Below are 56410 nucleotides of genomic sequence, written 5' to 3' on the forward strand. Positions count from 1 at the left end.
TTCTTTGTAGGCGGTGCAGAATTGTATGCTCAAGCGCTCCCGCTTGCAGATCGCTTATACCTCACCGAAATCCAGAAAGAATTTGCAGGGGATGCGCATTTCCCCTCATTTGACATCAACCAGTGGCATGAAATAAAACGTGAGAAACATTTACCCACCGAACCCGATGGGCTTGAGTATCATTTTGTTATATACGAAAGAAACAAACTTTAAATTCAATTTGCAACCAAGGGAGTCACGATGAAAAGCAACCGATTGCAACAGTGCCTGTTTGCGCTATTAACCTTAACAATGTCCACTTTTGCTGTCGCAAGCAATACCGAACTGACATGGTATGGCCATGCCGCTTTCAAAATCAAAACACCGTCAGGCAAAACGATTTTGATTGACCCATGGATTACCAACCCAGCAAACAAAAACGGCAAAGATGATCTTGCAAAAATTGACAAAGCCGACCTGATCCTCGTTACCCACGGTCATTCTGATCATGTGGGCAACAGTGCGGAAATTGCGAAAAAGACCGGTGCCAAACTGGTGACCACATTTGACCTGGGCAAAGCCTTAACCCAATACGGCGGATACCCTAAAGAACAAATGGGATTTGATACTCAGGGCAATTTTGGCGGCGAACTCACATTACTGGATGGCGAAGTAAAAATTGCCTTTATCCCGGCCGTGCACAGTTCCAGCGTTGTTGCACCTGAAGGCAGCGCCGATAAAGATTTACATGATGGCGGCAATCCTGGCGGATTCCTGATTACCATCAAAGGTGGCCCAAGCATTTACCATACCGGTGATACCGATGTATTTGGCGATATGGCTTTGATTCCTCAGTTTCACAAAGTAGACATCATGCTGGCCTGCATTGGTGACCATTTTACAATGGGCCCAGATCGTGCAGCAGAAGCCGCAAAATTGGTAAAGCCAGGCATGATTATCCCTATGCATTTTGGCACCTTCCCCGTATTGACAGGCACCCCGGACGCATTATCCAGCGCGCTCAAGAAACGTGGTGTAAGAAGCAAGCTGCGAACCATGAACATCGGTGAAACTATCAAGTTATAGCAGAAAACAAGAAAGCATAATGAAAAAATTCCGCCAGTTAATACTTGTAGCCTTGCTTCCCCTGACCGGATGCAGTTCAACAGCCCTCCTGCTTGCTGGCGGGGCGGGTGTATTATTTTATGCAAAAGATGGCATAGTCTGGCGAACAGACAGCGAGCAGCTAAACAAAGAAACGTTTCGTATTACTGTTCGAAAAAACACCTTTCCTTATAACAATGGTGAAGGAGAGGCTGCAATCATATTTAAGCGGCGTGCTGAAGATATTACCTACGAACACGAATGTAACAGTTACACCACCCTCTCATACACAGAATCCCTGGATTCAACCTCGCTTGTTAACCAGCGCATTTATGAAGGGGTAATCCGGTGTAACAAACCGCCACAGCAAAGCGCCCAAACTTTACCCTAGCCCCACGTAACGCATCTTGATTTAGTTTTGATTTAACTTGGTTAAGTACCCAACTGACAATCAAATGGCAGGCAAAAAAAATGGTGGAATTCTCCACCATTTTTTTACAATCTAACAATCTTTCCCTATTAATCCTGTCTGACACAATCCACATAATAACGTTTCTTGCCATTCATGCCTTCCTGAACCAGACCGTGAATATCCGTTTCGAAACCAGGAAATTGCTCATTAAAGTTACGGGCAAACTTGAGATAACGAACGATCGTCTCATTAAAACGTTCGCCAGGAATCAACAGTGGAATACCCGGAGGATAGGGCGTTAACAATACGCTGGTTACTCGTCCGGTCAAATCATCTATCTCAACACGATCAATTTCACGGTGAGCCATGCGAGAAAACGCGTCTGTCGGCTTCATCGCCGGCACCATATCAGACAAATACATCTCGGTGGTTAATCGGGCAATATCATTAGTTTTGTAAATATCGTGGATACTGTCGCTTAACTCTTTCAATCCTACACGTTCATAGCGAGGATGTTTAGCCACAAAAGCAGGTAAAACCCGCCATAGCGGCTGATTTCGATCATAATCATCCTTGAACTGCTGCAGTGCAGTCAACATCGTATTCCAGCGGCCTTTGGTAATACCGATGGTAAACATGATGAAAAATGAATAAAGACCGGTTTTTTCTACAATCACACCATGCTCAGCCAGATATTTGGTAACAATAGCTGCCGGAATACCTGAATCAGCAAAATCCCCATCTACATCCAGACCTGGTGTGATAACAGTCGATTTAATCGGGTCCAGCATATTGAATCCGGGGGCAAGCTTACCAAATCCATGCCAACGATCACCCTCGTGTAACATCCAGTCATCCCGCTCTCCAATACCCTCTTCGGAGAGATGGTCAGGACCCCATACTTTAAACCACCAGGAACCATCAAACTCTGCTTCTACCTTGCGCATGGCTCGGCGGAAGTTCAGTGCTTCCAGAATAGACTCTTCCACCAAGGCGGTACCGCCAGGGGGTTCCATCATGGCTGCGGCCACATCGCAAGACGCAATAATCGCGTATTGCGGGCTGGTAGAGGTATGCATCAGGAAAGCTTCGTTGAAAACATCTCTGTCAAACTGCATGGTTTCAGAGTCTTGCACCAGAATTTGAGAAGCTTGAGATAATCCTGCAAGCATCTTGTGGGTAGACTGTGTCGCAAAAATTGTGGATTCTTTAGTACGCGGACGATCCTTTCCAATCGCGTGCATATTTTTATAATAGTCATGGAATGTGGCATGGGGTAACCAGGCTTCATCAAAATGCAGCGTGTCTATCTTGCCATCCAGCATTTCCTTCAGTGTTTCCACGTTATACAGCACGCCATCATAAGTACTTTGGGTAATGGTCAATACTCGTGGCGGGCGCGTGCAATCACGGGCGAAAGGGTTGGCTGCAATTTTCTTCTGAATGTTTTCCCACTTGAATTCATCCAGAGATATTGGCCCGATAATGCCGTAATGATTCCGTGTAGGCGTCAGGAAAACAGGTACTGCACCTGTCATAATGATCGCGTGCAAAATGGATTTATGGCAGTTACGGTCAACCACCACGATATCGCCGGGTGCCACCGTAGAATGCCAGACTATTTTGTTGGACGTGGAAGTACCATTGGTAACAAAATACAAATGGTCCGCATTGAAAATACGGGCAGCATTTCGCTCACTGGCTGCAACCGGGCCGGTATGATCCAGCAACTGACCCAGTTCATCCACAGCATTACATACGTCTGCGCGTAACATGTTTTCACCAAAAAACTGGTGAAACATTTGCCCGACCGGGCTTTTCAAAAATGCTACACCGCCTGAATGACCAGGACAATGCCAGGAATAAGATCCGTCAGCTGCATAATGAGTCAACGCTCTGAAGAAAGGGGGCGCCAGTGAATCCAGATACGTCTTGGCTTCTCTTACCACGTATCGTGCAATGAACTCAGGCGTATCTTCAAACATGTGAATGAAGCCATGCAACTCTTTCAATACATCATTGGGGATATGGCGTGAAGTTCGCGTCTCACCATACAAAAAGATAGGAATTTCAGCGTTACGAAAACGAATTTCTTCCACGAAGGCACGAATTTGCGCGACCGCCTGCTCAGCAAGTTCGGGGGTTGAAAACTCCTCATCGTCTATCGATAGTATAAACGTGGAAGCCCGACTCTGCTGCTGCGCAAACGAAGTCAAGTCGCCGTAACTGGTGGCGCCCAAAATTTCCATACCTTCGTCTTCGAGCGCTTTGGCCAACACACGAATACCAATTCCGCTTGCATTTTCGGAGCGGAAGTCCTCATCGATAATCACGACGGGAAAACGAAATTTCATGCCTTATTCCTATTCAACTTTGTATTATTCAACTTCATGCAATAACGCGACAAAAGTTCATTAGCCATCACATTACACGCTTTATATCAGCACTCAATACATTTTACATCTTTGGCAATGTTACGCCGTGCTGCCCCTGATATTTACCGCCCCTATCTTTATAGGAGGTTTCGCATACTTCATCCGACTCAAAGAACAACACTTGTGCAACGCCTTCATTTGCGTAAATCTTTGCAGGCAAAGGCGTGGTATTGGAAAACTCCAATGTCACATAACCTTCCCACTCAGGTTCAAAGGGTGTCACGTTTACAATAATGCCACAACGTGCGTAGGTAGACTTACCCAGGCAAATTGTCAGCACACTACGCGGTATACGGAAATATTCCACCGTACGCGCTAACGCGAAAGAGTTAGGGGGAATAATGCAGTAATCTGCCACTACTTCGACAAACGAATTCGGGTCGAAGTTCTTTGGGTCAACAATTGTACTGTTGATATTCGTGAAAAGCTTAAATTCATTCGAACAGCGAATATCATAACCATAACTGGACGTACCATATGAAACGATTCGGCGACCGTCCACTTCCTTGACCTGGTTGGGCTCAAATGGGTCAATCATGCCATCACTTGCCGCCATGCGGCGTATCCATTTATCCGATTTAATACTCATAGCGCCTGCTTCAATAGAATACGGGGGATAAGCTACGGATTTGATTACTCATTATCCATAACCTATCCCCCGTAAAGATTATTACGAGTTCTGAATCACAATATTCGGGAACTTGTTACTGTGATCAACTGATTGTTCACCAATTTTCACTGCCACACGACGAGCGATTTCTCGGTAAATTTCACTGATGCGGCTTTCAGGGTTAGCCACAACCGTCGGCTTGCCTGAATCTGTCTGCTCACGGATCTGAATATCCAGCGGCAACGCACCCAAAAATTCCACATCGTAGTCTTTACACATCTTCGCACCGCCACCTTCACCAAAAATGTGCTCTTCATTACCGCACTTGGAACAGATATGGATGCTCATGTTTTCAACGATACCAACAATAGGGATACCGACTTTTTCAAACATTTTTAGTCCCTTACGGGCATCCAGCAACGCGATATCCTGCGGTGTGGTCACAATCACGGCACCGGTAACAGGCACACGCTGAGCCAGCGTCAGCTGAATATCACCGGTACCAGGAGGCAAGTCCACAACCAGATAGTCAAGATCACGCCATTTGGTGTCGTTCAGCAATTGCTCCAGCGCCTGGGTAACCATAGGACCACGCCAAACCATCGGGGTTTCAACATCGATCAGATAACCGATGGACATGGATTGAATACCATGGCCTTCCATAGGCTCAAGGCTTTTGCCATCTTTGGACTCTGGACGGCCTTCAATGCCCAGCATGGTAGGCTGGGAAGGACCATAAATGTCCGCATCCAGAATACCCACGCTTGCGCCTTCAGCAGCCAGCGCCAAAGCCAGGTTAACAGCAGTCGTGGATTTACCCACGCCACCCTTGCCGGAGGCAACGGCAATCACGTTTTTCACGCCAGGAACCAGCTTTACGCCCTTCTGTACGCTATGTGAAACAATTTTGGAAGAAATATCCACAGCCACGCTACCAATACCTGCTATACCTTTCAGCTTGTCAGACACCTGTTTCTTGATGTCTTCCATGACGCTTTTCGCAGGGTAAGACAAAACGATATCCAGGGATACATTGTTGCCATCCACCTTAATATTGCGAGCGGACTTGCTGGAGATAAAATCTTTGTGTGTATTGGGATCAATGATCTCTTTCAAAGCTGTTTGAACTTGTAGTTCGGAAATTGCCATACCAAAAACTCCTTAACCCATAAAACAGAAATCAAATATGCTAGTTTAAACAATATTTAGGCATACGCATACTGTTTGTTTATGCGCATCCTACCTTGACTTTATCCCTATTTATATCATGGATTTGTGACAGAACACCGTACACTCGTTGTACGAAGAATGTTACATGTCTTTTAGGTTTGGCAGGGATTGCGCTAAAATAGATGTTTTTCCAAATGACCAAGCACCCATGACACGCAAAATTCTGGTTACTTCAGCACTGCCCTACGCCAACGGCAGCATCCACCTAGGCCATCTGGTTGAATATATCCAGACTGATATATGGGTACGTTTCCAGAAAATGCAAGGGCATGAATGCCATTATGTCTGCGCGGATGACACCCACGGCACCCCCATCATGCTCCGTGCCCAGGCCGAAAACATCACCCCTGAAGCCTTGATTGATCGCGTACATGGCGAACACCTGGGAGATTTCACCGGCTTTCATATCAACTTTGACAGCTACTACTCGACCAATTCAGATGAAAACCACGAATTGGCTCAAGGCATTTATCGTAAGCTGCGTGAAGCTGATCTGATCGAAGTGCGCACAATCGAACAGTTGTACGATCCACAGAAGAATATGTTTCTGCCAGACCGATTTATTAAAGGTGAATGCCCGAAATGCCATGCCAAGGATCAATATGGTGATTCCTGCGAATCCTGTGGGACCACTTATTCCCCTACGGATTTAATCAATCCTTATTCAGCCGTGTCTGGTGCTACGCCAATCAAAAAAGAATCCGAACATTATTTCTTTAAGCTGGGTGCTTGCGAAGCATTCCTGAAAGAATGGACCCGTGCTGGGCATTTGCAGGAAGAAGCTGCCAACAAAATGTCAGAATGGTTTGGCGCCGGCTTGCAGAATTGGGATATTTCACGCGATGCTCCCTATTTCGGTTTCGAAATTCCTGATGCACCGGGCAAGTATTTCTACGTCTGGCTAGACGCCCCTGTAGGCTATATGGCCAGTTTCATGCATCTCGCCAAGAATACCGGTCTGAATTTCGATGATTTCTGGAAAGAAGGTGCAGACACCGAACTTTATCATTTTATCGGTAAAGACATTCTGTATTTCCATGCGCTGTTCTGGCCCGCCATGCTTAAATTTTCTGGCCACCGCACACCCACAAATATTTTCGCCCATGGTTTTCTGACAGTGAACGGACTCAAAATGTCCAAATCCCGCGGTACATTTATAACGGCTGACAGTTATTTAAAGCAGGGGTTGAACCCAGAGTGGCTGCGCTACTATTTTGCCGCCAAGCTGAATTCGACCATGGAAGATATTGACCTCAATCTGGAAGATTTTACCGCCAGGGTTAATAGCGATCTGGTTGGCAAATACATCAACATCGCCAGTCGATCTGCCGGATTTATTGCAAAACGATTTGATGGAAAACTGAGTTCTGCTGAAGAAAATCCAGCCATCAAAGAAATTCAGCTGGGAGCAGAATCCATTGCAACATCCTATGGCAACCGTGAATATGGCAAAGCATTGCGAGATATCATGTTGCTAACAGACAAAGCCAACCAGTTTGTCGATCAGGAAAAACCCTGGGAATTAGCCAAGCAGGAAGGACAGGAAGTCAGGCTACATCGTGTTTGCTCTGAAGCACTCAACATGTTCCGCTTGCTGACACTCTACTTGAAACCAGTTATCCCTCATCTAGCAGCACAAGTAGAAGCATTTTTAAAAATCGAACCCATGCAATGGCAGGATGCAAACACACTGCTACCGGATGGCCACACTATTAATGCCTATAAGCACCTGATGACACGTGTCGATTCCAAGCAAATTGATGCCATGCTGGAAGCGAACAAACAGAGCCTGCAAACATCTGCTAAAGCCGAGCCACAATCACCTGCACGGCATGCAGAAAAACAGCAGCATGATATTCCCGCTATTGCCGAAACCATCAGCATTGATGATTTCAGCAAAATTGATCTGCGCATTGCCAAAATTGTGCATGCAGAACATGTAGAAGGTGCAGAAAAGCTGTTAAAGCTGACCTTGGATATAGGCTCTGAGCAACGTACTGTATTTGCTGGTATCAAGTCAGCCTACGACCCAGAAAAATTGATCGGCAGACTTACTGTGATGGTTGCCAATCTTGCGCCACGCAAAATGAAATTCGGGCTTTCTGAAGGTATGGTACTGGCTGCAGGGGATGGAAATGGACTATATATTCTGGGACCGGATGATGGGGCACAACCCGGTATGCGGGTGAAGTAAAAAAAACGGCAGCCGAAGCTGCCGTTTTTTTACACAACATTCAATTATGGCTTGATATAAACATAGCCTTCAAAAGCCTGAAGCTTAGCCACTTCTGCTACGCCAGAAGGAACAATCACCATACCTGGCAACAGCTTGCTTTTATCCAGCTTTCTGGATGTCAGCGTGTTGGCGCATACGTCAAATTGCACGCCTTTTGCCTGCAACTGTTCCACGTTCACATTGTAAGGATTACCATCCTTATCTGCAGCACCTTCAAAAAGGAAATCCACCCCTTTGCTGTGTGTCACAAAAACGAGTTTTGCATCTGGACTCGCATTCAGGTGATTCATAGCGTTTCTCATGGCACCTTTTGCGTCTGCACTGTCATTGACATGGTAAACCACTTTTTCCTGTTGTTTTGCACCACCTGTTGCGGCACAACCCGTCATACCTGCAAAACCTAACAATGCACCCAATAAAAGCAATATTTTGAACTGTTTCATTTCTGTCCCCTATCTCTCGTAGTTATATATATAAAATTCACACAGCATACTTGCTGATGCCTACACATTGAAGGGTTTTAAATGTTTTGTAAATAGTCCGAAAATACCCAATATTAGCGTTACATCATATTGATTTATAGAGAAAATAAGACAAAAATGTATACATATCCAATCAAAGGTATTGAATTCAAATTTTTTCCTTTTACAACAATTATGTAAACAATTTTACGACGGAAGAGGCGTGCCAATACAACAAATTCCAATTCATTACACTCTGGATCAACTATAATTTTAATGCCATTAAATTAGCCATTCTATTGCGTTTACATACTTCAGAGGGCACACATGGAGCATACCAAACATCTTCTGCTATTCGGCCGCGTTCAAGGTGTCTTTTTTCGGGAATCTTTTGCACAAAAAGCAGATGAACTGGGTATAACCGGATGGATACGCAATCTTAGCGATGGATCCCTTGAAGCCACCATTCAGGGAACCGAGGCAAATATTGATGAGATGATTAAGTGGGCACGCTCTGGCCCGGAGCTTGCACAAGTGACTCGTATGGAAATAACAGAAGGCAGTGGTCAATTTAATGATTTCAATCGGTTACAGACTTTGTAGTTACATGGCAATTATTTATTGAATTTGATCAGACGTTAGACCACCTCAATGTTTCATAGGTATATTTGTTAAACACCCCTGCAATTGTACATTACATCCAGAACTTTCTCATACATCGCACGCCAGCATTTGCGTCTAATCCGTGTTAAATCATACTAATACATTGACATTAATCCACATCAAAACTAGAATTAGAAGCTTTTCAGAATAGTCTGATATTGCCGTGCAATTTCCCATTTACCCGGAAAGCATGCAAGCATTCATAAAAATTCAATCAATTCATATTGAAATAGAAGTTGCGGAGTATTCAAGATGTCGCCAGCAGAGTTGGAAGTTGCCCAAATAATAGTCGAGGGACTTAATCTCGAAATAGATCACACAGAAATTGATCCGGAACAGCCTATGTACCGAGAAGGTCTTGGGTTAGACTCTATTGACATGCTGGAATTGTCACTGGTCATATCCAAAAAATATGGATTTCAGATCAAATCTGACGACCCTGACAATACAACCGTTTTTTCTTCCCTCAGAGCATTAACCCAGGCAATTGAAAAACGCCGTACCAAATAGGCTGCCATCTTAAAGATGCGCCAGCCAGCACACGAGTAAATCAAAGATGCTGGCCTTTCTCACCTTAAATCAAATAACAACATGAGTTCCAGCGCTGCCTCACTAGCTCAAACATCCGTACATCACACCGAGGCGCTACTTTTTTTTACGCTGTTGCAACTTGCTGTCATTGTCATTTTCAGCCGAATTGGCAATGAAGTGGCATCACGTTTTGCGCAATCCAGGGTTGTGGGTGAAATCATTATTGGCATCCTGCTTGGCCCTTCATTGTTTGGCCTGCTTGCGCCAGATCTCTTTAATTATGTGTTTCATTCCAGCTCTCAGGAGCCCATTACCATGTTGAGTCAGATCGGGCTGATCTTACTCATGTTTCAAATCGGCCTGGAATTTGATTTTTCCCATCTGACCACTTCGAACAATCGCAATGCTGTCATCCGTATTGCCGCTGCAGGACTTATTTTTCCTTTCGTCCTGGGTTTTATTTTTGGCTATTATTCAGCCCCCATACTTTCCCCTGGCGCTGCGCCGATGGCAACTGCACTATTCACTGCCACCGCATTCTCCATCACCGCGTTGCCCATTCTGGGGCGTATCATGATTGAATTCAACATGACACGATTGCCACTCGGTGTCATTGCCATCAGCGCTGCGGCCATTAACGATGTCATTGGCTGGCTTTTACTGGCGATTGTCACGGCGCTCGCTGTTTCAAACTTCTCGATGGAAAATTTCTTCATTACGCTTGTTCAGTTAGTGATGTATATCGTCGTAAGCTGGTGGGTGGTGCGCCCGCTATTGCGCCGCGCCATCCGACATTCAGTTGTTACCGAACACCGTTTTTCTGCCAATTTGCTGGGCGTGATTATTGCAGCCATATTCTTGTCAGCCATGATGACCTATAAAATCGGCATTTTCGCCATTTTTGGCGGTTTCATGATGGGGGTATTGCTCCATGATCAACTGGAAATCGTCAAAGCCTGGCGTAAAAAGGTGGGCGAATTCGTGACCGTTTTTTTTCTGCCGATCTTTTTCACCTATACCGGGTTGCGAACCAATATTGGCGGCCTCGACAGCATCGCCCTGTGGGGCTGGTGTCTGTTGCTTATCTCCCTCGCAACTATCGGCAAGTTCGGCGGATGTTACTGGGCGGCACGATGGTCTGGTATGAACCACGCCCAATCCAAGGTCATTGGCATCATGATGAATACCCGGGCACTGATGGAACTGATCATTATTAATGTAGGATACGACTTAGGCGTTATTTCACAAAACATGTTCACCATGCTTGTGCTCATGGCCATAGTCAGTACGGTGATTACCACGCCAGGACTAAGGCGCTGGCTACCTGGCGCAGGGATTCCGATTCCGGCCAGACAACACTTAGCCGATTAAATAACTGTTCCCTATACAAAATAACAGGACTATGTCAGCCCTGCGTGAACATTGAAAGTACATTCTAATGACTTTATCAAGACGATTTATTACAATAACGACCATGCTAAATATTATAAAATGCCCTTCTCATGCGGATTCCCCCCAATACTGCTTGATCAGTTCGGATTCCCCCAAAAAATGCACTGATAATTTACACATGGTTGCGAATAATGCGTGATAACTCGCTTGCAGACCAGCAGACAGACACCACTTGTGAAGTATTGGTGATTGGTAGCGGCCCAGCCGGTTCAACCATTGCTGCGCTATTAGCAGAACGGGGGCGTGATGTCGTTTTACTCGAAAAAGCCACGCATCCACGCTTCCATATTGGTGAATCACTATTACCTTTGAATTTGCCCCTCTTCGACCAGCTAGGGGTTCGTGAAGAAGTAGAACGTATCGGTATGGTGAAATATGGGGTGGAATTTGTTTCCCCCTGGCACGGCGATCCAGTCACTTTTGAATTTGCAGACGCGTGGGATAAATCATTTCCCCATGCTTACCAGGTTCCACGTGCTGATTTTGATCACATTCTTTTCAAGAAAGCCGTTTCAAATGGCGCCAAACCATTTGAGGGGCATAAAGTTACCGGGATTGAGTTTCTGTCGGATGAAGGTGCAAAGGTTACAGCGCTGGATGGCGATAAACAGTCCCATACATTCCATACCAGATTTGTCGTAGATGCGTCTGGCCGGGACACTTTTCTTGCCAATCATTTCGGCATCAAAAGTCGCGACAAAAAACACAACAGCGCCGCATTGTATGGTCACTTTACCAATGCTACGCGTTTGCCGGGTAAGTCCGAAGGCCATATCAGCCTGTTCTGGTTTGACCATGGCTGGTTCTGGTTTATCCCTCTTTCAGATGGCACAACGAGCGTGGGTGCAGTTTGCTGGCCTTACTACATGAAAACGCGTAAAACCGATCCGGCGCAATTTCTGATGGAAACAATTGCACTGTGTCCTGCGCTTCAAGAAAGACTCAAAGACGCGCAACTGGCTACACCTGTCACAGCCACAGGCAATTATTCCTACAAATCCAGTCGCACTGCTGGCCAGAATTACCTGCTGCTGGGGGATGCCTTTGCCTTCATTGATCCGGTATTTTCCTCTGGTGTATTTCTCGCCATGAACAGTGCGTTTGTCGGTGCCGATACGGTAGAAACCTGTCTGGATACTCCTCAGAAGACAGCAGGAGCCCTAAAAGCTTTTGATGCCACCATGCGCCGTGGCCCAAAAGTATTTTCCTGGTTTATTTACCGCATTACTACCCCTACTTTGCGCCATATGTTTTTGCGCCCTCGCAATGTGTTTCACCTGCAGGAAGCCATGTTATCGCTGCTGGCTGGTGATATCTTCCGAGGTACGCCGCTTGCATTACGATTGCTCGTATTCAAGACTTTTTACTACATGAACAGCCTTTTCAACTTTAAAGAAAGCTGGATGGCCTGGAAAAAACGCAAACTTTCCATCAGCGCAGCTGGAACAGAGATGACAGTTGATCAGAAATCATGATGCAAGAAACGTCTTCATCCATCGGCTTGCATTACCTGTCGTCGGAACAACTTGTTTCCTTTGTAAAGCAATTCCATAGTCACATTCTGGGCGTTGTTGGATACGGTAGCAAAAATGAAATCACACAAAAAATGGGCGTCCCTGCGGTATGGGTCGATATGCCTGTGCTTAATAGTCACAGCATGTATGAAGTGTGGACCAGCAGTGAACCTGTCACCCACAGCAATGATAATGGTATTGCCAGCACCCAAAATGAAGCGATTCTTTATGGTTCATTTGCAGTGCATCAATTACCCGGCGAAGATCTGGAATCAGCGACTTTCAGGGCCTATTCCAGCGTATTTGACTTCATAGATCGCCAAGGTTACCCCCATCTTTTGCGCATTTGGCACTATTTCCCCAAAATTAATGCACCAGAGAGTGGCCTGGAGCGTTACAGAGGATTCAATGTCGGCCGGCACGAAGCATTTACTGCCAAAGGTCGCCTGATAGCCAACATGACTGTCCCGGCAGCCTGTGCTCTGGGAACGGGCAGCGGCCCTCTGGTTGTCTATTTTATCGCAGGCAAACAGCCGGGCAAGCCACTTGAAAACCCCCGTCAGACGAGCGCCTACCATTATCCTGAACAGTTCGGGCCGCGCAGCCCAACCTTTTCCCGAGCCATCCTTGTCGGCACAGGTAAAGATCAAACCCTGTTTATTTCTGGAACAGCGAGTATCGTTGGACATGAAACCCTGCATGATAATGATGTCGTTAATCAAACTCGCGAAACCCTGGTCAATATCCAGACACTATTTGAACAGGCAAAGCAGGCCGGATTTGATGCCCTGGATCACGATCATCAACTGTTTTTAAAAGTCTACCTGAAGAATCCAGAAGATCTTCCGTTAGTGCGCGACCAGATTACAAAGGCTGTTGGCGACAAGAGTCACATTATTTTTTTCCAGGCTGATGTATGCCGGTCAGACTTACTGATCGAGATTGAAGGCATGGTAACTCACAGCCAGCCAGTCAAGCACTAGGCCAACAGATGCTCCCACTATCCCAAACCTGCTTAATTCGTAGCACGACTCCCCAAAGGGGGCATATCTGCGAACTTTCGTTTTGGGAAATGTGAAAGTGAACCCCATTTTAAAATGGTTGAGGCTTCCCTACGAATATTTTGTGCTGTATGGGGGATTACTCTTTTTTGGTGTCATGTGCCTGAGCTGGAGCCTGCCAGCCAGTTTGCTTTATCCGCTGCTACCAAGAAAAATAGGTGCGCCATTAGGCCAATTTGTCATCATGGCCGGATTCCGCAGCTATATTTTTCTGTTAAACGCCAGTGGCATCGTGAAATGTGACCTTAGCGCGCTGGACGCCTTGCGAAAAGAAGGGTCACTCATCATTGCCCCCAACCACCCTGCCCTCATCGATGTTGTACTGGTGGCCTCGCGCTTGCCGCATATCGTATGCGTTATGAAAGCGTGGATCTGGGACAGTCTCATGCTAGGTGGTGGCGCAAGGCTGGCAGGCTATATCCGAAACGACTCTCCCGGCAACATGATACGCCTGGCCTCAGCAGCCACCCAAAACGGCAATCAACTGCTTATTTTTCCAGAAGGTACGCGGACGCAAGCCCACCCCATTAATGATTTCAAAGCCGGCTTCGCTTTGATTGCCAAAAAGGCTGGCGTGCCGGTGCAAACCGTGTTCATTGAAACAAACAGCCCGTTTTTATGCAAAGACTGGCCGCTATTAAAAAAACCGGAATTCCCGATTTATTATCGGGTTTGCCTGGGCCAGCGTTTTGAGGTCAGCGGTGATGTTAAAACATTTGTTTCTGAGCTAAAACGTTATTTCATACAACATCTTGAGTCGCCTAACCATTGCCCTGGCGAATCCAGCCCGCTTAATATCACGCTTAACGCATGACCATCGCCTCAACGACCCATCTTGTACTCATCCCCAGTTACAACACGGGAGAAACCGTATTTTCAACGGTAAAAGCAGCAAGACAATTTTGGGAACCGGTTTGGGTCGTCGTGGATGGCAGTACGGACGGAACGGCTGAAAAACTCAGTAATATGGCAAAGACCGACACTGGCCTTAAAGTATTTCTGTTGCCGCAAAATCAAGGCAAAGGGGCTGCGGTATTACACGGACTCAATGAAGCCACTCAAGCCGGGTACACACACATCCTCACCATGGATGCAGACGGTCAACACCCTGCTGATAAAATCCCTGAATTCATGGCAACGTCCCTGGCCAATCCGGAATCCCTCATTCTGGGCCGGCCCGTTTTTGATGCAAGCGCACCTTCCCTGCGGGTGAATGGCCGCAAAGTTTCCAACTGGTGGGCCAATCTGGAAACACTGTGGCAAGGCATCGGCGATTCTCTCTTCGGGTTTAGAGTGTATCCAGTTGCGCCTTTAAGAAAAGTCATGAAGGGCCAGCACTGGATGCGCCGATTCGATTTTGACCCGGAAGCCGCCGTTCGCCTCTGCTGGCAAGGTGTCAAACCAGTCAATGTATCTGCACCTGTCAAATATCTGTTACCGGAAGAAGGCGGCGTATCTCACTTCAATTACCTTCGGGATAATGTATTACTTACCTGGATGCACACACGACTCTTCTTTGGTTTTTTAATCAGATTACCGCTATTATTGGCTAGAAAACTGCTTAATTTGACATAATTTGGCAAGGTACTGCAAAGTAACAACCCTTGGTCCCAGCAAACAAAGTCGTCAAGTAAATGCACCAAGGCCGTCCCCATATCCTGTATGACGCTTACCATGTAACCAATCATAACGTTTAACCCAATCGCGGCATAACTCCTGGGTTATACTATAGCGCTAAAAATGTAATTTTCTGCATTCCCGCTCATTTTTAACATTGAGTGCCAATCAATTAACATCAGGTTTTAGACTGACGCATATACATTTTCTTTTAGAAAAGTTATTTACAGCATCAAATCTGATTTTATTAGCAAATATTAAATGAAATATGTTTTATACATCACTATGATGCTTTATTTTCCGTCTTTTAGGACGGCTACTTAACGTTGGGTCCATGGGGGATGAATGTGAATATCTTTGATGGATCGCGCCGAATTGCCTACCTCGCTGGAGGACTTGCGACAGCGGGAACGTTGATTTTCGCTGCTACGTACGATCCGTACATCTCGGTCGACTATTCGATTGCGCGTCCTCGGGGCTCGTTCCAGCGAATGAAAGGGGCGTGTCCTAGTGAAGCTGCGCGACATTACTTTACGACAACATCGTCTTATGGAAAGCAGGTTTCTATCGACCTGTGCCTCTTCACAATGCCGTTCGGAAAAAATAATGACCAATTAGTCCCTTATAAGATCGACGAGAAGAATATGGTTTGGGGCGCTGGGTCATACAGTAGCGAAGTGTCTGCTTATGAAAGGGAATTAGAATCGCGTTTTGTCCTTCCAGCAGAAGATAGTAAATGGCTGGAGAAAGAAATCTCTCATCGCTACTGGGACAACTGGAAAGAAAGCCTAAAAAATCTCGGCATCGGACTGGCCATTTTTGCCGGTTTCGTTTGGGTCGTAGGCTGGATCACCCGAGGATTCATGGGCATCCCTCAAGGAATGGACAAGAAGCCAAGCAATGAGACCTAACAATCGTTTGCACTCGGACAGAAAAAAGCGCCGCTCCTTCGACGCTCTGCTTTTTGCTGCCGGTGATGCGAAGCGTTAGCTTTCAAACCAAAGAGAACATGAGCTGCATATTAAGAGTTTCTGGTGAATCTTTAAACGTTGATTCCTTGTTGTCTGAGTTTCAACTTGAAGCAGACCGTAGTTGGAAAAAAGGGGAGCCACGCACTCTAAAAGGTAAGCTATATACTGATTCTGGCGCAAACTTTGTTGCCAGTGGAGCTGACCTTGATGAGTTTAATCGTCAAGTTAATGAGGCCACCAAGTACTTGGAAATAAACGCACCAGTTATTTCGGAAATTGTTAAATTTCCCGGCATTCAAGATGCCGTTCTTGATTTTGGTGTTTCACTTAAAGAAGGGTATGTTACTCAATTTGCTTACTTGCCACCCAAACTCATTCAGCTTGCTGCTAGCGCGGGAATTGGAATTGAAATTTCTCATTACGCATGTGGGAATGATGACGGTGAAGATAGCTAACACCGGAATTCGAGCTTAACGTTAGAAATAACAAGGAAATTATCATGATCAGTAAATTATTAAGATGTAGTTTACTCGTAGCACTTATTTTCACTTTCTTTCAAGCGTTAGCTGAAAACAATAGTTGGCTAATTGGCAATTGGCTGCATACATATGACCCTGATGGCGACACCCAAGACAGGCTAACTTTCGCTGAGGATGGAAAGTTCACAACCACTGAGGTTTCGTCAGGGCGTAAAATTGATGGATCTTACTTGGTCAGGACAGATATGGTTAAAATAAACCTTACTCGCCAAGAGAAAATATTTATGAAAATAGATCTTACGTATGATGAAAGTAAAAGCAAGCTATATTACAAATCTGGGAAATCAGGTAATACTTCATATTATACGAAGATGAAGTAATGAACGGTCGGGGACATAGGTAACACTATTTTCGTTTTATTCTTCAATAGCCATAGTAAGCTTAGAAATACAAATCGTCGCTTTGCTTACTTTGCTTTATCAACAAAATAGCGTTCACAAAGATTTGGAAAAGTAATCGTTAAATGGTCGATTTAAACCTGTCATGGCAACGTGTCAGAGAAGGCCTTGGTTTGGCCTCTGATGGCTTGCATACGTACGAGAAACTCGTATCTCGATACTCCGAGCCTCACCGAAAATACCATACACTGCAACATCTTGCTGAGTGTAAAGCGTGGTTCCAAGTTGTCTCCAAGTTTGCGCAACACCCTGATGAAGTCGAAGCGGCACTGTGGTTCCACGATGCTATCTATGAACTCAAGCAACACGACAACGAAGAACGTTGTACCTCCTGGGCCCGGACAGTATTATTGGAAGCGGGTGCAGCAACTTCTTCTGCCTGCCGAGTCGAAAACCTTATCCTGGCAACAAAACACACTACCCTGCCAGCGTTGCCTGACGAACAACTTCTTGTGGACATTGATCTCTCTATTCTTGGCGCCTCCGAGCCCAGGTTTGCAGAGTACCAGCGTCAAATCAGGGAGGAATACAGCTTTGTACCAGAAGCCGTTTTCCGGGAAAAACGACGATCCATATTGCGATCGTTCGTTGATCGGAGGCGCATTTACAGTACGGATTACTTCCATGATGCATTGGAAGAACGTGCTCGAGCCAATCTTCAACGTGCTATTTCTGAAGCTGAGTAACGCCTTGTGCCTATTGATGAAAAAGTTGGCATGCGTCTTGAAGGGGGATGGCTAGAGAGGATAGTAACGTATTAAAATTTAACCCTCTCCCCAGCCCTCTCCCACAAGGGGAGAGCGGGATGTAGCGTTTTTGGATGGGAACTAATCAGCGTAATGCTTTAGCTGCTGCCACCATGTTCGCCAGTGCGGCTTCTGTTTCCGGCCAACCACGGGTTTTGAGGCCACAATCCGGATTCACCCAAAGATTTTCCGCTGGAATCACTTCGGCAGCTTTTTTCAGCAACCGGACCATTTCTTCTGTGGTTGGAATACGCGGGCTATGGATGTCATACACTCCGGGGCCAATTTCATTGGGATAGTTAAAGTCACCAAAACCACGCAATAATTCCATATCAGAACGCGATGTTTCTATTGTGATCACATCTGCATCCAGCGAGGCGATAGCCGGCAGTATGTCGTTAAATTCCGAATAACACATGTGGGTGTGAATTTGCGTTTCATCACTCACCCCGGAGGCTGATATGCGGAATGCGCGCCCTGCCCATGCCAGATAAGCTTTCCAATCTGCACGTCGCAATGGCAACCCCTCTCGTATAGCCGGTTCATCAATCTGGATAATACCGATATTGGCTTGTTCCAGATCGACCACTTCATCCCGTATGGCAAGGGCAATTTGAAGCGCAGTGCTGCTACGGGGCTGATCATTACGCACAAATGACCATTGCAATATGGTAACAGGGCCCGTTAACATGCCTTTCATCGGCTGGCTGGTGAGGCTTTGAGCGAAACTTGTCCATGTTACTGTCATGGCCTTAGGACGTGATACATCACCAAATATAATGGGTGGTTTCACGCAACGTGAACCATAGCTTTGCACCCATCCGTTTTGGGTGAAGGCAAACCCATCCAATTGCTCACCAAAATATTCAACCATGTCATTGCGCTCGGCTTCTCCGTGAACCAGCACATCCAACCCAAGCTGAATTTGCTTGTTAACAGATAATTCGATCTCTGCCTGCATTGCCTTGGTGTAGCCATCTGCTGTCAGTTCATTGCGCTTATAAGCAGCGCGTGCAGCGCGTATTTCTTTGGTTTGTGGGAATGAGCCGATACTGGTTGTAGGAAACAGGGGCAATTTAAAACGACTGCGTTGTAGTATCTGACGATTTTTGAAATGAGAGCGACGCTGGTCTGCATCTGTCGGTAAACTGGCTATTCGATCTGTCACATCTGAATTATGCACGCGAGTGCTTTGACGGCGGGAGGTGGCTGCAGTTCTGGATGCACTAAATGCATGTTCTGCACTTGCTACACTTTGGTCTATGGCAACTTTAAGCGCACCTAGCTCTTCCAGCTTTTGTACTGCGAATGCCAGCCATGAACGCAGTTCATCGTCCAGCGCGGTTTCAGCAGATAAATCAACCGGTACATGTTGCAATGAGCAGGACGGCGCCAACCACAACCTTTCACCTAACCTTGCACGCGCAATTTCCACTGCGGCCAATGCCTGATCCAGATCTGCACGCCAGATATTGCGCCCATCAATCACTCCCAGGGACAACACTTTATAATGTGCCAGACGATCTATGACGTGATTGATCTGTTGCGAAGCACGCACTGCATCTATATGCAGCCCGGCTACAGGTAAATTGCAAGTGAGTACCAGATTATCTTCCAGCGCACCAAAATAGGTTGCCAGCAATAATTTTATACCAGCTGCATTGAGCCGATTGTAAACGGGCTCATAAGCTGCTTTCCATTCAACCGGCAAATCCAGACACAGGATAGGCTCATCAATTTGCACCCATTCAACACCCATTTTTTTGAGTTTGAATAAAATCTCACCATAGACAGGAATGAGTTGTTCCATCAAATCCAGACGGTCAAAACTTGCCGTTTTTTCTTTTCCCAGATACAGGAACGTAAGCGGTCCTATTAGGCTTGCTTTCACTTTATGCCCTAATGCTTGTGCCTCGGCCACTTCATCAAACAATCTGCTGGAATTGAGTTTGAAATGGGTGTCTGCCGTAAATTCCGGGACTAAATAATGATAGTTGGTATCGAACCATTTGGTCATTTCCAATGCCCAGGTGCCTTGATTGTCTGGCGTGTGTCCACTGCAACATGAAGCTGCTTCGTTCGCCACGCCACGTGCCAGCGTAAAGTATCGGTTAAGCTCCGGCACTTGCTCTGTGAAGTCAAAACGATTGGGTTCACAGCCAAGCAATTGAATATGATTAAGCATTTGGTCGTAATAGGCAAAATCGCCCACGCTGACATAATCAAGACCTGCATTTTTTTGAATTTGCCAGTGTTGCACACGCAGCTCTTGCCCTGTTGCTTCAAGTGATTCTGCATTAATTTCGCCGCGCCAATATTGCTCCAGCGCAAACTTGAGTTCTCGATTTTTACCAATTCTTGGGAAACCAAGGCTATGTATGGTGGTCATGTATTTATGCTCCGTTAATTGATAACGTGCATCTTGCGGCATCATGTATTATGATTCAAACGAATTGTTTTCTTAATATCCATGAATTTTTTTCATACATGCTTACCCTGAAACATTTACGCCTGATTGAAGCCCTGAAGAACAGCGGCAGCATTACCCGTGCAGCAACGCGGCTTTACTTGACGCAATCTGCGCTTTCACATCAGTTGGTTGCGCTGGAAACCCATTTCGGTGTCACGCTGTTTGAGCGGTCTCGCCCTTTGCGGTTAACTCCGGCAGGGGAATTATTGCTGGCGTTATCACTAGAGGTCATGCCCAAGATGGAAGCTGCAGAACGCAATCTGGCACGGTTAGCAGAAGACAACCAGCCCGGTAAATTGCGTATTGTTGTGGAGTGCCATACTTGTTATGACTGGCTCATGCCAGCCATGGACGCCTATCGCACCCATTGGCCAGAAGTGGAGATGGATCTGGTAGGCGGTTTTCACACTGACCCTGTTGCGCTACTGACTGAAGACAAGGCTGATCTGGTCATTTTATCGGAGATCGGCAAACAAAAAGGCGTGGTATTTAACCCGCTGTTTCGATATGAAATGCTCGCATTAATGGCGACAGGTCACCCATTAGCAGCAAAATCCTATTTAACAGCAAAAGACTTTATCCATGACACATTGATTACTTATCCAGCACCGGACCGTTTACTGGATCTGGTGCGCAGAGTCCTTAAACCTGCTGGTATTACACCAGAACGTCGCCATGCCGAACTGACCATTGCTATCGTGCAACTGGTAGCCAGTCGCAAGGGATTGGCAGCTTTACCTGCCTGGGCGATTCAATCTTATCTGGAGCGTGGTTATGTGGTTGCACGCCCTATCACCAAACGCGGATTATGGAGCGGGCTATACACCGCCTCACGTGAAAATGATGCAGGACGGGCTTTTCAAAAGGATTTTGTGGCTACGCTTCGGGAGCAAGCATTTATGACACTGCCCGGGATAGAACCGCTCGTATAAAGAGCAATGCATTTTATCGTCAGATACTATTTTCCGGGTTTAGTCTCGAGTTTTACATACTGAGAGATTAGCAAAATACGGACTGTCTCAAATTTCTACTATCAGACCATGCCACCATTAATAGAAATAATCTGGCCTGACACATAGGCAGCCTGTTCAGAAGCCATAAAGCTCACCAAATCTGCCACCTCTTCCGGCTTACCTGCCCGTTTCATCGGCACCATCTGATTGATCATTTCTTTGGTGAACACACCATCCGTCATTGCCGAAGCAATAATACCCGGCGCAATAGCATTTACGGTGATACCCCTGCTTGCTAATTCAAGCGAGAGGGATTTGGTTGCACCATGCAACCCCGCTTTTGCAGCGGCGTAATTGGTTTGCCCACGGTTACCGACGATGGCTGCGATCGACGATATATTCACGATGCGCCCCCAACGGGTGCTGATCATGGGCATCAGCAGTGGCTGGGTGACATTAAAAAATCCATTCAGGGAGACATCAATCACTCGTGTCCATTGGTCTGTCTTCATGCCCGGCATTACGGCATCATCGTGTATGCCAGCATTATTGACCAAAATTTGTATTGGACCATCAACTAACAACGCCTGCAGTGCAGCACTGGTACTCTCACTGTCTGCCACATCAAAAGCGACAGCAGATGCTGCCCCTCCACTGGTAACAATTTCTGCTGCAATGTGTTGCGCCTGTTTTAAATTCGAATTTGCGTGAACATAAACATGGCAGCCATCCACGGCAAGTTTACGACAGATAGCAGCGCCTATAGACCCGCTGCCGCCAGTGACAAGCGCACGTTTCATGCTGTTTCTCCTGTCACATTCAATACCACGGTTGCACGACCCTGCAGCACTGCAGTTGCCCCTACTTTCAGTGAGAAATTATAAATTGCCAGACTTGCATCACCCATTACCTGTTCCGCATCCACCACCATTTCACCCTCTAAATCATCCAGTCGACTGACGTGACACACCACATCTCGCAATCCGGCCAGATAACCGGATTTGGGCTTTTCATCCACCAGGCCCGTTAACCCGCCATGTACCGCCATTGCCTGTGCGGCATATTCGATACCGCTTAACGCTGGTAATTGCCCATTAATTCGCATCGGATTAGCTACATCGTGATGGGTTTGACTGACACAAGTAATTGAGTTTGCATCCCAGTGACTCACTCCATCCAGCAAACACATGTTACCGGTGTGCGGAATCATACCTGCGATCGCTTCTTTGGTTACTAACACGGTTGCACCGCTACCCGCAGATAGTTTCCGGCGACGTATTCCAGAAATACCACTTCCTGAGACTTACGTGCCAGCGCTGCCAGAAGGGGCAATGCACGGGCTGCAGGTATGCTAGCTCTGAGTGTTTCTAATGCGGGATCAGTCATGGGTGTCGGACAATCTATATTTGCCACAAGGCTCACATCCAACGCGGCAAAAGTATGCTCTGTTACATTAGGGGTAAGCACCAGCGCCACGCCAAAATTTCCACCAATGTGACGTACTGCATGCAGCGGTTCCGGATAAGGATGATCGTAGGCGATCAGCGCAACAGGTATGCCATCCACCACGATTTGCGTTGTTGACTCCAGTAAGCCTGAGGAAAAACTGGCGTCATAACAACAAAGGCTGGTTGAAGGCTCCTGAGAGTGTGTGGCAATGCTCCAGTAACCTGCTGCCGCATTGTGAACAGAATTGTGAAATCGGGTTGGGGATACTTCCAGTTCCGCGACAGCAAGTGTTTCACAAATATGATGCAAGTTATCGCCGTCACCACCTGAAGATGAAAATACAGTGGCAGTGGTTGCTGGGTCACGCTGCGCATTTGCAAAAGCTTCCTGCCCAACAGCAAGCGACAGCTTGACTGGCACGCCTGTGCGGCGGCGCTCGGCTGCTGGTAATAATTCACTGGCTTTAAGCTCGGTTGGCGCGGAAACGTAGGCTTCATTAGCCGTCAGACAGGATAAGCTGAAATGCCATCCATTCAGACCGGGGCCAAGCAAACCAACGCCTTCAACATATATCTTCATCAAATAGCCCTTCCCAGTACCAGACTACAGTTACTGCCGCCGAAGCCAAAGGAATTACTGACCACCCGGTTAACCGGTATGGCAAGATTGTTTATCTGATAATTACTTTTCAGTTCAGGATCAAGATCCAGAGTATTCAGACTACCGGGGATCAGGCTGTTTTCTATGGCAAGCATCGAAATAATTGCTTCTGTTATGCCTGCCGCACCCAATAAGTGCCCTGTCCAGCCTTTGGTGGAACTGCATGGCGTTTTTGCACCAAACACGCCGTAAACTGCTTTATCTTCGCTGGCGTCATTGGACTTAGTGGACGTGCCATGCAAATTAACGTAATCAATATCTTCAGGGCGGAGCCCGGCAGCATTGAGCGCGCTCTGGATAGCCAGCTTTGCTCCCATTCCCTCTGGGTGCGGAGTAGACATGTGATAGGCATCGCTACTTTCACCAATGCCTAAAAGCAGCATTTCTCCGGCTGATTGAGTAGATTGTTTTTCCAACAGGGCAAAGCCGGCACCTTCTCCGAGAGAAATGCCATCGCGATTCACGTCGTAAGGACGGCAAGGTGATTGTGACACCAGACCCAATGAATTAAATCCATAGAGTGTGGTCAGACACAACGTATCCACCCCTCCAACAATAGCTGCATCGCATACACCAGCAGCTATCATGCGTGCAGCATTACCAAACACCTTGGCCGTAGAAGAGCAAGCAGAAGAAACCACCACTGATGGACCTTTCAAGCCGAAATAACGCTGAACAAAATCAGCCAGGGAAAAGGTATTCTGCGTTTGTGCATAATGAAAGTCTGCTGGCAGCGCACCCGATTCAGAATCCCGTCTGCGATAAGCCAATTCCGTTTGCAATATGCCGGAAGTACTCGTACCCATAAACACACCAATACGATCAGCACCATACTTCTGAATGGCGGCTTCTATGGATTCAGCAAATCCATCCTGTTGCAAGCCAACTTGCGCCAACCGGTTATTACGGCAGTCATATTCGGCAAGATCCGGTCTGATACGCTCGTTTTCCAGCCCTGCTACTTGCCCGACATAGGTATTCAGCGCCACATTTTCAAAAGCACAGGGCGCCAGACCTGAACGTCTGTCACGCAGGGCATTGGCAGTCGCAGCCAAACCAGCGCCCAGACTATTTACAATGGCAGTACGTGAAATAACAAGAGGTTGCATGCAAATAATATGGAGAAAATGAAAAAGGGATGAATCCCGCGAATTTTGTTTGTAAATGCTCTAAAAGGGCAATAATTGCACAGTAAGTAACCGATTTTAACAAATACGTAACATATCCACTAGCCGCATAGTTATTTGAACTGAAATCACAAGAGCAAATCTGTATTACAGCGAACAACTCAGATTTATAAAAAAACACTGGATGAAGTAATATTTCATTTTTACCGCAGAGGCGCGGAGGCGCCGAGAAAAATACATTTACAAATCCCTTCCAGATAAAACGCTCCAGCCTTTCCAGCCTCTGCGTCTCCGCGTCTCTGCGGTAAACTGCATTTTTTATTAACTGTCTCCACTCCCACAATGGGAGAGGGAATCAAGCCTTCCCGAATGAGAACTGACTAAGCATTTCCACCAAACGCAGCTGGCAAAGAAACCGACTTAAGTCCCTTTTCCGCCAACACTTTAAGTAATTTAGGCAACACTAACAGTACCGCTGGTTCTGTGACTGATGAGCGTGCAACATCATGCAGCAGCAGGATATCCCCTGCCGCCAATCCTTGAGTGAGCCTTTGCAAAACTAAAGCAGGATCACTCTTTACGCCGTCAAACCCACGTCTTGTCCATGAAGCATAATGCAAACCTGCTTTTGCCAGTACAGGGTCGAGCATAGGACTACGAAACCCCGCTGGCGCTCTGAAGAATAAAGGTGTGTGCCCATTCGTGCTGGCTATTGCCTTCTGTGCATTCTCCACCTCGCGACGTAATCGTGAAATGCCATAAAAAGAGAACGCATTGGGATGACTATAACTATGATTTTCTACGCTATGCCCTCGGCGTAATATATCCTTGATAATTTCAGGATGTGCTTCAGCCCTGGCACCCAAACAGAAAAAGCTGGCTTTTGCCTGATATTGATCCAGCAAATCCAGCACGCGGGGTGTAACAACCGGATCAGGACCATCGTCAAACGTCAGAGAAACTTCGCTACGCAGTGCAGCAACATCAGGAAGCCGTGTAATATTTGAGCCGAGCAGTTGGCCTTTGGGCCATAACACTGCACCAGCCAGCACCGTGTGATTCAAAACGATTAAACCCAGCACCCATTGCCACGCCGAAGGTTGCAGCAACACAACTACCAGCCCTGCAATATGCAGTTTTATGGAAAAACCAATAGCCGGGGCAGGCCGCCAGGGCCGACTTTTTCGGTTTAAACCTGAAATGCTATTTTCACTGGATGCCATTCAATTCTTTTCTCAAGCTAATCTTATTTCTGTTCTCTCACAACCAACCTAGGCAAAATATCTTTATCCAGCAGGCCACGCCAAAGCGCAATCCAGGTTTGCCAATCATGGCCGCCATTCAGCGCTAATACATGGTGAGGGGGTAAACGCTCTGCCAGCAATATGCTTGCCGGTGCATAACGATCTTCTTTACCATAGCCCAAATATATATTGGGCATGGGTACTTCGCTGGATGGAAAGGTTTTAAGCCATGCCAAGCGCTCTCGCTCATGATCTTCTGGCGCGATATAACCCGGATTCCAGTTATTTAAACCACCAGCACGCACCACCTCGGCAATTGTTCCCCGAACACCGAGAAAAGGCGCCAGGAGGAACACACCTTCGACTAACGCGGGATATTTACGTGCAAAACTTAGCGCACCCAAACCCCCAATAGAAATACCCAACACCCAGATTCGGCAATACTTTTTTTCTTGCAGCGCTGAAATAATATCATGCCGCAAGGTCTCAACAATATTACCTTCAAGGTAATAGTCCACATGGGCATCCACTGCGACTACATCTATCGGTAAATTTCGTTCCCGTACCGCTTGTATAAAGCCATGCCCCACAAAATCCTGCGGGCGATCTTTGGCACCCGGCAATAATACCAGCACATCTCTGCTACCAGTCACGCCAGGCGCTATATCAATGATTGAATCCATGGCTACTTTTCAAATCACTTAAATGTGTTGATTTCAGGGTTTTCAGGTTCAATCCACATTCTTGACAGCGCCATTCTTCCACAAGGGGCGAGTAAACTTGCCGCCACCTGCAACGAAAAACCGATCACCATAGACAGATCTAAGAAACAAACAATGGAACTACTTAAACCTTGGATTTAGCTTTTTCTATAGGCTTGTTTTCTTGTCGCACTATCAGAATAGCTGAAAATACCAGACTTAAAATCGCCCCCATTCCCACCGTTGAACCAATTGCCTTCAGCAACGGAACATGGGAGAAAGAAAGCAAACCAAACCCTATCATGGTCGCAATATTCGCAAACAGCAACGATACCAGCATACGTTCCCTGTCCTCGCTTGTATCGCAAGGCCGATCAAAAAACAGGGAATAATTAGAGCCAACTGCAACAACCAGCAACAAACCTACCAAGTGAAATATGGATAACATGTGACCATTTAGCACCAGCACACACGTGACAATAATCACCGCTGCGGCAAGCGGAGCCAGCACTTCAAATACCCGACGGGGTGAGCGTAAATTTGCAAATAATAAAATGACGATTGCTATGCCACCCAACATTGAAAAGGTGAGCGCTCCATGCCGATAAGTCTGATATAACTGGTCGGATTCATACTTCATATCCAGCATAATTGCCTGGGGACCGGGTAATTTGGCTATTTCCCTTGTTATGGCTTCAGGATCGGTTACCCCACGCAAAGACAGCATGGCAGCCCAGCCATGCGCGCGCTTGACTAGCAATGAATCCAGCTTCAACGCCAGATTAGTGCCTTGCAGATTACTTCTGGTGCTTAACGGCTGTGTTTTTGCCTGCGCAACGTTTTCTAAAAATGGTTTAAATAAATCCGGTTGAAAAGGCAACTCGCGCAATGCCAGTTGAAGGTTTTCACGCAATACTTCAGTTGTTGGTAATGCAGCCTGACGCACACGTTGCATCTGCAAACTGGGCAAATACGTGGCAGGAGACTCAAAGCCCTGTAACGCCCCTTTTATGGTCATCTGGCCCAACACAACTGCTATATTTTCACTGGCCTGAAGCGCAGCCTCTGCGTCTTTCGCATTCACAACAATCAAATAGCGCACATCCGGTGCACCAATGTCATTTCGCAACTGTTCATCAAGAAGTTGGTCAGCTTTAGGCAATGGGCTGAGACTGGATAATTCATCACTCCATAAAGGCCCGCGCTGTGATAAAACGATCAACACCACAAAGGCGCTGGCAACCAACAGCAGCAATGGTATGCGCAAGACTGGCGCGCGCTTGACTAATGCCATCACGGTAGGTGCAACACTGGTAACGGCTCGTGCAGTGAAGCCCTGTGGCAGCAAAGCGGGTAGCACCCAGCGCGTTACTGTCACTGCCACTATTAACCCTACAATGGAGAACATACCTAGCTGGGCAAGCCCGGGAAAGCCCGAAAACAGCATGGCGCTAAAACCACAAATGGATGTCAGCACGCCTAATCTCAATGTTGGCCAAATACGTTTGAAAGTCGTTTTAGGCGCTACTGATGGGGCGATTTGCGTGAATAGATATATGGCATAGTCCACGCCTTCTCCAATAAGCGTAGCGCCAAACCCCAGCGTAATACCATGCACAGAGCCAAATCCCAGACTGACTGCTGCTATCCCCGCAAGCGCACCGCTAGCGACTGGCAACAACCCCAGTATTAATACGCGAAATGATCGATAAACCAGTAATAGCAGGCAAGCAATAAGGACTGTAGCTATCAACGAAAAGCGCCATGCATCGCCCTTGATTCTTTCTCTGGTGCTGACGGAGAATACGCCTGGCCCGCTTAATTGTAACTGCACGCTCGTATCATGCCCGGCTACCCGCGCGAATGTGCTTTGGATTACAGCAATTGCACTTTCCTGGGCATCAATGTCATACCCTGCCGCTTTGGTCTGTAAAACGAGCAAGGCACGTTTGCCTTCTTTTGAAAACCATACCCCTTCTTGCATTGCCGGTCTTGCTTGGCCTTCCAGCTGTTCCAGCAAGCGTATCAATTCACCACTCGGGTCGTCTTTAAGTATCTTCTTAACTAATGTACCTGCGGGGCTGCCAAGCAGTTGCAGAGCTTCTTCCAGGGAATTGCGTAAAGCAGCAACAGAAAAATGCGCTGGTGTAATAGCAGGGCTCAGCAGATAACGGTTTTTCCAGAGGAAATCGTGGTCTTTATCTTCGCCAACATGTTCGCCATTGTTTACAGAAACAAAATCGGCTTGTGTTCTTAACTGTGCTGCCAACTGCTTGCTGGTATTGGCCAATATTTCCGGAGTGGCACCCTCAAGCCCGACCAATATCAAACGTGAAACAACCCCTTCTCGTAACTGCTCCACCAGCACTTGTTGTGCAGGCGTGGGAGATCGTGGCAAAAAAGCTGAAAGATCGGTGCTGAACTCTGTACGGCTAATGACGAAAATGCAAGCGACTATAAAGGCCAGCCAAAGTCCAATGGCCCAACGCGACATTACATTCACGAAGCATCCTCAGTCACTGTCATGACCGACCGATCACCCCCACTCTCGATAATTTCAATAGTGCGCACCCAATTCTTGCTACCGCTGATGTGAATCTCGTCCACTACGGCTCTCATATCAGATTCCACTGGTACCAGTTGCAAACGCCATTGATTGACGTTGCCATCCAGGCTAACTCGATAAAACTTGCTCAGGGTTGGCAGATCACCCGCCAATGTGGAACGAATACCCTCTACAAAAGCCCATATTACAGGGTACTCCTGCAATACAACCGTGCGACGCTGATTTTTTGTCTTGTTTTCAAGGGTCAGTTTATCCTGTTCCAATACCATGCTTTCTGGCTTGGGAAGCAATGTATGTTTTTCCAGATGGCCAGGCGCGGTATAAATCAGCGTACCAGAAAGTTCCAGTGGCGTGCTTAGAATACTCATGTATTTTCGTTCTACAAACGTCCCTTTGGCCACTTTTACGTGACCCAGATTTTGCATGAGCTGCTTTACATCAAGACTGGCAGGCTTCGCTTGTTCCGCGCCTGCCGCAGACATACCCATACCTGCCATCAAAAGACAAACACCCGCCAGAAGAGAACGCATAAAATGTTTATTTCCAGAAATCATAAAAGTTGAACCAGTTATAGGGGAAAAGACGGCAATAGTGTTCAAGCCGCCCTGTATATTGTTTAAGCGCTTGTTCAAGCGCAAACGTACGCTGAGATCGCTCAACCTGTGAAATATCAGCAAACCGTTCGAAATAAATATCATACTGATTGCCACCTTGGTAAAGACCGAACATCAAGACAATAGGCTGTTTAAGCATCATGGCTATACGGAACGGGCCGGTAGACAAATTGGCCTGCTCTCCAAAAAAATCACAAGGTACGGTGCCTTCACCTTCAATGGTTCTATCCGCCAGCATGCCGACAAAGCCCCCGCGAGCCAGAGCATCTTCCACTTTGAACATGGAGTCGATTTTACCCAGCGCGATCACCTGCATCACCAGGTCCGGGTTAATGGCATTCAATACAGCATTCAGTTTTTTAGCGTTTTCTTCATACATCACCATGCTTACGCTGGGTGCTATAGACTCACGACCTAGCGAGCGTATGATTTCGAAACTACCCATATGCGCGCCAAGCAAAAAACATCCCTGCTTACTGGCTATCATGTCATCCATCACTTCCTGACCATGAACACGCACATCGAATAAATCAAACTGATTATTAAACAAAAACACCCGATCAAGAATCGTTGATGCGAAGGCATGCACATGACGAAACAAATCCCTGAGGCCCGGTTTGCGGCCCAATGCCTTCTGCAAATAGTTTCTGGATGCTTTACGGGCATCACCCGAAAAAATCATAAAATACAGACATATAGGATAAAGCAACAGCCGCGCAGCTGAACGCCCCATTTTAAGCGCAACCCAGACGATAAAACGGATCGCCAGCGCGTTGCTGCGTTCCGGGCGCGTTACCCACTCAGGGGCAGAATGTTCTTCTATTATGTCGTCGGCAGGTTGTCGCATTTCACTACACCCGTCAGCACAATGTTTTCACCCACCATGCACTGAAATTTAAACTCGTTTTGCACTGTCGCATCAATCTCAATTTTAAAAAGATCACCAGGCTTTACCGGATGAGAAAATTTGGCTGATTTTATCTTATATGGTGTCAACTGACGATTCAAACTCGCCTCCATTGCCAGCACCACCTCAGCAAGCAGCACCGCCCCGGGAATAATAGGGTTGCCAGGAAAATGCCCAGAGGAAGTGGGATGATCAAACGGGAAAGTTATTTCAATTTTGGCCAATGTTCAAATTCCATTTATATTTCAAGCTCGCTCAACAGTTTCTGGAGCGCTTCTCGCGGTAACTTACCGGTCTGATTGCGCGGCAAAACATCGACAAAGCGAAGCGGCCGGGGTAAAAAAGCTGCATCAATGCGCTGACGCAAAGCTTGCATCAACGCTTCACTGGTCATATCCGGCGCAACCACAAATGCCATAAGCCGGGTTACATCCCCATCTTTATCGTCTGGCATGACAAACACCCCATCCTGCACACCTTCAATCGAATTGAGATGATGATTAAGATTGGCCAATGACGTGCGCTTTCCCGCAATATTGATCAGATCAGCTGTTCTGCCTTGCAGCAAGAATGTCTGCGGGCTATGCAAATCAATCAAGTCATTCAATAAAGTTTCTGTTTCGACATGGCCGCCACTGACCCAGGTTCCTCGTTCATCCTGCCTAAGCATAACACCCTGGAAAGTTCGCCACTCCAAAGTTTGTGCAGTGCGTCGCGTAGCCACTTGCCCCGATTCCGTACAGCCATAAATTTCATATAAAGGGGCACCAAATTGCTTCTCAGCTTCGATAGCCAATTGAGGCACGAGTGGAGCCGTCGCGCAGAGCACAATCTCCACTGGCGGCAAGGCTGCATACTCTGTCATTAATGTCCGCAAGTGAACCGGGGTAGTCACCAACATGCGAGGACGTGGCAACGCATCCAACTGCGTAAAAATATCAGCAGGAAAAAATGGTTTGCCAGCATGCATCGCTAACCCACCTTGCATGGCAATCAGCGCGGTGGACTCCAACCCATACATATGCTGTGGCGGTACAGTTCCTAAAATACTCAATTCAGGTAAAGACATCACGCCAAGTATTTCAGCTGCAGCCCGCGCGCTCCAGACCAATCCACCCCAGGTTTTTCTGTAGGGTAAGGACTCACCGGTTGACCCAGAAGTAAATACAATTGCAGCCAGTTGCGATGAAGGAAAGGAAGGAACTAAATGCTTAGTGGCATTCGTACCAGAAAACTGCGGAAAGCTGACTATTTTCAGTGATAGATGCTCGTTGGCAGTATCAGTTAAACAATACATGCCAGTATATTGCTGGCTCAATTTTTCAATCAGACTAACTGTATGATTGGGGGGCAACAAATTAATCTGTTTGCGTACCAGTGCAGCCGAAAAACCCACAATAAAACGATATCGGTCTGTACACAAATTAAGCAGATATTGTTGCTCAGGAAGCAAAGCCGCTAATTGAGAGACATCCTGCAAAAACTGGTCAACCGTGATTTTACGCCCATCCTGAAAGGCGAATGTATCGCCACCGTTTTTATGGCAGATAAGCGGAAAGGCATCCATCATATTTAACGCGGTTTAGCGCCAGTAGCGGATGAAAAATCTGTATTAAATGCCTGTACAGTCTGTTTTATTGTCACATGAGGGAAATCACGGTAACGCAACACGCGGTAAACATACTCACCAATAAACATGACTATCACCAGCGGGAAATTGATAAAATTGATAAAAAGTGACCATGTTGAAAGGGAAGTGAAATTAAACAACAGGACCGATGTCATGATTTGCCCGATAAAAAATACACACCAGGCGATCGTTACGCCTTTTGTATACGACACCAAACGCGCATCCAGTGTACCGTGAACCCTGCGAGCCAATCGCGTAATCAGCGGTTCTTTACCAGGCAGTAATGTATGTCCAAAAAACCATAACAAAAATAAATTAATAGCCGCATGGGGAATGCCAAAAGCCGCATCAAAATTCAGCAACACATTGCTCCGCAACACAAATATCACAATGGCTGCGGCCAAAAAAACGAATGACCACAAAATCCGGTTTGTAGCATGCTTGATAGTCCAGAAAGCCAAGACAGATAAGGGAACGAGCGCGAGAATAATCCGCAGCAGAACAGCCGTATGGTCCATCATTGCGGCATGAGCCAGCCACGGATAACCGAGACAGGCAAAAATAACAAGCAATTTACCGAGAAAACGGATGCTGCGCATCATCTGCCACAGCCAGCAGTGCTAATGAAACCACGAATAAAACAACATTCCCCAGAATTAATGTTACTCACTGGAGACCCTGTAGCACTCAGTCTTAAAAGGTAATGTATTCATGATAAACAATAGACGTATTTCAATGAAGATCGGAGAGAACTCTGTTCAGTTAAAAATACCGAGGGTAATTCAATTGAACAGAGTGCATTTTACACGCTTTCAATAGGTTATAGAAGTAGCAGACCCAAAGCTGAATGGCTGGAAATTATGCACCAGAAACCACATTACCCGCTTATTCGCTTGCATTAACCCTGGTCTGAGACTGCGCAAATATCCAGGAAATGCCAAGCCCGCCACTCACCGAATACTTCTGTTTCAAGAGTGGGCTATCCTCAAACGCCGCACCACTTAAACTATCTGCCCGCAGGAACATCCCCACCCAAAATTTTGGATAGCGCTTTGAAAGTGCAGCCGTAAACTGTGTACCGCTATACCCACCATGCGCTGTATAGGCTGGGCGATCAGGTGTTGCATACTGGGAATCTACCGAATAAAAATACTCATGATATTTTTTATCTCCAAAAATCGGCCCACCTGACAAGCCCACGTTCCAACCTTCGCCAGATTTCAAATCAAGATTCAATACCGGGCTGAATATCAATCCGGCATTGCGGGTTTGAAAAGACTTTACTGCCTGAATTGATCGCACTGGCAACCTGAGCGTTAATTCATAATCCGACTCCGCGCCTTTAGCCAAAAACACATTGAGCTGAGGGCCGATTTCAAAAGTCGGATCCAGGTTTGGCATGCCCTGGCGCGCTGTATTATTGTCGCTTTTAACCGGTATTGATCCATTCAGACTCACATCCAGTTCTACCTGGTCAGATTTATACAAAAGCCCTCTGATTTTTTGTCGGTCCACCTGTAAAACCTCACCGCGGTATACCACATAGGGAATGGGTAAAATATAAGTTTGCCGCTGATCGGATCCACGATAATCCGGCATACTAACCACCCCAGCACCGGCCCCCAACTCCCATAATGGTAACTCTGCTGAATACGCTGAAGCGGACAAAAGAGTTAACGGTAACAATATACTGACAAGAACCTTGTTATTTATTAGCATTTGTCTTGAACCTTATAATATAAACTGAAGGGCATGTCCAAACACGCCCCTGCAGCATTCGAGCCTGTATGATTTACGCGAATAAAGCGCGATATTTTTCTAAAAATGCTTGTGCTTCAGGCTCACCTTCCTGAGGTGCCCAACCTGCTTTTTCATCTTGATTCAAAGGCTGATAGGGCCCAGCTTTAGATTCAAAAAATACACTTCCAGGTTCCAGTGCGATGAGTGTATGGAATATACCATGTGGAATATTGACGCCTACAGCATTTCCAGCAGGGGACATCACGGCTTTAAAAGATACATTTCCTTCTTCGTCAAAGAACAAAATACCAAACTTACCACGTAATACAATGATCGTTTCATCTTTACTTGTATCCTGATGGCAGTGCGGGGGAATGTAGGATTCGGGTTCCATTGCATTGAGCAAGCGATGACTCGCATCCCCATCGGCGCCATGAAAATTATAGTTTTTACGTTTGCGAGGTGATTCTTCCGCCGAACTCGACACATTATTCAGCAAGTTCTGGTCAATGATTTGCAGGGATTCCATAAACGGTCTTTTTATTCTCAAAAAAAATAAACCTATGGAGTATACAACACTACAATAAACCAAGAAACGCAGAAAACAGGCAAAAAAAGGCGCGGTTCAATTTTGAACCGCGCTTAAAAATCCACCAAAGAAGGAGGATGGAGGAGACAACACCAAGTTCCTCGGGGAAGAGGAAGACCTCAGCGTTATTAGAATTATCTAATATTTGAATATAATGTGCAAGTGTTATTTCAAAAATATTTCAGACAGCCCAATTTCTCGTTCAGGCTTAAAGTGAAAAACGCTGACAAAATCTCAAAACACGAAGCAAATCCATTGTTAAATTAATTACTTTGCAGAAAACTATTGATACCGAATACGAATGTTTTCAGCATCCAGCCAGTCTGATAACGACAGCAAAAGATTATCGTGCAGTTGCACCCGCCATGTTTCTCCCAACTCCACATCACAACTTGCCCGGTTATTCCGATAAGAAATGGTCACTGGACAACCGCCATTCCGGTAGGGTGAAAGCAATTCCTGCAGCTTACCGGAGTTCGCCTGCCCGTTGCAGGAGATATGTATGGCTTTGGCAAATCGGGTCCTTGCTCCTGTAAGGTCGTACAGTTTTTCTGCAGTGACGCGCAGACTACCCGGGCCTGAATAATCATCGCGGGTTACTTTGCCTTCGATTACCAGCAATTGATCTTCTTTTAACAGGTCACGGTGGGCATCCACCAATTCACTGAACACTGTGACCTCTATCTGAGTACTGCTGTCATCCAGAGAAACAATCATCATTTTTCCACGGCGTGTCATTTGAGTGCGCGTTGAATAAACGACTCCAGCCATAAATACTGGCTGCTGTTGCGGGGATAAATCCTTGAGACGGGTTCTCACAAATCCAGAGATTTCTTTGGCATAAGAGGTATAAGGGTGCCCACTGAAGTAGTAGCCAAGGCAGGCTTTTTCCTGGATCAACTGCTCTCTGTCATTCCAGCGTGGCGCTTCAACCAATTGCACCTGATGGCCTGCATCATCATCAAACAGACTGAACAAGCTGCTTTGATTGACGTCGCGGCTCGCCTGTTCTGCAGAATTCAGGGCAATGCCAACCGACGCCAGCATGGTGGCACGATTGTCATTGAGAGAATCGAATGCGCCCACCTTCGCCAATGATTCCAGCACGCGGCGATTCACGATACGTTTATCAACACGACGACAAACATCAAACAAGTCTTTAAATGGCCCATCTGTGTTACGTGCATTCACAATGGCATTAATCGCTGCCTCACCGGTCCCTTTGATTGCACCCAAGCCATAGCGTATCTGCTTGTCATTCACCGGCACAAAGCGGTATTCACTTGAGTTAATGTCCGGCGGCAGCACTTCCAGGCCGTTCACCAGACAATCATCGTAAAAAGTATGAACCTTATCGGTATCATCCATATCGGCCGACATGGTCGATGCCATAAATGCGGAAGGAAAATGCGCTTTAAGAAAAGCAGTCTGATACGCTACCAGCGCATAGGCTGCAGAGTGGGATTTATTAAAACCGTACTCGGCAAACTTCTCCATCAGGTCGAATAGATATTCTGCCTTCTTGGGTTCAACATCGCGCTCGGTCGCGCCACCGACGAAAATACTGCGGTGTTCCGCCATTTCTTCAGCTTTTTTCTTACCCATGGCACGGCGCAGCATATCCGCACTGCCAAGCGAATAGCCGCCCAGAATCTGGGCGATCTGCATTACCTGCTCCTGATAAACAATCACACCATAGGTAGGCTTAAGCGTTGCCTCCAGATTAGGGTGCATGTAATCAACTTTGGCTTTGCCGTGCTTACGGTTAATAAAGTCATCCACCATACCTGACTGCAACGGGCCGGGACGGAACAATGCGACCAGCGCCACAATATCGTCAAAACAATCCGGTTGCAGGCGGCGAATCAGGTCCTTCATCCCGCGGGATTCCAGCTGGAATACCGCTGTGGTGTTGCAATCTTTTAGCAAACGGTAAGATCTCACATCATCCAGCGGAATGGTTTCGATGTTAAAAGCATCATCCGCCCCTGCCTGACGTTTCAGATCACGAATATACCGCACTGCCCAATCAATAATGGTTAGCGTGCGCAGACCCAAAAAGTCGAACTTGACCAGACCGATCTGCTCTACGTCATCTTTATCAAACTGGCTCACGACAGATTCGGAGCCCTGAGCACAATAAAGTGGGCAAAAATCAGTTAACTTGCCCGGAGCGATCAACACGCCTCCGGCATGCATACCCACGTTACGGGTCAAATCTTCCAGTTTTTCTGCCAGAGAAAACAGCTCGCGCACTTCTTCTTCGTTATCGTAGCGTTCCTTGAGTTGCGGTTCCATTTCCAGCGCTTTCTGCAACGAAACGGGCTTAACGCCTTCAATTGGCACCAGTTTGGATAACTGGTCGCACATGTTATAGGGCATTTCAAGCACGCGGCCCACGTCACGAATCACTGACTTGGAGCCCAATGTACCGAAAGTAGCAATCTGGGAAACACTATCCGCGCCATAATGATCGCGCACATATTCAATAACTCGTTCGCGCCCGTCCTGACAAAAGTCCACGTCAAAGTCAGGCATGGATACCCGTTCCGGGTTCAGGAAACGTTCAAACAGCAAGTCATATCGCAACGGATCAAGATCGGTAATGCCTAGCACATATGCCACAAGGGAACCTGCACCAGACCCCCGCCCCGGCCCTACCGGCACACCATTATGTTTTGCCCAGTTGATAAAGTCCGCCACAATCAGGAAATAGCCGGGGAATCCCATCTGTACGATAGTATCGGTTTCAAACTTTAACCTGTCCAGATACACGGGCATCTGTTCTTCACGCTTTACCGGGTCTGGATACAATAATTCCATGCGCACCTTGAGGCCATTGGCAGCCTCCTGGCACATGAAATCATCCAGCGTCATTCCTTCCGGCGTGGGAAACTGTGGCAATTTGTTATTACCCAGCTCAATCGTCAAGTTACAGCGTTTAGCAATTTCAATGGTATTCGCTAATGCTTCAGGCACATCGGCAAAAAGGGTCGCCATATCCTGCTGGCTTTTGAAATACTGTTCTGCTGTAAATGCCTTGGCGCGCCGCTGGTCTCCCAGCACAGCACCTTCAGCAATACACACCCGAGCTTCATGGGCCTTAAAATCATCGGTATCCATAAACTGGATAGGGTGGGTCGCCACCACAGGCAATTTCAGTTCGGAAGCCAGATTCAACGCGCGTTGTACATAGTTTTCCATCTGCGGCATACCTGTGCGCTGCAGTTCAATGTAAAAGCGTTGCGGGAATAATTTATCCCACTCACCGGCCAACCTGGCGGCTTCATCCAGGTTTTCCATTTGCAGCGCTACACCAATGTCACCCATATGAGCGCCAGACAAAGCAATCAGATTTTCTGCCAACCCTTCAGCAAGCCATGCCTTGGAAATTTCAGCGCGGCCGCGGTGTTGATTAGTACGATAACCACGCGAAATCAATTCGCACAGGTTCAAATAGCCCTGCCGATTCTGGGTCAGTAGCAACAACCGGGTTGGCTTATCCCGGTCCACCTCATTGGTCACCCATACATCACAACCAACAATCGGTTTTATCCCTTGGCCACGAGCTTTCTTATAGAACTTCACCATACCAAACATATTGGACAGGTCAGTCAGGGCCAACGCAGGCATTTTGTCTGCGGCAGCACGCTTGACGGCATCGCCAATACGGACGATACCGTCTACGATGGAAAATTCACTATGAAGCCGAAGGTGAATAAATGAAGGATCAGACATAAGGTATAATTGTGTTTTTGAAATTTAACTGTTGAACCATTTGGTTAGGTGAGAATCTCACCACAAATCCGAAACGATTCACTTACAAACTAATGGCATTTTATCACTGTAATGAAAACTCCTGAACTTTTGGCACCAGCCGGCACGCTGGAAAAAATGCGCTACGCCTTCCTATTCGGCGCCGATGCAGTCTATGCAGGGCAACCACGTTATTCTCTGCGCGCACGAAATAATGAATTTAAAATGGAACAACTGGAAATTGGCATTAAAGAAGCCCATAGCCAAAACAAAAAATTCTTTGTCGCCAGCAACCTGATGCCTCACAACGCCAAAGTCAAAACCTATATGGCAGATATGGCGCCGATTATCGCTATGAAGCCCGATGCGCTGATTATGGCTGACCCTGGCCTGATCAGTATGGTGCGGGAAAAATGGCCGGAAATACCAGTTCATTTATCGGTACAGGCCAACACTGTTAACTACGCCACCGTAAAATTCTGGCAGGCTATGGGGCTTACCCGGGTTATTTTGTCTCGAGAATTGTCTTTTGACGAAATTGAAGAGATCAAGCAACACTGCCCGGACATGGAACTGGAAGTCTTTGTGCACGGTGCTTTGTGTATTGCTTATTCCGGACGATGCTTGCTATCTGGTTACTTTAACCACCGCGACCCCAATCAGGGAACATGCACAAACTCTTGCCGCTGGGACTATAAAGTTCACGATACAGATGAAGATGCCACTGGTGATATACAAAAAATAGATCTGGATTTTCGCGCAGCTATGGAAGAACCCCGCTTTGCTGATTGCGGTGATCAGCAACGTCATCCTTTGTCGGACAAAGTCTATCTGATTGAAGAAAAAAATCGTCCGGGTGAACTCATGCCCATCATTGAAGATGACCATGGAACCTATATCATGAATTCCAAGGACCTGCGAGCTGTGGAACATATTGAACGGCTGGCAAAAATCGGGGTGGATTCGCTTAAAATTGAAGGCCGCACTAAATCCGCCTACTACGTTGCTCGCACCTCTCAGGTTTATCGCAAAGCGATTGATGATGCAGTGGCCGGCCGGCCTTTTGACCTTTCGCTCCTTTCTGATTTAGAAAACCTGGCCAGCCGGGGCTATACCGATGGCTTCTACGAACGCCACCACACCCACGAATACCAGAACTATATTAAAGGGCACTCAGAAAGTGACCGCAGCCAATATGTAGGGGATGTTATAGCCTATGACGCGCAAACCGGCTTTGCTGAAATTGAAGTAAAAAACCGTTTCAGCGTTGGCGACAAATTGGAAATCATTCATCCATCAGGCAACCAAACCATTACGCTGAAACAAATGACCAGCAAAGACGGTAAAACACTAGATGAAGCTCCGGGTAGTGGTCATCGGGTAAAAATACCTTTAAATGCCAATCTGGAAAAGGCTTTAATCACCCGATTTTTTTAATTTTCCGATTCACTTAATATTTTGTAAGGATTCGGAAAGTCCACCGACTAAGCATTACCGGCATAGATCAAATTGTCTTGCCGGACGAACTCATCACAAAATTGAATATGTATGAATAAGGAGATAGCACATGGAAGTTAGCGGATCCACATCTCACCAGGTGAGTAATATTGCGGCGCTCACAAGCACCAACCAAACTTCTCAGGTAAAAAGAACAGAAGAAGCACAGCAAGCTGCCAAAGCCCTTGAAACTCAGCAAGCAAACCAAAGTCAGGCCAGTACTGAAAATCGGCCTGTAGCCGGCAATACTGTCGGAAGTATCATCAATACTAGCGCTTAGACCTTAGTGCAATGATGGGGGCAAGGTGATACAGGCAACAGGCATTTCCCAGGCTTACAGTACTGCAGGCTCCGGCACTGCATCTGCAGGCTTGGAAGCTCAACTTGCGCGCCTTCAACAGGAATTATCCGATTGCGTTAATTGTGCTTCGGCTAAAACCACAGAAGGAAAAGCAAAAATTCAGGCTGTCGAAGCCAAAATCAATGTCATACAGGCACGCCTGGATGCGGTAGCCGTACAATCACAGGGTGATAACAATATACAGGCAATTAGTAAGTCATCCCAAACGCAGCAACTGGATCAACATTCTGCCAACGTTGAAAATCGTCCCATCAGGGATAGCTTAGTCGGAAGCGTTATCAATACCAGCGCGTAGTGCATTTTCAATCCGAATTAACCTGATACTGAGAATTATATTTAACAAAACAATTCCAGCATCGGTATTACCACAGAGATTACAACCAGCTTTCTATCGTACTTTTGGACGGAACACCTCCAGCATGCACCACCTTCCCATCAATCACAACGCCTGGTGTCGACATAACTCCATAGCCCAATATCTGAGCAATGTCTTCTATTTTCTCAAGCTGAATTTCGGTGCCTTTTGCCTTGGCAGCGTCCTCAATCAGTTTCAGCGTTGTTTTACAATTGGTGCAACCGGTTCCTAATACTTTAATATTTTTCATATTCAACTCCTACTTTCACAGTTAACAACAAGATTTTCCGGATGGTGTAGGGGTGCAACATGCACCGCCCGCCACGGGGATAGTACTTAGCGTTTCTCCTCCTTCAGGGGGAAAACAGGCTTTGAATGCTTGATCGAATTTATCATCCAGCTTTTTCGCCGACTCGTCTCTGATGTGACGCGCAATTTCCACCACCAGATCAATCTGTTCTTCTGACACACCAAACTCTTTTAACTTATCTAATTGGCACAGACCCTGATTGGGATGGTTTGCCGCGATGTTGGATGCGAGCGAGACCAGCGCCACGATAGATGGATGCAAAACCGAATGGGTCATAATATAGTCCTCAAAAAATTAAACGACACGCCTACGACAACAAAAGCCAGCGCCAGATAGCCTGAAAACAATACCATTAGCGGAACCTTGATGACTTTACGCAATATAATCATTTCTGGCAGCGACAGCGCAGTGACGGACATCATGAAGGCCAGTACTGTACCGATTGGCACCCCCTTACCCAACAGCACCTCGGCAATCGGTATAATCCCAACTGCGTCAGAATAAAGTGGCACGCCAACTAGCACCGCTCCTATCACCGACAGCAGACCGCCTCCTCCTGCAACCTTTGCAACCAGATCAGCCGGCACGAATCCATGAATAAACGCACCCACTCCCACACCGATGAGAATGTATTTCCAGATGCGCCGGACGATTTCTTTAACTTGATTTACCGCGTACTGATGCCGGGCTCGCATAGATTTATCTTCTTCAATCTGCGCTGATTCACCCATGCGAATTTTCCAGACATAATCCTCAACCCAACGCTCTGGCTTGAATCGCTCCAGCACAAAGCCGCCGATCAATGCAACAGACAATCCAGTAACGATATATAGCACGGTGAATTTCCAGCCGATAATGGATGCTAGCAGCACCACGGCCACTTCGTTGATCATCGGACTGGCGATCAGAAATGAAAGGGTCACGCCCAATGGAATACCTGCCTCCACAAAGCCGATAAAGAGCGGAATAGACGAACAGGAACAGAATGGTGTCACCGCCCCCAGTCCCACAGCCATGAAACGGCTTTGGATATTACCTCGATTGCGAATGAACTCGCGCACCTTCTCGGGTTTGAGCAAGGCGCGAAGCAACCCCATACCATAAATTACCAAGGTGAGCAACACCAATATCTTGGTCACATCCATGACAAAAAAATGCAAAGCATCACTCAGGGCCGTACCTTTCATCCCGGCCAAATCGTAAATCAGTAAGGTAGCTAAAGCATCAAACATATTATTTAACTCATCCTGATATCAGAGCGCAAATGCATCATCGTACGGCTGATCACCCTCCGACACTGGCAGCGTCAGGTTGTTACCCCAGTCTCCCCAGCCGCCGTTATAAATGCGTACATCTATGTAGCCCAGTGCTTTCAGTTGCAGCCAGGCCAGGCTGGAACGGAAACCATCATGGCAATAGGCGTAAATGGTCTTGTCCTTGGGGAGGGACTTGTACAGCACTGCAATGTCGTCCAGGGATTTCCAGGTCTGGCTCTGACCATCCGCCCCATCCAGACTGACGATACTGATCGCACCCGGAATATGTCCACCGCGAACGGAATGTTGCACCACCTTGCCGGTATACATATCAGCGGGGCGAGAATCCAGAAGGACGATTGCAGGATCACGCCTGGCCACTACATCGCTGTAGACATCAGTCCATTCCACCACCATGCCGGGCTTGGCAGGCTTCAGTTTGACGTTACCCGGTTTCCGTTTGGTTTCTTCTTTTGTCATGCTGTTAAAGGCACTCCACTCTATAGTGCCACCGTTCAGTATTTTCACCCGCTTCATGTCAAATCCATACAGATCGAGCAGAAAGTAAACACGAGAAGTCAGCGCAGTGACGGAATCATCGTAAAGCACGATAGTTGAATCGTTATTCACGCCCCAAGTACGCAACGTCTGTTCAAAGGCTTCACGTGAGGGGAATCGCATCGAGGGTATGGCGTGGTTATCACCCAAATCCTTAAAACGCTGCACTTGTACCGCACCAGGTATATGCCCCACGGTGAAATAACGGTGCGGATGATAGCGCACTTCCAGCACCACCAGCTTCTGATCTTTCAAATGACCTGCCAGCCAATCGGCGTCTACCAGAAAGTCAGGTTTGGCACTCGCTGAGGCGATATTTGCCCCCATCCAAAGCAGCAATAACAGGGTGATCCGGAATATATTTTTCATTTTGATTTCCTTAATTATTTAATTGCTGCCAAAATCTACTGCCCTGCCTCATACCATTGCTTGCTGGCATTGACGATGCGCACCACTGAAAGCATCACCGGCACTTCGATCAACACCCCCACCACGGTAGCCAATGCCGCCCCCGACTGAAATCCGAACAAGCTAATCGCCGCTGCAACCGCCAGTTCAAAAAAATTACTCGCCCCAATCAATGCTGATGGACCAGCCACGCAATGGGCCACGCCAAACTTGCGGTTCAGCAGATAGGCTAAACCTGAATTAAAGTAGACTTGAATCAGGATCGGGACAGCCAGCATGGCAATCACTAAAGGTTGCTCAAGAATTGCCTGGCCTTGAAAACCAAACAGCAACACCAAGGTAAGCAATAGTGCTGAGAGCGATAGTGGATGTAACCGTTTGAGTGTTATTTCCATGGCGCTGGGCCCAAGCTTCTGCAATATAGCTCTCCAAATTTGGGCAATCGCGACTGGAATAACAATATATAGCGCAACCGAAAGAAACAAGGTATCCCAAGGCACAGTGATCGCAGACAGTCCCAGCAAAAGTGCAACAATCGGCGCAAAAGCAAAAATCATAATTACATCGTTGAGAGCCACTTGAGACAAGGTAAATAAAGGCTCACCACGGGTCAGGTTACTCCACACAAACACCATGGCTGTGCAGGGTGCGGCGGCCAGCAAAATCAGGCCGGCGACATAACTGTCCAGCTGATCGGCGGGCAAATAGGGTGCAAACACCTGACGGATAAATATCCAGCCCAGTAGTGCCATGGAAAAAGGCTTCACTGCCCAGTTGATGAACAGTGTGACTCCAATGCCACGCCAATGCTGCTTAACCTGATGCAGCGCACCAAAATCAATCTTGAGCAGCATCGGAATGATCATGACCCAGATCAGCACCCCCACAGGCAAATTAACCTGCGCCACTTCCATTGAACCTACTGCGCGAAACAGGCTTGGTATTAATTGCCCTAACCCAATGCCAATCGCAATGGACATAAAAACCCATAACGTCAGCCAACGTTCAAAAAAACCAAGCGCTGCTCCGCTTTCCGCTCGCGCGGTTATTTCACACTGGACGCTCATGCCCTATCCTTAAACTCAAATTAACTCTTGAACGCCTTCACCTTTTGCTTTCAAAGGACACAGACATTTGTCAGCAGTTTTAAACGCGCCAAGTGAAATTTGCACAGAAGCATCATAAACATGGATCAAGCATGCCCCCTCAACAACAGCCAGACTTTCCAAATACAGGCGTACAGCATCCACTCTTGCTGAGCGCTGGTTTTTCTAAACTGTCAGTTGCTTCTTCAACACCAAACACCGGTATGCTTCCCAGCGTATGAAATGCCTCCCAAGCTATACCGGCAGGATCTTTTACCCAGTATTTGTTGGATTCCGCATAACAGCAAGCACCCTCTCGTTGCTCCACTACGGAACTGGTCGCCTGATTCAGATTCACCTGAACAGCGGATAACTCTTCTTCACTATCCACTTGAATACCCAGATGATCTACCCCCTCCTTGCTGCTACGGTTGGAAATGGCAAAATTAATGCGAGGATCATCCAGCATCCATTTTGCGTAATCATCTTTATGTACTGTTGGGCTTTGCCCGAACATGGTCGAATAAAATTGAATGCTTTCAATCAAATCTTTCACTGACACGTGAACATGGAATCGTTTCATGGCTATCTCCTGTAACAGACTACGAAAGACGCTCCTGAATTATCGGGAGCAATTTGGCACGTATTTCATCGCGAACACGCTCAAAACTGTCTAGCGCTTCGCCATGGGGATCATGGAAAGGCATGTGGATGGTAGGAACTGGGCGTGGAAACACCGGACAACTTTCCTTGGCGTTATCACACACGGTAACAACCAGATCCACAGCTTCATTTAGCACAGCATCAACATGTTTAGGGCTTAACCCATCTGTAGAAACACCAGCAAGATTTAATGCTTCAATCGCACCATCAGCCACTTTAGGTCCTGGGCTGGTGCCTGCAGAAATGGCCACAATATCTGGCCCTAAATCATGATTAACCAAGGCTTCGGCCATTTGGCTGCGGCATGAATTTCCAGTACACAAAATAAGAACCGTTTTATGCATCATCGCACCTTTATTATATGCACCAAAACGCATATATATGAGTAAAAAATTTTTAACTGCAGCAAGCGTTACCTGTTCCTTGCTCATTCAGAAGGTCATTGTCTATTGCATAGGGTGACGACTCGCCAATACCCTGCACCATCGACTCAAGAATACGTACTGCCCAAAGTGGCAATTGCGGGTGAATACGATAATGCACCCATGTCCCTTCTTTTCGTGAGGCGAGAACGCCTGCTTCCCTCATCACAGCCAGATGTCGTGAAACTTTTGGCTGAGAAAGACCTAACACCTGAAAAATGTCGCAAACACAACGTTCTTGTGATTTAAGCAGCAACACCAATACACGACGACGGGTCTCATCAGCCAATATATCGAAAAATTGATTAGAATCTAGCATGTGAAAAATATATATGTTATTTCATATATTGTCAACAACAATACCAACGATTGATCACTGTGTTGATTTTGAGGATTTTACAGCTATTGATCCGATGGTCTCAACCCGGCTCTAAAGAACTCACGCAACATGAAGTCTTCCAATCCGGCATTATCTTCCACAAGTGCAGAAAGCGTGATCACACGATTCAAGCGCTGCGACTCCCAATTGAAATTACCTTTGTGACGTTGGCGAATGATGGTTATCATTTTGCGTATGATGGCATGCTCCACATCTGTGTTTGCATCTGCCTGCACTTCAATTTCTTCACGTCTGCCATTATTGTAATTACTGTCCCACCCCCTGAACGAGAAAACCGCACTACGTGTGCCAACACGCATAATTTGAAATATCCCACCCCCTCCCTGTTGCTGAAGGTTGCGACTGATATTTGCGTTTCTTATATCCTCTTCAGAGGGTTGTGCGGTATCGCCATTTCCAAGTTCAGCCAATTGTCGTCGAGCTCTGGCCGCTTTGACAAAACTGGCCATATCGGTGGGCTCTTCTTCCGCGGTTTTATTCGATGGGGGCGCAACTGGTTTGATTGGATTAGCGACTATATCCGGCTTAACAGTTAGCGTGGGCGGAATCCGTTTCGCAGGTTTTGCTGATACTAATGGTTTTGTTTGATGGCGCTGAGCTTGAACCTGAGTACTATGGCTGGCAGGCGGAGTGTCAGGCTGCGTTGTCGTTTTTTTCGATGATACTATTGGATTTAATTGTACGGTAAGAACATTACTTCCTGCATTAATCGAATTAATATCAATGGGTTTCTGAAAATGAAAGAAAAGATAAAACATCAAATGCAACAGTAACGATGCAGCCATGGCAATCAACAATTTTCGGTTAATTCGGATTACCAAATAATCATCAAGAACCGGCATATTGCTCAACCACACTTCGGGAGCGTGGTGTAGACGGGATTCAGTATTGCCTGACATGGAACATTTCAATAGAAAATCATTGATACATCATTTTAAAAACCAATGCACTTTAATCGATATAATTCAGAATAAATAAAAGTAAAACTTGCCGCACCCTTACCCTCAAAACTTCATACTAAAAATATCAACCGGAATACGAAGTATACATGCTTGAGTAGTGAGATAAATTAAGTTACAACTCACGTATGATGCCAATAAAAAGGCCCGGCATATAGCCGGGCCTTCAAGATTTGACCAAAAACACAAACCAATTTTATGACATAAAACAGATTACAAAAGGCCAGAACCGCCACTCTTAAGGCATTTACGACATTTTTTAGAACATGATAAAAGCCAGTGTTACTTAGAAACTTTTGCAGAAGAACCATTCACCTGCTCTATCATGTAATCCACAGCTGCCTCAATATCCTTTTCAGAAAAGGCATCATTGCCACCGTGAGCAGGCATCGCATTCAACCCGTAATCCGCATGCTCAATCAACTTTGCTCTTCCTTGCGCAAGTCGTGGCGTCCAGGCCTCTTTATCATCTAATTTTGGTGCATCCATAACACCACTTCGGTGACAGGTAGCGCAAGTCTGCTCGTAAATTGCCTTTCCGGAATGAGCAAAAGCAGGGCCAGCCAACAAGAACGCAGCGGTACAAAAAATTATCTTTATTTTCATTATGTCACCTTAGAACAGAAACCATGTAGAAAGGAACCAGGTATTGTTATCCTTTGCATTACGACCCGTAAATGTTCCGGAAGCATCATAATTTGACGATGAACCATTGAACTTGTTATAGGCTGTATACTGCAGAGCCAATCTGACCTGTTCAATCGGCAAGTAGCTGACTTCCAGAATATAGCCTGAAGTATCTGGTGTCATGTTCGTATTATTCGCATAGTGCAAGGCATCCTGACTACCCGTGGTTGAGAAATACGCAACGCTCCCACCCACCTTGTTATTATAAAAATAGCTACCTTTTAGTCGCCTGGTATCAAGAGTATCCGAGTTATTGCTCACTGTATTGGCAACCGCACCTGCATTCCAGTCTATGGTTTCATGAATCCATGTGGCTTGTGCAGTCACTCGGTGCTTGCCTTCTGAAAACTGATATTGGGCATCGAGTGCACGATCCTTATAACGATCAGTTGGGCTGTTAAAATCTGTTGCGTCGGAATAAGCATCCGCTTCCATACCGTACGCCCCAGCCTCCCAGGAATGTGGGCCGGTATCACCATGCAACGCTAACCTCCAATAGGGGTTAGTGCCTTTAAGTGGGAAGCGATTAGCGACCGTATCACCCCCAGCACGCATGAATGAGAAAACACCATCCGCGGTCTTGTATCCGCTTAATTCAGCATATATCAGATTATTCCAATCAACATAAGCGCCAGCACCCACTACGCCTTGGGCCAGCGAACCGTCGATTAGGGTGCTGGAACCATAACCCTGAAACGCTCCACCCGGACCCGCAGTCGGAAATTTCCAGGCAGGTGTTGTATTGAACACATCCTGAACCGAAGGATTATTATTAATTGAAACACCATAAATCAGGTTTTTGCCACCAACCTTGGCTTTGTCTGCATAACGCAGATCTATGTTATCCATTTGAGAATGGTGATCAACGCCATTGTAAGTCCATTGCACGAAAGCACCGACGGTTTCAAGTATCTTTCCCCCAGTAAAAATGCTGGCTTGCTGCAATTGCATGGAATTATCATGAGCAAAATCAGTCGCCGGATCAGCAGATCCGTTGTAATTATTGATTTTGGTTAACCCACCCTGCAACATTGCCGCAAGTGGAATATTCTGGCGTGTGCCCATGGTGTAACCCATCAGCTTAAATTCTCGCCCGGTTCGTGTCAGCTCTGGATATTGACCACCACTATGACAAGAGGCGCAGTTCAGACCAGTCTGACGTGCATACAAGGGAACGGCATTTGAAATTGACGGAGCAACCATAGCAGCAAGTGCCAGCGATGCCAGGATCAGCCTGGAAAGCCGAGATCCGGATATGGGAGACATGATAGAGTTCCTTTATTAAAAATTTTAAAAGTGACTAAATAGTCATGCAAAAAAACCAACCATCACAATATAAATGATGCCATTCAATAAGTTATCAGACCTTATTTGATTTAAGTATAGTATTGATCAGAAAATAAACTAGATATAGAGAGATGCATATCAACAATATATTTTTGCAAAAACTGAAATAAGTCCAAACCATCTTCGGCATTTAAATCTGAGTCGATAATAATCAACACTTTCTATTTCAACATTGATAACAGATGAACTATATCTGAATAGCCAGTGCAGGCATCTTCCCTCACCAGCCCCATTAAAACTTAGAGACTACGCCTGTGATTGAATCAAGTTCCCGGCAGCCTGTGGCGCGGCACCACCCAAATTCTGAACAAGCGATTGCAAAAATGATTGCAAAGTTGGCTTCGTTGAGTCGCTGCCAGAAGACGTGCCTAAAGTCTGCATAAGGTTTTGGAAGCTGGTATCAAGCGAAGCGGTAGCCGAATTACCAGTCGTATTCCCTGATGTAAGGGATTGCAAAAGTTGCTGCGCATCTGCGGCAAATTGCTGATGGTGCCTGCCATGCTGACTAACCGAAGCTACAGAACTGCTTTGACCATTATCACTATTGCTACTATTACTGTTTGAAGCGTTTGATTGAGCAGGATTGAATTGTTGAAGCGTCTGAAACAACGAGTGCATAAATGCATGGAGCGCTTGCTGCGCAGCACTGCTGGAAGCGGATTGAGTGGTGCTATCAGCATTTTGGGTACTACTGGCACTACTCTCTACAGGGCTACTTGAATTTGGCAGAGTAATGCCAGCCTTGCTTAGCGCCTGAAAGACCGCATTGGCGAAATCGGCGCGCCCTCCACGGCGAACACCGGCGCTGCCATCATTATCCCCATCCGTATCCTTAGCAGAGACACTTGAAACAGGGCTTTGTCCAGATATTTTGGGGGTATGTAGCGCAGAAGACAAAGAAGAAATACTACTCATTGCACTTGCTCCTTAATAAGGATAGAAAATGACTAAAGCTATTTACATGTTACCAACACAGCTAGTTCCACATCTTATCCCACGCTATATACTATTCCCGAACAATAAATTGTTACTAAATGTGACTGGGTTAATTCACAACTTCACTTCATCGTTTTCGAAGGTAAAACCGGCAAATATATTGAGGCAGTAAATCCGTCACCTTCAAGGTTATTTAGCACCAACGTTCCCTGATGTGCTTCCGCAATTTTAGAAGCTATACCCAGTCCTAAGCCGCAATGCCCTTTTCCCCCGCGTGCTCCATCCAGTCTGGTAAACGGGCGCATAGCACGGGATATCAGATTTTGCGGAATACCTGCGCCTGAATCTTTTACAGTCAGAGCGATTGAGTCATGGTCCTGCGACAAATAGACAGTCACCGGTTGAGAACCGTATTCAAGTGCGTTTTCAATCAAATTTATCAAAGCGCGACGCAGCGAATTCGGGCGTACGGGAATGACAATATCGCGTTGATCATCCACAATGGAAACACCCTGACTGATATAGGGTCCTGCCACTTCCTCGACAAACAGGTACAAATTCCGAAGTTCAATATCCTCGTCATCATTACCCCGCGCATAAATCAGAAATTGTTCAGTTATACGTTCGATGTCATCAAGGTTATGTTGCATTTCACCACTACGTGTACTTTGTGCCAATTCTATTAGTAGTCGCAAACGCGTAATGGGGGTACGCAGATCATGTGCCACTCCAGCCAGCATAGTACTGCGGTCTTCTTCGTAACGCTGCAGACGATCCACCATGCGGTTGTAGCGTTGCGAAAGCAGGCGAATTTCACCGGCACCACTAATTGGTAGCATGGTTAATTCGCGAGACTCACCAACTGATTCCAAAGCTTTACCCAACTGTTTAAGTGGGCGCTGAATTTGCCATAGCAACAACATGCCCCCTCCCAGAAATACTGCGAAACCAACAATCAAGGCAGGTAACAATGGGCCAGCAGGACCAGCATCCGGTTTTCGCATGGCAATAAACATCCACTGCGGCTGATTCAATGGTGTAATCAGATTAATCCACATCCCTCTAATTGCACCTGATAGCGGAATAGATACCACTTTTCGCCCCAATTCCTTATGCAATTGCTCCTTGAGAAAAGGCAAGCGACGTGCCATTTCGGCGTCCGCCAAAGGGGGCGCCTGTGGTGGAGACTGAGACAGTTTAACGCCATTGAGGGAAGGGAGTGATGCCGCAGAACTGCTGTGCAACAATTCCTCAACCAACCGCACTTGCGTAGCAATTGAGCGGGCAAAATTACTGTTTCTCGCTTCTTCCAGATGCGTCAGAAACAAAAAATACATAGTGGCAAAACTGGCACTCAGGGCGATGAGAAAAACCATCACCAGCCGCACGTATAGTGAACCGATAAATTGCTTCATGCTGGATTTTCGCTATCTTCAGGGACAAACACATAGCCGAATCCCCATACAGTCTGAATGTGACGGGGTTTGGCTGGATCAAGCTCAATCAGCTTGCGTAATCGAGAAATCTGGACATCCACACTGCGATCAACGGTTTCAGAGCCCGGCCCACGAGCTAATTCAATCAACCGTTCACGTGAAAGTGGCTGGTGCGGATGTTTGGAAAAAGCCACCAAAAGCGAAAACTCTCCACCCGTAATTTCAACTTTCAAGTCTCCCTTTAAAAGCGCACGGGTAGATAAATCCAATTTGCATTGCCCAAATACAAGGGTATTGCCATCAGCAATCGGCGTACCAGGCGGAAGCGGCGTACGACGGCGAAGCACTGCCTGGATTCGCGCAGTTAATTCACGTGGCAGAAAAGGTTTACCCAGATAGTCATCTGCACCCAGCTCAATACCTATCACGCGGTCTACTGGGTCGCTTTTTGCAGTAAGCATAATAATAGGGATATCGTCACCGGAGGCTCTCAAGCGCCGACAAATATCAAGACCATTTTCATCCGGCATCATCAGATCGAGTACTAGCAGGTCCGGACGTTCACGAGAAAGCCGCCTTTCCAGATCCCGCCCGCCCGCAAACGTTCTCACCAAAAATTCTTGCTGGAGCAAATACTCTTCCAGCAGTTTTCGCATTTCCGGATCATCGTCGATGACCCATATCAGGGGTTGTCTGTTCATGTCGCAATTCTAAATCGAGGTTTGAGGGGAAAGCTCAGCAAAGTGTTACAAAATATTGCAAGGGGACTGCGCAGTCACATTTAGTCACAACTTAGCCCTTTTCATTAACTTCCTATTAATAACTTCTGACTATTATGACTCAACGGCGGCCGCTATAGCATGCCGATGCAGCAAGTTCTAATAACTCAGGAGGTTTTGATATGAAAACAAATATGGCTGCTGTCGTACTCATGTTGCCACTTACCGCCTTGGCAGGGAAAAACGTCATTCAGGATACGATTGAATATGGACGCGTGTTGAGCTCCACCCCGATTAACAGCGCCCCGGTTGCGCGTCAGGTTTGCCATCCTGTCACTGTTAGTCAACCAGCTGAACATAGCACTGGCGGGGCAATACTCGGCGGACTTGCAGGCGCACTTGTCGGCTCCCGGTTCGGCGGTGGAAATGGTCAAAATGCCGCTACTGTTGTCGGTGCCATTGGCGGAGCCGTAGCAGGAGATCGTATTGGTGCGAATGGATCAAAAGATTCTACACGAGATGAATGCAACACAGTTTATGAGCAAGGCGAGCCTACAGGCTATCAGGTTGTTTTTGATTACAGAGGAAAACAATCAACCGTCATGATGAATTACGAGCCTGGCGAATTCGTGAAACTGCATAAAGTTGTTACAGCCGAATAAGGTACCTTCATGATGAAGCAAGGCTCAACGCGCAGATCTGCATACATCAAGGCTTGTTCCATTTGTGTGGCAATTGCAATGTCTGCAAGCAGCTTTGCGGCTCCAATAGAACTGCCTGATCTGGGGGATGCATCGCAAGCTGTACTTTCTCCTCAGGAAGAACTGGCTATGGGCGAGAAAGCAATGCAAGGTTTGCGTGCTTCCGGTGCCTATTTTAACGACCCGGAAGTAAATGCCTATCTTAATAGTTTAGGGTATCGACTGGTCTCCGCGGACCCATCAATCACCAGTCATTTCGAATTTTTTGCGGTAGATGATCCGGCCATCAATGCCTTCGCCATGCCTGGTGGATACATTGGTGTCAATACCGGGCTCATTTTGGCTACTCAGAGTGAAAGCCAATTGGCTTCAGTACTGGCTCACGAAATTTCACATGTCACCCAGCATCATATTGCACGCACCATCGCTTCTCAGTCTGGTTCGCAGTTGGCCTCGATTGCCACGGCCGTGGCTATCATTCTGGCAGCAAAAAACAGCAATTCACAAGCTATTCCAGCTGCCATGACCAGTATGACTGCAGCTCAGATACAAGGGCAAATTAACTTCACCCGTGAAAACGAGCAGGAAGCAGACCGTGTGGGTTTCCAATTACTTGATCGTGCTGGATTTGATACCCATGGCATGTCCAAATTTTTCGACAGAATGGAAAAACTCACCCGCACCAGCGAAAACAACACCCCTGCTTTTCTGCGCTCACATCCACTCACCCCGGAACGGATTGCAGAAGCACAAGACCGGGCTTATGGAAAACCTTACAAGCAGATTCCAGACTCACTGGACTTCAACCTTGTTCGTTCATTGTTACGCAGTTACCAGGGAACACCCGAAAATGCAATTGCGGAATCGCAAGCCGAATTAAAAGAAGGCCGTTACAGTAACCATACAGCCGCTGAATACGGCTACGCAGCATCCTTGCTTCGTGGTAAAAAATTCCAAGAAGCACAAATGGAAATTGCCACCATCGACCATGAAGGGATCCAACATCCCATGATTGAGGCCCTTGCCGGACAGATTTTAATGCAGTCCGGGCAATTGCAAGCTGCACACCAAAGATACGAATCCGCCCTAAAACTTTATCCAGATCACATGCAACTAGTCTATGACTACCCTCGCCTGCTCATAACAGAAACAAAATACAAGCTGGCGGCTAATTTCGCCGAATCGCAACTCATGCATCGACGCGATGATGCCACGTTGAATCAGCTTGCAGCAGAAGCCAATGCCAATTTAGGCAAGCTCACCAAATCTCATTTTTATCAGGGTGAGTATTACGCTGCACTTGGAAATTTACGTGGCGCCAGCGAACAGTTTGATCTGGCAGTACGTATTAATGATGGAAGCTTTCAGGACTTGTTAGTTGCGGAGAATCGTTTGAAGGAGTTGCGCAGCCAGTTGCATGAACCTTCTCAAAACAACGGTTCACGCAGAAATAAGTCACAACAGTCACTTGATGGATTTTAGCTTTGTAATTTTTCGCTGTACTTGCCCAGTCGGGCTAATTTGTAAACAAAGGAGTTAACCATGAATTACCAAAATATTTCTCGATTCTTGCTCATCAGCAGTATGGCCCTGGGTGTATCTCTACCTGTCAGCGCAAACACATCTACGGACAAGAATCCCGATTGTAAAAGCCGCTATGAAAGCCATGGACATCATGAAGGATTTAATGATGAGGGTAGATCTATCACCCACCACATGAGGAATTTAAATTTGACTGATGAACAGAAATCAAAGATTAAGACATTGGAACAGAGCAATTCTCAGGCAATGCAGGAAAAATTTAAAGCCCTTCGAGAGACAAAAATGGAAATCCGCAAAATCTCCATGTCAGGCAATTACGATGAAGCAAAAGTGAAAGCATTGGCTGAGTCAGACGCAAAAAATATGGCTGAGTTAACCGTACTACATGCACGGACTAGCAACCAGATTTACCAGCTGCTAACACCAGAACAGCGTAAACAAATGGAAGAGCAACGGTCAAAGTTTGAATCAATGCAAAAGGGTAAACGCAATCCGGAAAACATGAAGCCCAATTAACCGGCAACATAAAAGCAAGGCGCCTAGCTCGCCTTGCTTTTAATGTTAGCCATTATTTTGAAACAAATATCGCTTAATTGACCAAGAGACTACGAAATGTCACACACCCTTCGATTGGTATAAAATTCTGAAACCAATCTCAAGCAAATTGCCTTTAAATTCCCACATAGTAATTACAATACCAATAGCTTAACGGTCACGCCCCCGTCCATTATCGTTGACTTGGCGATCGTTTCTATATTTCTCTTTGCGGTTATCTTTGCGTTCATCACGACGATCATCCTTCCGCATATCACGTCGATTATCCCTGCGTTCTTCATAACGATTATCGCGACGTTCACGATGTTGCTCCTGATAGCGAGGAACATAATCGTGGCTATACCACTTGTCTTGCACAAAATAAACTCGTTCACCACATGCATTGTATTCTCGGCAATGTTTGCTCCAATGCTTGGCATGGCCAGGGGGTACGCGCAGATAAATGGGTGGACGACTCACCGGCACACGCTCAATGATCATAGGCTGACGATAAATAACTTGAGGCTGAGGGTAGCCGCCAATATCAATTCGGCCATAAAAGCCGGGTTGACCAATACTGACAGAAACACCCACATCGGCAGCTATTGCTGACGTAGTAAAGGGTGTTGCTACAAAAACTGCTGCAATCAAAATACGCTTCATGTCGAATCTCCAGATTACGATTATTTTTGCGATTTATTCAAAAGCAAGTCCATAACCAGAGTGTAATTAAATTTTCCGAGATATATACAGAAATATGTAACTTAATGTTGCAACCATCTACCTCATTTACAATTTGTCACAATTTAGAGATTTTATTGGTCTTTGGCCTCGCTATACAGCACCATGATAATCAAAAGCGTGCGATATATGGCTGACTAATTCTTCCAATTTCAGTTTTCTGGGTTCTTTTGTTAGTTGTCATTTCACATAGCAACAGCACAACAAAACTTACATCCTGTCTATCTGGAAAAGAAAACTGACTTTCTAGAACTTGAATCATCCGCCGTCACGTTATCGTTGTTGCATAGGTCGCAACAACGACCTTCCAGTTTGTTAAATATTTGACCTATTTCATTTCAACTAAACCACCAGTGAATGATTTGAAGTATTATTCATAAATATGCAGTCAGGATAATTGATGGAATTGCAACGATTCAACAAGTTACAAAAATTCAGCATGCTTTATTATTAACATTTGTACTGACCGGGGGGGGTCGTATAATAACTGTTATGTTTTAGTAACCAATAAATCTTAAGGGGATATCTTTTTGAAATTACATCTAACCAACCTAGATGAACTGATTCAAAAGGTTCGTAATGTTCACGCAAAAAATTATATAAATGAATCTATCGCCGCTTATCGAAACGGTGCTTATAGAGCATCGCTTATTACAACTTGGATCGCAGTGTGCGTAGACATAATCGAAAAAATTAGGGAGTTAAGCTTAAGTGAGGACCCTGCGGCGAAAAAATTAGAAGAGCAACTTGATAAAATACAGCCTAATGATCCAAACTCAATGTTGTCATTTGAAAGAGATATTTTGAATGTTGCTTGTGACGAACTTCAGCTTATTTCAACGATAGAAAAATCACATCTAGAAAGATTAAAAGACGATAGAAACATTTGTGCCCATCCGACATTTTCAGATGATGGAAGTCAATTTACCCCACCGGCCGAACTGGCGCTAGCCTATATTGTACAAGCAGCAAATTACCTGCTTATCCATCCTCCAGTCAAAGGAAAGGTTATTGTACAAAGATTATACGAGCTCACTAGTGTCCGGTTAAAAATCGAACAAATTTAATTGGTTATCGAAATCGGTCTGTTCTGAGACGTAGCTACTGCCTGCGAAGGCTTGTAGTAGC

General features: G+C 46.4%; 58 protein-coding genes (1 of these 58 only partly in view). 23 read left to right on the forward strand and 35 right to left on the reverse strand.

Annotated elements, in window-relative coordinates:
* The 3 genes in view from EDC63_RS07665 to EDC63_RS07675 are tightly spaced (at most 27 nt apart) and all read left to right on the forward strand, a layout consistent with a single transcriptional unit that may run on beyond the window.
* Window positions 1-213, forward strand: the 3' portion of a protein-coding gene (locus EDC63_RS07665; protein WP_124945576.1) for a dihydrofolate reductase. 288 nt of this gene lie to the left of the window's left edge; 213 of the gene's 501 nt are visible here — the last part of the coding sequence; its start codon lies beyond the left edge, outside the window; the stop codon is at window positions 211-213.
* Window positions 214-240: 27 nt separating this feature from the next.
* Window positions 241-1065, forward strand: a complete 825-nt coding sequence (locus tag EDC63_RS07670) for a metal-dependent hydrolase (RefSeq protein WP_124945575.1) — start codon at window positions 241-243, stop codon at window positions 1063-1065.
* Window positions 1066-1084: 19 nt separating this feature from the next.
* Window positions 1085-1474, forward strand: coding sequence for a hypothetical protein (locus EDC63_RS07675; RefSeq protein WP_124945574.1), 390 nt, complete (start codon window positions 1085-1087; stop codon window positions 1472-1474).
* A 128-nt stretch (window positions 1475-1602) separates the two neighbouring features.
* Here the strand turns inward: EDC63_RS07675 and EDC63_RS07680 are convergent, their stop codons facing one another.
* From EDC63_RS07680 to apbC, 3 genes are all read right to left on the reverse strand, one after another.
* A complete protein-coding gene (locus tag EDC63_RS07680; RefSeq protein ID WP_124945573.1) occupies window positions 1603-3849 on the reverse strand; it encodes an arginine/lysine/ornithine decarboxylase in 2247 nt (748 codons plus the stop codon).
* 103 nt (window positions 3850-3952) lie between these two features.
* Window positions 3953-4519 (reverse strand): dCTP deaminase, encoded by a 567-nt coding sequence (gene dcd, locus EDC63_RS07685; RefSeq protein WP_124945572.1) that lies wholly within the window; start codon window positions 4517-4519, stop codon window positions 3953-3955.
* An 81-nt stretch (window positions 4520-4600) separates the two neighbouring features.
* On the reverse strand, window positions 4601-5689 hold the full coding sequence (gene apbC / locus EDC63_RS07690) for an iron-sulfur cluster carrier protein ApbC (RefSeq protein ID WP_124945571.1): 1089 nt from the start codon (window positions 5687-5689) through the stop codon (window positions 4601-4603).
* 229 nt (window positions 5690-5918) lie between these two features.
* Between apbC and metG the strand changes: the two genes are divergently transcribed.
* Window positions 5919-7964, forward strand: coding sequence for a methionine--tRNA ligase (gene metG / locus EDC63_RS07695; protein ID WP_124945570.1), 2046 nt, complete (start codon window positions 5919-5921; stop codon window positions 7962-7964).
* 44 nt (window positions 7965-8008) lie between these two features.
* On the opposite strand, the gene EDC63_RS07700 is transcribed toward metG, so the two are convergent.
* Window positions 8009-8449 carry a DsrE family protein gene (locus tag EDC63_RS07700; protein WP_124945569.1) on the reverse strand — a complete coding sequence of 147 codons (441 nt, stop codon included), beginning with the start codon at window positions 8447-8449 and terminating at the stop codon, window positions 8009-8011.
* 345 nt (window positions 8450-8794) lie between these two features.
* Between EDC63_RS07700 and EDC63_RS07705 the strand changes: the two genes are divergently transcribed.
* From EDC63_RS07705 to EDC63_RS07755, 11 genes are all read left to right on the forward strand, one after another.
* Window positions 8795-9070: an acylphosphatase gene (locus EDC63_RS07705; protein WP_124945568.1), complete on the forward strand. Its 276-nt coding sequence runs from the start codon at window positions 8795-8797 to the stop codon at window positions 9068-9070.
* Window positions 9071-9382: 312 nt separating this feature from the next.
* Window positions 9383-9640: a phosphopantetheine-binding protein gene (locus EDC63_RS07710; protein WP_124945567.1), complete on the forward strand. Its 258-nt coding sequence runs from the start codon at window positions 9383-9385 to the stop codon at window positions 9638-9640.
* A gap of 81 nt (window positions 9641-9721) precedes the next feature.
* Window positions 9722-11032, forward strand: coding sequence for a cation:proton antiporter (locus EDC63_RS07715; RefSeq protein ID WP_124945566.1), 1311 nt, complete (start codon window positions 9722-9724; stop codon window positions 11030-11032).
* A gap of 212 nt (window positions 11033-11244) precedes the next feature.
* Window positions 11245-12588: an NAD(P)/FAD-dependent oxidoreductase gene (locus EDC63_RS07720; protein WP_124945565.1), complete on the forward strand. Its 1344-nt coding sequence runs from the start codon at window positions 11245-11247 to the stop codon at window positions 12586-12588.
* Window positions 12585-13610: a chorismate transformation enzyme, FkbO/Hyg5 family gene (locus tag EDC63_RS07725; protein ID WP_124945564.1), complete on the forward strand. Its 1026-nt coding sequence runs from the start codon at window positions 12585-12587 to the stop codon at window positions 13608-13610. Before EDC63_RS07720 ends, EDC63_RS07725 begins: the two co-directional genes overlap by 4 nt.
* Window positions 13611-13707: 97 nt before the next feature.
* Complete coding sequence (locus EDC63_RS07730; RefSeq protein ID WP_223248192.1) at window positions 13708-14502, forward strand: lysophospholipid acyltransferase family protein; 795 nt, start codon at window positions 13708-13710, stop codon at window positions 14500-14502.
* Window positions 14499-15263, forward strand: coding sequence for a glycosyltransferase family 2 protein (locus EDC63_RS07735; RefSeq protein ID WP_124945563.1), 765 nt, complete (start codon window positions 14499-14501; stop codon window positions 15261-15263). Before EDC63_RS07730 ends, EDC63_RS07735 begins: the two co-directional genes overlap by 4 nt.
* 389 nt (window positions 15264-15652) lie before the next feature.
* Entirely contained in the window at window positions 15653-16216 is a 564-nt protein-coding gene (locus EDC63_RS07740; RefSeq protein WP_124945562.1) for a hypothetical protein, read from the forward strand.
* 98 nt (window positions 16217-16314) lie between these two features.
* Window positions 16315-16731: a hypothetical protein gene (locus tag EDC63_RS07745; RefSeq protein ID WP_124945561.1), complete on the forward strand. Its 417-nt coding sequence runs from the start codon at window positions 16315-16317 to the stop codon at window positions 16729-16731.
* Window positions 16732-16775: 44 nt separating this feature from the next.
* On the forward strand, window positions 16776-17135 hold the full coding sequence (locus EDC63_RS07750) for a hypothetical protein (RefSeq protein ID WP_124945560.1): 360 nt from the start codon (window positions 16776-16778) through the stop codon (window positions 17133-17135).
* A gap of 143 nt (window positions 17136-17278) precedes the next feature.
* Window positions 17279-17899 (forward strand): HD domain-containing protein, encoded by a 621-nt coding sequence (locus tag EDC63_RS07755; protein WP_124945559.1) that lies wholly within the window; start codon window positions 17279-17281, stop codon window positions 17897-17899.
* A gap of 145 nt (window positions 17900-18044) precedes the next feature.
* Here EDC63_RS07755 and metE read toward each other — a convergent pair whose 3' ends face one another.
* Window positions 18045-20348, reverse strand: a complete 2304-nt coding sequence (gene metE, locus EDC63_RS07760; protein WP_132920905.1) for a 5-methyltetrahydropteroyltriglutamate--homocysteine S-methyltransferase — start codon at window positions 20346-20348, stop codon at window positions 18045-18047.
* Between the two features lie 98 nt (window positions 20349-20446).
* Between metE and EDC63_RS07765 the strand changes: the two genes are divergently transcribed.
* Window positions 20447-21361, forward strand: coding sequence for a LysR family transcriptional regulator (locus EDC63_RS07765; RefSeq protein ID WP_124945558.1), 915 nt, complete (start codon window positions 20447-20449; stop codon window positions 21359-21361).
* Between the two features lie 101 nt (window positions 21362-21462).
* Here the strand turns inward: EDC63_RS07765 and fabG are convergent, their stop codons facing one another.
* The 15 genes from fabG to dnaE form a co-directional block, all read right to left on the reverse strand.
* Window positions 21463-22182, reverse strand: a complete 720-nt coding sequence (fabG, locus tag EDC63_RS07770) for a 3-oxoacyl-ACP reductase FabG (RefSeq protein WP_124945557.1) — start codon at window positions 22180-22182, stop codon at window positions 21463-21465.
* Window positions 22179-22622, reverse strand: a complete 444-nt coding sequence (locus EDC63_RS07775; RefSeq protein WP_124945556.1) for an ApeP family dehydratase — start codon at window positions 22620-22622, stop codon at window positions 22179-22181. The genes fabG and EDC63_RS07775 overlap by 4 nt, the downstream gene beginning before the upstream one ends.
* Window positions 22616-23410, reverse strand: coding sequence for a beta-ketoacyl synthase chain length factor (locus EDC63_RS07780; RefSeq protein ID WP_124945555.1), 795 nt, complete (start codon window positions 23408-23410; stop codon window positions 22616-22618). The genes EDC63_RS07775 and EDC63_RS07780 overlap by 7 nt, the downstream gene beginning before the upstream one ends.
* On the reverse strand, window positions 23410-24600 hold the full coding sequence (locus EDC63_RS07785; RefSeq protein WP_124945554.1) for a beta-ketoacyl-[acyl-carrier-protein] synthase family protein: 1191 nt from the start codon (window positions 24598-24600) through the stop codon (window positions 23410-23412). The genes EDC63_RS07780 and EDC63_RS07785 overlap by 1 nt, the downstream gene beginning before the upstream one ends.
* A 398-nt stretch (window positions 24601-24998) precedes the next feature.
* Window positions 24999-25841, reverse strand: a complete 843-nt coding sequence (locus tag EDC63_RS07790; RefSeq protein ID WP_124945553.1) for a polysaccharide deacetylase family protein — start codon at window positions 25839-25841, stop codon at window positions 24999-25001.
* 23 nt (window positions 25842-25864) lie between these two features.
* On the reverse strand, window positions 25865-26545 hold the full coding sequence (locus EDC63_RS07795; RefSeq protein ID WP_124945552.1) for an alpha/beta fold hydrolase: 681 nt from the start codon (window positions 26543-26545) through the stop codon (window positions 25865-25867).
* Window positions 26546-26708: 163 nt separating this feature from the next.
* The gene (locus EDC63_RS07800; protein WP_132920909.1) at window positions 26709-29057 is read right to left on the reverse strand and encodes an MMPL family transporter; all 2349 of its coding nucleotides are present in this window, start codon (window positions 29055-29057) and stop codon (window positions 26709-26711) included.
* 5 nt (window positions 29058-29062) lie between these two features.
* Complete coding sequence (locus EDC63_RS07805) at window positions 29063-29659, reverse strand: LolA family protein (protein ID WP_124945550.1); 597 nt, start codon at window positions 29657-29659, stop codon at window positions 29063-29065.
* 7 nt (window positions 29660-29666) lie between these two features.
* Window positions 29667-30590, reverse strand: coding sequence for an LpxL/LpxP family acyltransferase (locus tag EDC63_RS07810; protein WP_124945549.1), 924 nt, complete (start codon window positions 30588-30590; stop codon window positions 29667-29669).
* Entirely contained in the window at window positions 30566-30874 is a 309-nt protein-coding gene (locus EDC63_RS07815) for a hotdog family protein (RefSeq protein ID WP_124945548.1), read from the reverse strand. Before EDC63_RS07815 ends, EDC63_RS07810 begins: the two co-directional genes overlap by 25 nt.
* Window positions 30875-30888: 14 nt before the next feature.
* Window positions 30889-32220 (reverse strand): AMP-binding protein, encoded by a 1332-nt coding sequence (locus EDC63_RS07820; protein ID WP_223248191.1) that lies wholly within the window; start codon window positions 32218-32220, stop codon window positions 30889-30891.
* Window positions 32221-32222: 2 nt separating this feature from the next.
* Window positions 32223-32882, reverse strand: a complete 660-nt coding sequence (locus EDC63_RS07825; RefSeq protein ID WP_124945547.1) for a COG4648 family protein — start codon at window positions 32880-32882, stop codon at window positions 32223-32225.
* A 283-nt stretch (window positions 32883-33165) separates the two neighbouring features.
* A complete protein-coding gene (locus EDC63_RS07830; RefSeq protein WP_124945546.1) occupies window positions 33166-33999 on the reverse strand; it encodes a MipA/OmpV family protein in 834 nt (277 codons plus the stop codon).
* 73 nt (window positions 34000-34072) lie between these two features.
* Window positions 34073-34549, reverse strand: coding sequence for a WbuC family cupin fold metalloprotein (locus EDC63_RS07835; protein WP_189836489.1), 477 nt, complete (start codon window positions 34547-34549; stop codon window positions 34073-34075).
* A gap of 342 nt (window positions 34550-34891) precedes the next feature.
* Complete coding sequence (dnaE, locus tag EDC63_RS07840) at window positions 34892-38347, reverse strand: DNA polymerase III subunit alpha (RefSeq protein ID WP_124945545.1); 3456 nt, start codon at window positions 38345-38347, stop codon at window positions 34892-34894.
* A gap of 111 nt (window positions 38348-38458) precedes the next feature.
* On the opposite strand from dnaE, the gene trhP reads away from it, so the two are divergent.
* From trhP to EDC63_RS07855, 3 genes are all read left to right on the forward strand, one after another.
* Window positions 38459-39802 carry a prephenate-dependent tRNA uridine(34) hydroxylase TrhP gene (gene trhP / locus EDC63_RS07845; protein WP_124945544.1) on the forward strand — a complete coding sequence of 448 codons (1344 nt, stop codon included), beginning with the start codon at window positions 38459-38461 and terminating at the stop codon, window positions 39800-39802.
* Between the two features lie 130 nt (window positions 39803-39932).
* Window positions 39933-40142 carry a hypothetical protein gene (locus EDC63_RS07850; protein ID WP_124945543.1) on the forward strand — a complete coding sequence of 70 codons (210 nt, stop codon included), beginning with the start codon at window positions 39933-39935 and terminating at the stop codon, window positions 40140-40142.
* A gap of 25 nt (window positions 40143-40167) precedes the next feature.
* Window positions 40168-40518, forward strand: a complete 351-nt coding sequence (locus tag EDC63_RS07855) for a FlxA-like family protein (protein WP_124945542.1) — start codon at window positions 40168-40170, stop codon at window positions 40516-40518.
* Between the two features lie 79 nt (window positions 40519-40597).
* On the opposite strand, the gene EDC63_RS07860 is transcribed toward EDC63_RS07855, so the two are convergent.
* From EDC63_RS07860 to EDC63_RS07925, 14 genes are all read right to left on the reverse strand, one after another.
* On the reverse strand, window positions 40598-40828 hold the full coding sequence (locus tag EDC63_RS07860) for a thioredoxin family protein (RefSeq protein ID WP_124945541.1): 231 nt from the start codon (window positions 40826-40828) through the stop codon (window positions 40598-40600).
* A gap of 21 nt (window positions 40829-40849) precedes the next feature.
* Entirely contained in the window at window positions 40850-41164 is a 315-nt protein-coding gene (locus EDC63_RS07865; protein ID WP_124945540.1) for a hypothetical protein, read from the reverse strand.
* On the reverse strand, window positions 41161-42120 hold the full coding sequence (locus EDC63_RS07870; RefSeq protein ID WP_124945539.1) for a permease: 960 nt from the start codon (window positions 42118-42120) through the stop codon (window positions 41161-41163). Before EDC63_RS07870 ends, EDC63_RS07865 begins: the two co-directional genes overlap by 4 nt.
* Window positions 42121-42141: 21 nt before the next feature.
* A complete protein-coding gene (locus tag EDC63_RS07875; protein WP_124945538.1) occupies window positions 42142-43071 on the reverse strand; it encodes a sulfurtransferase in 930 nt (309 codons plus the stop codon).
* A gap of 35 nt (window positions 43072-43106) precedes the next feature.
* Window positions 43107-44177: an ACR3 family arsenite efflux transporter gene (gene arsB / locus EDC63_RS07880; protein ID WP_132920906.1), complete on the reverse strand. Its 1071-nt coding sequence runs from the start codon at window positions 44175-44177 to the stop codon at window positions 43107-43109.
* Between the two features lie 139 nt (window positions 44178-44316).
* A complete protein-coding gene (locus tag EDC63_RS07885; protein ID WP_124945537.1) occupies window positions 44317-44778 on the reverse strand; it encodes an ArsI/CadI family heavy metal resistance metalloenzyme in 462 nt (153 codons plus the stop codon).
* A gap of 19 nt (window positions 44779-44797) precedes the next feature.
* Entirely contained in the window at window positions 44798-45202 is a 405-nt protein-coding gene (locus EDC63_RS07890) for an arsenate reductase ArsC (protein WP_223248190.1), read from the reverse strand.
* A 52-nt stretch (window positions 45203-45254) separates the two neighbouring features.
* The gene (locus EDC63_RS07895; protein WP_124945536.1) at window positions 45255-45599 is read right to left on the reverse strand and encodes a metalloregulator ArsR/SmtB family transcription factor; all 345 of its coding nucleotides are present in this window, start codon (window positions 45597-45599) and stop codon (window positions 45255-45257) included.
* Window positions 45600-45682: 83 nt separating this feature from the next.
* Complete coding sequence (locus EDC63_RS07900) at window positions 45683-46579, reverse strand: hypothetical protein (protein WP_124945535.1); 897 nt, start codon at window positions 46577-46579, stop codon at window positions 45683-45685.
* A 342-nt stretch (window positions 46580-46921) separates the two neighbouring features.
* Window positions 46922-47245 (reverse strand): c-type cytochrome, encoded by a 324-nt coding sequence (locus EDC63_RS07905; protein WP_124945534.1) that lies wholly within the window; start codon window positions 47243-47245, stop codon window positions 46922-46924.
* A 9-nt stretch (window positions 47246-47254) separates the two neighbouring features.
* Window positions 47255-48592, reverse strand: coding sequence for a hypothetical protein (locus EDC63_RS07910; protein ID WP_223248189.1), 1338 nt, complete (start codon window positions 48590-48592; stop codon window positions 47255-47257).
* Between the two features lie 327 nt (window positions 48593-48919).
* Entirely contained in the window at window positions 48920-49588 is a 669-nt protein-coding gene (locus EDC63_RS07915; protein WP_124945533.1) for a hypothetical protein, read from the reverse strand.
* A gap of 143 nt (window positions 49589-49731) precedes the next feature.
* A complete protein-coding gene (locus EDC63_RS07920) occupies window positions 49732-51024 on the reverse strand; it encodes an ATP-binding protein (RefSeq protein ID WP_124945532.1) in 1293 nt (430 codons plus the stop codon).
* Window positions 51021-51746: a response regulator gene (locus EDC63_RS07925; protein WP_124945531.1), complete on the reverse strand. Its 726-nt coding sequence runs from the start codon at window positions 51744-51746 to the stop codon at window positions 51021-51023. Before EDC63_RS07925 ends, EDC63_RS07920 begins: the two co-directional genes overlap by 4 nt.
* A 200-nt stretch (window positions 51747-51946) precedes the next feature.
* On the opposite strand from EDC63_RS07925, the gene EDC63_RS07930 reads away from it, so the two are divergent.
* Genes EDC63_RS07930 through EDC63_RS07940 form a run of 3 tightly spaced genes read left to right on the forward strand, consistent with a single transcriptional unit; the run spans window position 51947 to window position 54523 of the window.
* Window positions 51947-52426 (forward strand): glycine zipper 2TM domain-containing protein, encoded by a 480-nt coding sequence (locus EDC63_RS07930; protein WP_124945530.1) that lies wholly within the window; start codon window positions 51947-51949, stop codon window positions 52424-52426.
* A 9-nt stretch (window positions 52427-52435) separates the two neighbouring features.
* Window positions 52436-53947 carry a beta-barrel assembly-enhancing protease gene (locus EDC63_RS07935; RefSeq protein ID WP_124945529.1) on the forward strand — a complete coding sequence of 504 codons (1512 nt, stop codon included), beginning with the start codon at window positions 52436-52438 and terminating at the stop codon, window positions 53945-53947.
* A gap of 60 nt (window positions 53948-54007) precedes the next feature.
* Window positions 54008-54523: a Spy/CpxP family protein refolding chaperone gene (locus EDC63_RS07940; RefSeq protein ID WP_124945528.1), complete on the forward strand. Its 516-nt coding sequence runs from the start codon at window positions 54008-54010 to the stop codon at window positions 54521-54523.
* Between the two features lie 189 nt (window positions 54524-54712).
* Here the strand turns inward: EDC63_RS07940 and EDC63_RS07945 are convergent, their stop codons facing one another.
* Window positions 54713-55204: a hypothetical protein gene (locus EDC63_RS07945; protein ID WP_124945527.1), complete on the reverse strand. Its 492-nt coding sequence runs from the start codon at window positions 55202-55204 to the stop codon at window positions 54713-54715.
* A 608-nt stretch (window positions 55205-55812) separates the two neighbouring features.
* Here EDC63_RS07945 and EDC63_RS07950 point away from each other — a divergent pair.
* Complete coding sequence (locus EDC63_RS07950) at window positions 55813-56349, forward strand: hypothetical protein (protein WP_124945526.1); 537 nt, start codon at window positions 55813-55815, stop codon at window positions 56347-56349.
* Window positions 56350-56410: the final 61 nt, after the last annotated feature.

The organism is Sulfurirhabdus autotrophica, assembly GCF_004346685.1.
Taxonomy (GTDB): domain Bacteria; phylum Pseudomonadota; class Gammaproteobacteria; order Burkholderiales; family SMCO01; genus Sulfurirhabdus; species Sulfurirhabdus autotrophica.

What these genes read in the sequence shown, in the direction of transcription:
- EDC63_RS07875 (WP_124945538.1), bottom strand. Translation starts at nt 43,071, where the DNA reads ATGAAAAATATATTCCGGATCACCCTGTTATTGCTGCTTTGGATGGGG.
- EDC63_RS07780 (WP_124945555.1), bottom strand. Translation starts at nt 23,410, where the DNA reads ATGAAGATATATGTTGAAGGCGTTGGTTTGCTTGGCCCCGGTCTGAAT.
- metE (WP_132920905.1), bottom strand. Translation starts at nt 20,348, where the DNA reads ATGACCACCATACATAGCCTTGGTTTCCCAAGAATTGGTAAAAATCGA.
- EDC63_RS07700 (WP_124945569.1), bottom strand. Translation starts at nt 8,449, where the DNA reads ATGAAACAGTTCAAAATATTGCTTTTATTGGGTGCATTGTTAGGTTTT.
- EDC63_RS07675 (WP_124945574.1), top strand. Translation starts at nt 1,085, where the DNA reads ATGAAAAAATTCCGCCAGTTAATACTTGTAGCCTTGCTTCCCCTGACC.
- EDC63_RS07750 (WP_124945560.1), top strand. Translation starts at nt 16,776, where the DNA reads ATGATCAGTAAATTATTAAGATGTAGTTTACTCGTAGCACTTATTTTC.
- EDC63_RS07810 (WP_124945549.1), bottom strand. Translation starts at nt 30,590, where the DNA reads ATGCGACAACCTGCCGACGACATAATAGAAGAACATTCTGCCCCTGAG.
- EDC63_RS07745 (WP_124945561.1), top strand. Translation starts at nt 16,315, where the DNA reads ATGAGCTGCATATTAAGAGTTTCTGGTGAATCTTTAAACGTTGATTCC.
- EDC63_RS07830 (WP_124945546.1), bottom strand. Translation starts at nt 33,999, where the DNA reads ATGCTAATAAATAACAAGGTTCTTGTCAGTATATTGTTACCGTTAACT.
- EDC63_RS07800 (WP_132920909.1), bottom strand. Translation starts at nt 29,057, where the DNA reads ATGTCGCGTTGGGCCATTGGACTTTGGCTGGCCTTTATAGTCGCTTGC.
- EDC63_RS07725 (WP_124945564.1), top strand. Translation starts at nt 12,585, where the DNA reads ATGATGCAAGAAACGTCTTCATCCATCGGCTTGCATTACCTGTCGTCG.
- EDC63_RS07670 (WP_124945575.1), top strand. Translation starts at nt 241, where the DNA reads ATGAAAAGCAACCGATTGCAACAGTGCCTGTTTGCGCTATTAACCTTA.
- EDC63_RS07765 (WP_124945558.1), top strand. Translation starts at nt 20,447, where the DNA reads ATGCTTACCCTGAAACATTTACGCCTGATTGAAGCCCTGAAGAACAGC.
- EDC63_RS07930 (WP_124945530.1), top strand. Translation starts at nt 51,947, where the DNA reads ATGAAAACAAATATGGCTGCTGTCGTACTCATGTTGCCACTTACCGCC.
- EDC63_RS07895 (WP_124945536.1), bottom strand. Translation starts at nt 45,599, where the DNA reads ATGCTAGATTCTAATCAATTTTTCGATATATTGGCTGATGAGACCCGT.
- apbC (WP_124945571.1), bottom strand. Translation starts at nt 5,689, where the DNA reads ATGGCAATTTCCGAACTACAAGTTCAAACAGCTTTGAAAGAGATCATT.
- trhP (WP_124945544.1), top strand. Translation starts at nt 38,459, where the DNA reads ATGAAAACTCCTGAACTTTTGGCACCAGCCGGCACGCTGGAAAAAATG.
- fabG (WP_124945557.1), bottom strand. Translation starts at nt 22,182, where the DNA reads ATGAAACGTGCGCTTGTCACTGGCGGCAGCGGGTCTATAGGCGCTGCT.
- EDC63_RS07900 (WP_124945535.1), bottom strand. Translation starts at nt 46,579, where the DNA reads ATGTCAGGCAATACTGAATCCCGTCTACACCACGCTCCCGAAGTGTGG.
- EDC63_RS07925 (WP_124945531.1), bottom strand. Translation starts at nt 51,746, where the DNA reads ATGAACAGACAACCCCTGATATGGGTCATCGACGATGATCCGGAAATG.
- EDC63_RS07935 (WP_124945529.1), top strand. Translation starts at nt 52,436, where the DNA reads ATGATGAAGCAAGGCTCAACGCGCAGATCTGCATACATCAAGGCTTGT.
- EDC63_RS07885 (WP_124945537.1), bottom strand. Translation starts at nt 44,778, where the DNA reads ATGAAACGATTCCATGTTCACGTGTCAGTGAAAGATTTGATTGAAAGC.
- EDC63_RS07910 (WP_223248189.1), bottom strand. Translation starts at nt 48,592, where the DNA reads ATGTCTCCCATATCCGGATCTCGGCTTTCCAGGCTGATCCTGGCATCG.
- EDC63_RS07915 (WP_124945533.1), bottom strand. Translation starts at nt 49,588, where the DNA reads ATGAGTAGTATTTCTTCTTTGTCTTCTGCGCTACATACCCCCAAAATA.
- EDC63_RS07905 (WP_124945534.1), bottom strand. Translation starts at nt 47,245, where the DNA reads ATGAAAATAAAGATAATTTTTTGTACCGCTGCGTTCTTGTTGGCTGGC.
- dcd (WP_124945572.1), bottom strand. Translation starts at nt 4,519, where the DNA reads ATGAGTATTAAATCGGATAAATGGATACGCCGCATGGCGGCAAGTGAT.
- EDC63_RS07715 (WP_124945566.1), top strand. Translation starts at nt 9,722, where the DNA reads ATGAGTTCCAGCGCTGCCTCACTAGCTCAAACATCCGTACATCACACC.
- metG (WP_124945570.1), top strand. Translation starts at nt 5,919, where the DNA reads ATGACACGCAAAATTCTGGTTACTTCAGCACTGCCCTACGCCAACGGC.
- EDC63_RS07835 (WP_189836489.1), bottom strand. Translation starts at nt 34,549, where the DNA reads ATGGAATCCCTGCAAATCATTGACCAGAACTTGCTGAATAATGTGTCG.
- arsB (WP_132920906.1), bottom strand. Translation starts at nt 44,177, where the DNA reads ATGAGCGTCCAGTGTGAAATAACCGCGCGAGCGGAAAGCGGAGCAGCG.
- EDC63_RS07735 (WP_124945563.1), top strand. Translation starts at nt 14,499, where the DNA reads ATGACCATCGCCTCAACGACCCATCTTGTACTCATCCCCAGTTACAAC.
- EDC63_RS07795 (WP_124945552.1), bottom strand. Translation starts at nt 26,545, where the DNA reads ATGGATTCAATCATTGATATAGCGCCTGGCGTGACTGGTAGCAGAGAT.
- EDC63_RS07870 (WP_124945539.1), bottom strand. Translation starts at nt 42,120, where the DNA reads ATGTTTGATGCTTTAGCTACCTTACTGATTTACGATTTGGCCGGGATG.
- EDC63_RS07785 (WP_124945554.1), bottom strand. Translation starts at nt 24,600, where the DNA reads ATGCAACCTCTTGTTATTTCACGTACTGCCATTGTAAATAGTCTGGGC.
- EDC63_RS07680 (WP_124945573.1), bottom strand. Translation starts at nt 3,849, where the DNA reads ATGAAATTTCGTTTTCCCGTCGTGATTATCGATGAGGACTTCCGCTCC.
- EDC63_RS07890 (WP_223248190.1), bottom strand. Translation starts at nt 45,202, where the DNA reads ATGCATAAAACGGTTCTTATTTTGTGTACTGGAAATTCATGCCGCAGC.
- EDC63_RS07710 (WP_124945567.1), top strand. Translation starts at nt 9,383, where the DNA reads ATGTCGCCAGCAGAGTTGGAAGTTGCCCAAATAATAGTCGAGGGACTT.
- EDC63_RS07945 (WP_124945527.1), bottom strand. Translation starts at nt 55,204, where the DNA reads ATGAAGCGTATTTTGATTGCAGCAGTTTTTGTAGCAACACCCTTTACT.
- EDC63_RS07865 (WP_124945540.1), bottom strand. Translation starts at nt 41,164, where the DNA reads ATGACCCATTCGGTTTTGCATCCATCTATCGTGGCGCTGGTCTCGCTC.
- EDC63_RS07860 (WP_124945541.1), bottom strand. Translation starts at nt 40,828, where the DNA reads ATGAAAAATATTAAAGTATTAGGAACCGGTTGCACCAATTGTAAAACA.
- EDC63_RS07755 (WP_124945559.1), top strand. Translation starts at nt 17,279, where the DNA reads ATGGTCGATTTAAACCTGTCATGGCAACGTGTCAGAGAAGGCCTTGGT.
- EDC63_RS07850 (WP_124945543.1), top strand. Translation starts at nt 39,933, where the DNA reads ATGGAAGTTAGCGGATCCACATCTCACCAGGTGAGTAATATTGCGGCG.
- EDC63_RS07720 (WP_124945565.1), top strand. Translation starts at nt 11,245, where the DNA reads ATGCGTGATAACTCGCTTGCAGACCAGCAGACAGACACCACTTGTGAA.
- EDC63_RS07820 (WP_223248191.1), bottom strand. Translation starts at nt 32,220, where the DNA reads ATGATGGATGCCTTTCCGCTTATCTGCCATAAAAACGGTGGCGATACA.
- EDC63_RS07805 (WP_124945550.1), bottom strand. Translation starts at nt 29,659, where the DNA reads ATGCGTTCTCTTCTGGCGGGTGTTTGTCTTTTGATGGCAGGTATGGGT.
- EDC63_RS07920 (WP_124945532.1), bottom strand. Translation starts at nt 51,024, where the DNA reads ATGAAGCAATTTATCGGTTCACTATACGTGCGGCTGGTGATGGTTTTT.
- EDC63_RS07825 (WP_124945547.1), bottom strand. Translation starts at nt 32,882, where the DNA reads ATGATGCGCAGCATCCGTTTTCTCGGTAAATTGCTTGTTATTTTTGCC.
- EDC63_RS07790 (WP_124945553.1), bottom strand. Translation starts at nt 25,841, where the DNA reads ATGGCATCCAGTGAAAATAGCATTTCAGGTTTAAACCGAAAAAGTCGG.
- EDC63_RS07705 (WP_124945568.1), top strand. Translation starts at nt 8,795, where the DNA reads ATGGAGCATACCAAACATCTTCTGCTATTCGGCCGCGTTCAAGGTGTC.
- dnaE (WP_124945545.1), bottom strand. Translation starts at nt 38,347, where the DNA reads ATGTCTGATCCTTCATTTATTCACCTTCGGCTTCATAGTGAATTTTCC.
- EDC63_RS07940 (WP_124945528.1), top strand. Translation starts at nt 54,008, where the DNA reads ATGAATTACCAAAATATTTCTCGATTCTTGCTCATCAGCAGTATGGCC.